The organism is Desulfobacter latus (assembly GCF_013389365.1).
Lineage (GTDB): Bacteria > Desulfobacterota > Desulfobacteria > Desulfobacterales > Desulfobacteraceae > Desulfobacter > Desulfobacter latus.
On the sequence record NZ_JACADJ010000026.1, the window covers coordinates 1 to 47,655 of the forward strand.

Annotated in this window: 42 protein-coding genes; 8 read left to right on the plus strand and 34 right to left on the minus strand. The window is 48.3% G+C overall.

All coding sequences use genetic code 11. The annotated features are described in order from the left end of the window. Window positions 1–153 precede the first annotated feature (153 nt). Entirely contained in the window at window positions 154–567 is a 414-nt protein-coding gene (locus tag HXW94_RS09170) for an ATP-binding protein (RefSeq protein WP_178366599.1), read from the minus strand. Window positions 568–577: 10 nt separating this feature from the next. After that, window positions 578–952: a response regulator gene (locus HXW94_RS09175; protein WP_178366600.1), complete on the minus strand. Its 375-nt coding sequence runs from the start codon at window positions 950–952 to the stop codon at window positions 578–580. Window positions 953–1,334: 382 nt separating this feature from the next. Here HXW94_RS09175 and HXW94_RS09180 point away from each other — a divergent pair, with 382 nt between their 5' ends. Further along, on the plus strand, window positions 1,335–2,972 hold the full coding sequence (locus HXW94_RS09180) for a PAS domain-containing hybrid sensor histidine kinase/response regulator (RefSeq protein ID WP_178366601.1): 1,638 nt from the start codon (window positions 1,335–1,337) through the stop codon (window positions 2,970–2,972). Here HXW94_RS09180 and HXW94_RS09185 read toward each other — a convergent pair. From HXW94_RS09185 to HXW94_RS09325, 29 genes are all read right to left on the minus strand, one after another. Then, window positions 2,969–4,900, minus strand: coding sequence for a response regulator (locus HXW94_RS09185; protein ID WP_178366602.1), 1,932 nt, complete (start codon window positions 4,898–4,900; stop codon window positions 2,969–2,971). The genes HXW94_RS09180 and HXW94_RS09185 overlap by 4 nt on opposite strands. Continuing rightward, window positions 4,884–5,270 (minus strand): response regulator, encoded by a 387-nt coding sequence (locus tag HXW94_RS09190; RefSeq protein WP_178366603.1) that lies wholly within the window; start codon window positions 5,268–5,270, stop codon window positions 4,884–4,886. Before HXW94_RS09190 ends, HXW94_RS09185 begins: the two co-directional genes overlap by 17 nt. After that, window positions 5,270–5,869, minus strand: a complete 600-nt coding sequence (locus tag HXW94_RS09195; protein ID WP_178366604.1) for a hypothetical protein — start codon at window positions 5,867–5,869, stop codon at window positions 5,270–5,272. Before HXW94_RS09195 ends, HXW94_RS09190 begins: the two co-directional genes overlap by 1 nt. 30 nt (window positions 5,870–5,899) lie before the next feature. Then, complete coding sequence (locus HXW94_RS09200; RefSeq protein WP_178366605.1) at window positions 5,900–7,816, minus strand: chemotaxis protein CheA; 1,917 nt, start codon at window positions 7,814–7,816, stop codon at window positions 5,900–5,902. Between the two features lie 4 nt (window positions 7,817–7,820). Then, complete coding sequence (locus HXW94_RS09205) at window positions 7,821–8,225, minus strand: response regulator (protein WP_178366606.1); 405 nt, start codon at window positions 8,223–8,225, stop codon at window positions 7,821–7,823. A gap of 34 nt (window positions 8,226–8,259) precedes the next feature. Further along, window positions 8,260–9,642 (minus strand): response regulator, encoded by a 1,383-nt coding sequence (locus HXW94_RS09210; RefSeq protein WP_178366607.1) that lies wholly within the window; start codon window positions 9,640–9,642, stop codon window positions 8,260–8,262. Beyond that, the gene (locus HXW94_RS09215; protein WP_178366608.1) at window positions 9,639–10,853 is read right to left on the minus strand and encodes a response regulator; all 1,215 of its coding nucleotides are present in this window, start codon (window positions 10,851–10,853) and stop codon (window positions 9,639–9,641) included. Before HXW94_RS09215 ends, HXW94_RS09210 begins: the two co-directional genes overlap by 4 nt. Window positions 10,854–10,874: 21 nt before the next feature. Further along, window positions 10,875–13,367, minus strand: a complete 2,493-nt coding sequence (locus HXW94_RS09220) for a chemotaxis protein CheA (RefSeq protein WP_178366609.1) — start codon at window positions 13,365–13,367, stop codon at window positions 10,875–10,877. Between the two features lie 43 nt (window positions 13,368–13,410). Next, window positions 13,411–13,818 (minus strand): response regulator, encoded by a 408-nt coding sequence (locus HXW94_RS09225; RefSeq protein ID WP_178366610.1) that lies wholly within the window; start codon window positions 13,816–13,818, stop codon window positions 13,411–13,413. Between the two features lie 13 nt (window positions 13,819–13,831). Then, on the minus strand, window positions 13,832–16,471 hold the full coding sequence (locus HXW94_RS09230; protein ID WP_178366611.1) for a PAS domain-containing hybrid sensor histidine kinase/response regulator: 2,640 nt from the start codon (window positions 16,469–16,471) through the stop codon (window positions 13,832–13,834). 14 nt (window positions 16,472–16,485) lie between these two features. After that, window positions 16,486–17,502, minus strand: coding sequence for a SpoIIE family protein phosphatase (locus HXW94_RS09235; protein WP_178366612.1), 1,017 nt, complete (start codon window positions 17,500–17,502; stop codon window positions 16,486–16,488). Beyond that, the gene (locus HXW94_RS09240) at window positions 17,490–17,906 is read right to left on the minus strand and encodes an anti-sigma regulatory factor (RefSeq protein WP_178366613.1); all 417 of its coding nucleotides are present in this window, start codon (window positions 17,904–17,906) and stop codon (window positions 17,490–17,492) included. The genes HXW94_RS09235 and HXW94_RS09240 overlap by 13 nt, the downstream gene beginning before the upstream one ends. After that, window positions 17,887–18,267 carry an STAS domain-containing protein gene (locus HXW94_RS09245; RefSeq protein WP_178366614.1) on the minus strand — a complete coding sequence of 127 codons (381 nt, stop codon included), beginning with the start codon at window positions 18,265–18,267 and terminating at the stop codon, window positions 17,887–17,889. Before HXW94_RS09245 ends, HXW94_RS09240 begins: the two co-directional genes overlap by 20 nt. A gap of 22 nt (window positions 18,268–18,289) precedes the next feature. After that, complete coding sequence (locus HXW94_RS09250) at window positions 18,290–19,129, minus strand: STAS domain-containing protein (protein ID WP_178366615.1); 840 nt, start codon at window positions 19,127–19,129, stop codon at window positions 18,290–18,292. 101 nt (window positions 19,130–19,230) lie between these two features. Then, window positions 19,231–22,167 carry a chemotaxis protein CheA gene (locus HXW94_RS09255; RefSeq protein ID WP_178366616.1) on the minus strand — a complete coding sequence of 979 codons (2,937 nt, stop codon included), beginning with the start codon at window positions 22,165–22,167 and terminating at the stop codon, window positions 19,231–19,233. 30 nt (window positions 22,168–22,197) lie between these two features. Continuing rightward, window positions 22,198–22,509 (minus strand): hypothetical protein, encoded by a 312-nt coding sequence (locus tag HXW94_RS09260; RefSeq protein ID WP_178366617.1) that lies wholly within the window; start codon window positions 22,507–22,509, stop codon window positions 22,198–22,200. Then, the gene (locus HXW94_RS09265; RefSeq protein WP_178366618.1) at window positions 22,496–22,873 is read right to left on the minus strand and encodes a response regulator; all 378 of its coding nucleotides are present in this window, start codon (window positions 22,871–22,873) and stop codon (window positions 22,496–22,498) included. Before HXW94_RS09265 ends, HXW94_RS09260 begins: the two co-directional genes overlap by 14 nt. 18 nt (window positions 22,874–22,891) lie before the next feature. Then, entirely contained in the window at window positions 22,892–23,773 is an 882-nt protein-coding gene (locus tag HXW94_RS09270; RefSeq protein ID WP_178366619.1) for a CheR family methyltransferase, read from the minus strand. Beyond that, window positions 23,773–24,840: a HEAT repeat domain-containing protein gene (locus HXW94_RS09275; RefSeq protein WP_178366620.1), complete on the minus strand. Its 1,068-nt coding sequence runs from the start codon at window positions 24,838–24,840 to the stop codon at window positions 23,773–23,775. The genes HXW94_RS09270 and HXW94_RS09275 overlap by 1 nt, the downstream gene beginning before the upstream one ends. Window positions 24,841–24,852: 12 nt before the next feature. Beyond that, the gene (locus tag HXW94_RS09280) at window positions 24,853–25,746 is read right to left on the minus strand and encodes a chemotaxis protein CheV (RefSeq protein ID WP_178366621.1); all 894 of its coding nucleotides are present in this window, start codon (window positions 25,744–25,746) and stop codon (window positions 24,853–24,855) included. After that, window positions 25,730–26,464, minus strand: a complete 735-nt coding sequence (locus HXW94_RS09285) for a sensor histidine kinase (RefSeq protein ID WP_178366622.1) — start codon at window positions 26,462–26,464, stop codon at window positions 25,730–25,732. Before HXW94_RS09285 ends, HXW94_RS09280 begins: the two co-directional genes overlap by 17 nt. 5 nt (window positions 26,465–26,469) lie before the next feature. Then, window positions 26,470–27,540 (minus strand): protein-glutamate methylesterase/protein-glutamine glutaminase, encoded by a 1,071-nt coding sequence (locus HXW94_RS09290; RefSeq protein WP_178366623.1) that lies wholly within the window; start codon window positions 27,538–27,540, stop codon window positions 26,470–26,472. Window positions 27,541–27,620: 80 nt separating this feature from the next. Further along, window positions 27,621–29,603, minus strand: a complete 1,983-nt coding sequence (locus HXW94_RS09295) for a chemotaxis protein CheW (protein WP_178366624.1) — start codon at window positions 29,601–29,603, stop codon at window positions 27,621–27,623. A gap of 3 nt (window positions 29,604–29,606) precedes the next feature. Beyond that, window positions 29,607–31,550: a methyl-accepting chemotaxis protein gene (locus HXW94_RS09300; protein WP_178366625.1), complete on the minus strand. Its 1,944-nt coding sequence runs from the start codon at window positions 31,548–31,550 to the stop codon at window positions 29,607–29,609. Next, the gene (locus tag HXW94_RS09305) at window positions 31,543–33,246 is read right to left on the minus strand and encodes an Hsp70 family protein (protein ID WP_178366626.1); all 1,704 of its coding nucleotides are present in this window, start codon (window positions 33,244–33,246) and stop codon (window positions 31,543–31,545) included. Before HXW94_RS09305 ends, HXW94_RS09300 begins: the two co-directional genes overlap by 8 nt. After that, the gene (locus tag HXW94_RS09310; RefSeq protein WP_218576644.1) at window positions 33,233–33,724 is read right to left on the minus strand and encodes a tetratricopeptide repeat protein; all 492 of its coding nucleotides are present in this window, start codon (window positions 33,722–33,724) and stop codon (window positions 33,233–33,235) included. The genes HXW94_RS09305 and HXW94_RS09310 overlap by 14 nt, the downstream gene beginning before the upstream one ends. Further along, window positions 33,717–34,532: a ParA family protein gene (locus tag HXW94_RS09315; protein WP_178366628.1), complete on the minus strand. Its 816-nt coding sequence runs from the start codon at window positions 34,530–34,532 to the stop codon at window positions 33,717–33,719. The genes HXW94_RS09310 and HXW94_RS09315 overlap by 8 nt, the downstream gene beginning before the upstream one ends. 17 nt (window positions 34,533–34,549) lie before the next feature. Beyond that, window positions 34,550–34,951: a hypothetical protein gene (locus HXW94_RS09320; protein WP_218576645.1), complete on the minus strand. Its 402-nt coding sequence runs from the start codon at window positions 34,949–34,951 to the stop codon at window positions 34,550–34,552. A gap of 846 nt (window positions 34,952–35,797) precedes the next feature. Further along, window positions 35,798–37,711: an ATP-binding response regulator gene (locus HXW94_RS09325; RefSeq protein WP_178366630.1), complete on the minus strand. Its 1,914-nt coding sequence runs from the start codon at window positions 37,709–37,711 to the stop codon at window positions 35,798–35,800. Window positions 37,712–37,915: 204 nt separating this feature from the next. On the opposite strand from HXW94_RS09325, the gene HXW94_RS09330 reads away from it, so the two are divergent. From HXW94_RS09330 to HXW94_RS09360, 7 genes are all read left to right on the plus strand, one after another. Further along, window positions 37,916–39,316: a sigma-54-dependent transcriptional regulator gene (locus tag HXW94_RS09330; RefSeq protein WP_178366631.1), complete on the plus strand. Its 1,401-nt coding sequence runs from the start codon at window positions 37,916–37,918 to the stop codon at window positions 39,314–39,316. A 312-nt stretch (window positions 39,317–39,628) separates the two neighbouring features. After that, on the plus strand, window positions 39,629–39,877 hold the full coding sequence (locus tag HXW94_RS09335) for a hypothetical protein (protein ID WP_178366632.1): 249 nt from the start codon (window positions 39,629–39,631) through the stop codon (window positions 39,875–39,877). A gap of 21 nt (window positions 39,878–39,898) precedes the next feature. Continuing rightward, window positions 39,899–41,386 (plus strand): anthranilate synthase component I family protein, encoded by a 1,488-nt coding sequence (locus tag HXW94_RS09340; protein ID WP_178366633.1) that lies wholly within the window; start codon window positions 39,899–39,901, stop codon window positions 41,384–41,386. Window positions 41,387–41,392: 6 nt separating this feature from the next. Further along, the gene (locus tag HXW94_RS09345) at window positions 41,393–41,962 is read left to right on the plus strand and encodes an anthranilate synthase component II (protein WP_178366634.1); all 570 of its coding nucleotides are present in this window, start codon (window positions 41,393–41,395) and stop codon (window positions 41,960–41,962) included. Between the two features lies 1 nt (window position 41,963). Continuing rightward, window positions 41,964–42,983 (plus strand): anthranilate phosphoribosyltransferase, encoded by a 1,020-nt coding sequence (gene trpD / locus HXW94_RS09350; protein ID WP_178366635.1) that lies wholly within the window; start codon window positions 41,964–41,966, stop codon window positions 42,981–42,983. A gap of 20 nt (window positions 42,984–43,003) precedes the next feature. After that, a complete protein-coding gene (trpC, locus tag HXW94_RS09355; protein WP_178366636.1) occupies window positions 43,004–43,810 on the plus strand; it encodes an indole-3-glycerol phosphate synthase TrpC in 807 nt (268 codons plus the stop codon). 476 nt (window positions 43,811–44,286) lie between these two features. Beyond that, a complete protein-coding gene (locus HXW94_RS09360) occupies window positions 44,287–44,964 on the plus strand; it encodes a phosphoribosylanthranilate isomerase (RefSeq protein WP_178366637.1) in 678 nt (225 codons plus the stop codon). Here HXW94_RS09360 and HXW94_RS09365 read toward each other — a convergent pair. From HXW94_RS09365 to HXW94_RS09375, 3 genes are all read right to left on the minus strand, one after another. Beyond that, entirely contained in the window at window positions 44,957–45,664 is a 708-nt protein-coding gene (locus tag HXW94_RS09365) for a LysM peptidoglycan-binding domain-containing protein (protein ID WP_178366638.1), read from the minus strand. The two genes, HXW94_RS09360 and HXW94_RS09365, sit on opposite strands and share 8 nt — an antisense overlap. 88 nt (window positions 45,665–45,752) lie before the next feature. Beyond that, window positions 45,753–46,229 (minus strand): hypothetical protein, encoded by a 477-nt coding sequence (locus HXW94_RS09370; RefSeq protein ID WP_246293813.1) that lies wholly within the window; start codon window positions 46,227–46,229, stop codon window positions 45,753–45,755. A gap of 13 nt (window positions 46,230–46,242) precedes the next feature. After that, a complete protein-coding gene (locus HXW94_RS09375) occupies window positions 46,243–47,433 on the minus strand; it encodes a YkgJ family cysteine cluster protein (protein WP_178366640.1) in 1,191 nt (396 codons plus the stop codon). Window positions 47,434–47,655 lie beyond the last annotated feature (222 nt).

Consider the following 47,655-nt stretch of genomic DNA (forward strand, 5'->3'; position numbering starts at 1 on the left):
AGTTCATGCCCTCTGGGCTTAACCCAAATCCTGGCCCTTCGGGTCAGGATTTTTACTATATAAAACACTACTTATGATTTTAATAAATTACTTATTAATATTTTTTAATACTTTTAAATCGACTATACACTTTAATAAAAAACCTTATGGAAGTTATTTCCACACCCATACTGTAATAGTTGTCCCTTCAGAGGAGGATTCAATATGCATGTCATCAGACAGGTCCCTTGCAGTGCTTAAACCAACACCAAGCGATCCTGTCGTGCTGAAACCGCCTTTTAGGGCTTTCCTGATATCAGGGATACCCGGCCCTTTATCTGAAAACGTAAGCCGGACGCCTTCTTGCCCATTAGCGTTGGATATTTGAGAAAATATAATATCACCGCCCTTTCCATGAACCAACACATTGACAGCCAGTTCCCTGCAAACAAACAATGTCTGTGCACACTTTAACGTTCCAACACCTATTTTTTTCAAAATATTAAGTAAACAGGATGAAATTATAGAGTAATCTTTGTCTGAACGGATTGAAAGTTTATTTTCGTTTATTAAAGTATCTTTTTCCACTTATGTTTGATTATTCAAGCATATTTTTAATTGTTGAAAGTAGCTCTTTTTTGTCAACCGGTTTTTGAAACGTCTCTTTTGCGCCAAATAATCTGGCGTTTTTCAAATACATTGATGGGCCGCCTGTGACGGCAATAATGTTTGCATCCGAATCAATAGATTTGAGTTCCCTGATCGTTTCAAGGCCTTCTTTATCAGGCATGACAACATCCGTTATCACCACGTCGGGATGGTGTTTATGAAACAATGCAATGCCATCCGCACCATTATCTGCTGTTATGACATCATATGAATTTAATCTAAAAAACTTCTCGAACATCTTCAGAATTGATGCTTCATCGTCAATTATCAGTATCAATGGCATAGCCGATTCGATTCCAATCAAAATATTTGGTATAAACAGAAACAGTCCCCAAATTATTCTTTACAGGATAATATATTTCTTCAGTCTTATCCAGTGTTCCAGGCAGCTTTTTTTTACAATAGAAATAAACCGTTGTGTTTGAGGGCCTTGATCGGCTTTTTTTGAATTTCTAATGCATTTTTGAAGAAAAAAAATTATAATCCTTATTTTTAATCACAACAATGAAAACTGCGACCCAACAGCAATTCTAAATATGAATCTTTTTAGCTGAAAAACTCGCACCAAGACACCAGTATTTTTTATTCGACTTTGTGAAGCCTTTGTGCCTTTGGGGCTTTGTGAGAGAATAAAATGAGAATTGCTGGCGATCCAAAGAATTACAATATCACTGGATGGGATTGGTATGGAACGAATCAAAATCTTAATTAAGGATAACATTTTTAAACTAAAGGGGATATTCCAAAAAATTACGGACATTACCCAGCGTCAACCGGCCATGAGAGGACTGGAGCAAAGTGAGCAGCAACTGCGGCGTGTAATGACGCATATGCCGGTTGCCATGGTGGCGTTTAACGATAATTTTGATTTCATTGTCTGGAACAGGGAGTGTGAAAGGATTACCGGCTATACCCATTCTGATATTGTGGCCAATCCCCATGCGTTTGCCATACTGTATCCGGACCCCGGTTATCGCCGGCAGGTACTTGACCGGTTAAAGTCCGACACTGATTTCCGGGATGTAGAATTCACGCTTGTCTGTAAAGACGGGCGGCATAAGATAATCCGCTGGTTCAGTATCGCGTCAAGTTATCCCATGCCGGGGTGGAAATCATGGGCCATCGGCATTGATGTCACCGAAAAAAAGAGACTTGGACAACAATTACGCGAAAAATCCATAGCCGCAGAAAAAGCCTATCAAGCCAAGAGCGATTTTCTTGCAAATATGAGCCATGAGATTCGAACACCGATCAGTGCCTTGATCGGTCTTTCACAAATGCTGCAGGAACAAAGCAATGGTATCTTGAACCCTCGACAAATGGAGTGCGTCAACAATATTCTGGAGAGTTCCAACAGACTGTTATATCTTGTAACCGGTATATTGGACTTTTCAAAAATAGAAGCAGGAAAGATGGAAATTCATACGAATCCCTTTGATCTGAAAAAGCTGATGGCGCAAATAACACAGTCAATGAAGGGGATGATAGAGGATAAAAACATTAATTTAAACGTCACTCCGGCACCGGATATTCCCCCAAAGCTCATTGCTGACGAGTACCGCATCGAACAGGTGTTAAGAAATCTGCTCAACAATGCGGTTAAATTCACAGAAAAGGGATTGATAACCGTCTCAGTCGAGATGCCTGAAAATGAGTTGCTCTTGTTTAAAGTCACCGACACAGGTGTCGGTATCCCCAAAGATAAGCAGGCAAGGCTGTTTGAAAAATTCTATCAAGTGGATGCGACCTATTCAAAAAAATATGCAGGTACCGGGCTGGGACTGGCCATATCAAAGGAATTGGTGGAACTGATGGGCGGCACCATTGGGTGTGAGAGCGAACCCGGCAAAGGAAGTACTTTCTATTTTTCGATTGTGTTTAAAGCGGTCCAGGAGATCAGGAAATCAACACCCGAACCGGTCTCCGGCAATCAAGACGTATCCGACCACAGCCTGAATATCCTCCTTGCAGAAGATGATGAAATGAATGCTAAAGTCATGACGTATTTTTTAAAACGGAAGGGACACGCCACGACCATTGCCCATGACGGCAGACAGGCTATGGATGCATTGGAACAGGCGCATTTCGATATCATTCTCATGGATATTCAAATGCCTGGAATGAGCGGAATCGAACTAACCCGCCGGATCAGAAATTCCGCCTCAAGACCCGATATTCCCATTATCGCATTGACAGCCTATACCAAAAAATGGGACAGGGATAAATTCATAGAGGCCGGAATGGACGATTATATAAGCAAACCGGTCGATACCGACACCCTGTTAAAAAAAATATATCAACAACTCAATACAAACAACCATTAAAGCCGATCAAGGAGCTTCTGGATATGGTCGGTGATTCGTTGCATCTGTACCGTGAGGTCTTTATATGGCTGGACGCATAGGGTGACGTTATCTTCAATGGCATAATGTTCGACCAGCCGGCTCAACTCCACTGTCGAATACAGACGGATGGATGCAAGCAGGCCGGAAACCTTGTGTGCGGCAAGAGCGATTTCATCCCTGTCCAAAGCATCGAACCCCTTTTTCAATCTCTCCATACGGATCCGGGACTGTTCAAGAAAGCTCTGAAAGATCTCCTGGATAAACGCCGGGTCGTCTGCCACATCCGCCATAAAGTTTCCAATATCCCTTTTGAAATCACCTGTCATGCCGGTGTTTTGTTCAGAAACAGGCCGTGTGGCTGACGCCTCTTTATGCTCAAAAAACTGCCTGATCAACTTGAAAAGCGCTTCTTGGTTCACCGGTTTTGACAGGCAGGCGTTAATCCCCGCTTTCATAAACCGCTCCTTATCCCTGTCTGTGGCATAGGCGGTCACGGCAATGATGGGGATATCGCAGTTCCAAGGTTCCATATCACCGGTCCGGATGATTTTTGCGGCGGTTACACCATCCATGACCGGCATCTGTATATCCAGAAGAATTAAATCAAAACGGTCTTTTTTTAATGCCTCAATGAGTTCTTGGCCATTGTTTACAATTGTGAGGCCAAATCCTTTCTTTTTTATTATATGGCCCATGTATTGCTGAATCATGATATTATCTTCAGCCAGTATCAGTTGAAGAGAATCAGCCTGTGAACACGTCTCATCTTTCTCAACGTCGATTTTCAGGGTATCTATGTAAGGGATCTCAAATGTGAATGTGGTGCCGTCTGTCGGGTTTGCTTTTCCCCGTATGTGCCCATTCATTTCAGAAATCAGATTCTTTACCAGGTATAATTCGATAGCAAAACTTTTGTATTTTTTCGGATATTGGATTTTTTGTGCCTGAAATTCTTCCAGCAGGAGCTGAAGATTCAAATCAGGTATCCATAATCCTTGAATATGGACCTTAAAACGCAGGTGTCTGACCCGGCATTTTTCCACGACAATGGAAATCCTGCCGACATCTGAAAATCTGACTGCGTTGCGCAGCAGATGATGAAGCACCCGGCCAATGCGTCCGGCATCCCCCATGACGGTTTCGGGCAGATCATTTGAGACCTCAATGCGCGTATCAAGTTGCCTTTCTCTCAATTCGCGTTTAAACAGATTGAGTTCTTTTTTAATCAGTTTGAAAACATGATACAATTCCAAAAATGAGCTGACCCTATTTGTATCAGCTACCGCAGGATCCAGTACATCATCAACCATATTCAGTAATTGATCGATATCATTTTTAAATCCCGGCATGACAATTTCGTCAGGTTGCGACAATGCTGCGTCATCACCGGGTTTCAATTTGGACAATATTCCTGCCAAGGGTTTGCGTATATCATTAAATACACTGAACAGAAACGTATCTTTGGCCTCAATGGTCCGTTTTGTTTCTTTTCTGGCATCATTGAGCTGCAGAATCTTCAGGTGCATATCCGAGGTATCCTGGACCTGAAGCATGGCATAAACACTGCCGTCAATTTCAAGCGGGGATAAAAAGCACCGCTGCCTCATATATCCGTCTTGAAATCGGTTGTCTTCAAGGGGAAGTATCCAGGTATGAAAGGCTTGTGAAATAATGTGGCTGTGTGCGCGATCAACCACAGCCTCAATCTGGGGCTGGATATGCAATAACTTCGACTGTGTCACCAGTTTGCCGTAATCGTGTTTACACGCGGAAGAGAGCCTGGCAATAATCCATTGGTTCAGGAATCTGATACGCAACTGCCGGTCAACCACAAGGACGCCCATGCTCATTTGATCATAGAACGTTCTCAGTTGGGCTGCGAATTGATTATTATTCGGTGAGTCCATGTTCTTTCTGAAATACCTTGAATGCCATCATCACCTCTTTGACCTTTTCAGGTGAAAGGGGTTTCTCAATAAAAAGGTTCGCCCCATTATTTATTATACGGATCTTCACAGGTGCCTGGAAATTTGAGGACAACACCGCGATGAAACAGGATTCATCCGTTTTCCGGACGGTTTTTAATACAGCCTCTCCATCCGGCTCAGGCATGATCAAATCCAGAATCATGAGATCAGGGGCATGTGCCTTCCATGCCTCTATCGTTTTAGCGCCGTTTTCCGCCTCAAACACATTCGGCGCATATCCCAACATTTTCAGGTAGCGTTTAAAGGTATTGCGTACCAACCGAGAGTCATCTGCCAATAAAATATCCATTAAAAGTCGTCTCCAAATTCCACATTTCTTAAAATAAGTTCCATATTCTCATAAGAGTAGACCAAAAGTACCACCCCCTCAATACAGGCACTTTTTGCTCTGAAAATTGTTTCACCCACCAGGCACATTTGACCGTGATCAATCATCGAAACCAGTTCATCTTTTACAGTGACAGTGGGCAGTCCCAGTTTTGACTCGACCATAACCATATCACTGATCGTGCCTTGTACGGAATTGATGATGGTATTTCCCACCTCGCCGATGGCATCCAGATCAATGGCTGAAAAGGAGTCATCAAAGGTATCGTCGTTGAGATCCATCAGTGTGTTGATGAGTGTTTTTCCATTTGTCAGGGGAAAATAAACCATGCCCTGGCCCGAGAACTCACCGCCGAAATCCTGATTGACCACAACAAACCCTTCTTTATAATTCAGGTTCTGCTCCCATTCCATGAATTGTTCATGATCAAGTATTCTGACCGTTGGCAGGTTGATCTCTATCTCCTCATTGAGCATCTGATTCAGTATGGATGCCGCCTTGCCGATGCCGGTATTGATAAGCTCAGCAATGATCTCTTTGTATATTTCAAATTTTTCCATAAGAAAACCTCATCTCAAAACAGGCTTATATCACGTCCCAAGGGGAGTGGCTTCATTCCCAGAGAAAACCTCCGCATCCACCAGTGAAATCACCAACAGTGGTTGTCCCGAGCCGATGACCACCGTGCCTTCAAACAGGGGATTGCTTTTCAGCAGTTCATGGTCAAATGGTTTAATGACCACCTGGAGGCGTCCCAGGGTTTTGTCAACCCGGGCTGCAATGACGTTTTTATTTTCATCTTCCAGAATCAGATACCGTCCCTGGTTTCGGTCCTTTCCTGCTGATGTTCCATTGCAGTGAAGGATTCTTCCCATGTCTGCGATTCTGATCAGCTCATTGCGATGGTTGAGCATGGCCGAAGACTGATGTTCCCGATAAACGATCTCTTCGGCACGGATGATCTCTTTCAAGCATTGATGGTTCACAGCATACTGTTGACCGTCGATCTCCACCAGCAGCACTTCTTTGGTCAACGACCCCTGCTTGATGGGAATCAGCAGCTTGAACACAGATCCTTTCCCCAGGGTCGATTCGATGGCAATATTTCCCCCTTGCTTTTTTAGAGCTGACATCACCACATCCATCCCCACACCACGGCCGGACACGTTGGTTACTTTTTCAGCGGTTGAAAACCCGGGTGCCAGAATAAAGCGATAAATTTCTTCGTTGGTATACGTTTTTGTTTTGTCCGCAATGCCTTTTGATATGGCCTTGGCCAGGATTTTTTCCGGATCAATGCCTTTGCCGTCGTCCTGGATTCTAAGTTCCAGCCACTCCTCAGTTTTAGCGGCAACCACCTGTATCAGGCCGATCGCCGGCTTACCCAGATGGGTTCGTTCGGCTTTGTTCTCCAGACCGTGATCCACGGCATTGCGTATCAGATGAACCAAGGGATCTGCCAGGATGCTGATGATAGAGCGGTCTACCTCAATATCCTGGCCGGCAATTTTGAGCTCCACGGGTTTGTCCAGATCCTTTTCAAGTTGACGGATCATCCGCGGAAGCCGCTCAAACAATTCGTTCAGCCGACTGGATCTTATTGAAAAAAGTGCCTTTTGCAAACCGGCGATATTATTTTCCAAATCCACCAGTCCGCCCCCCAGTTCACGGGATATCCGATCCGGCAGGTGGGGCTTGATCTCACGTTCCAGATTTTCAAGATAATTTCTATCCATGACAAGGGCTTCTGTCTTGCGGGTGAAATCATCCAGATACCCGGCACCGATTCTCAGGGTGTCTTCTTTTAAATCCACCGATTTTAAGGCAGACTCCGGTTCTGCAGGCGGTGGACATATCGGCTCCGGAGACAAGGAGACGGGTTCCTCGGGTAACGGATCAGGCTTGGATGCCTCTTGCGCCGATTCCTGTTTTTCCCCTTCCGGTACTTCGGCTTTCTTTGAAGCCGGCAAATTTGACACCGTAATTACTTTTTCCAGGATGGAAACCGCTTGGGGGATTCCCATGGGAATGCCCTGGTCGGAAAAAAACGACTTGTTTGACACCAATTGGTCTGTAATGGATATCAATTGGTCAATCGCATTCAGGGCATGTTCGGCCTGCTGTTTGTCAAGGGCGTTTAAAAATTCATCACAAATATCTGGAATATCAACGGACTTCGCCTTTAACCCCACAAGCAGGTCATAGATCAAGTCCACCCCTTCGGTTACTATATTGTTAACCGTATGTTCCAGCGCTATATCCCCGGATTTTATCTGCTGAAGAAAAGTTTCAAATCTGTGGGAAAACTGCTGAAGGCCGGTTAGATTGAAAAATCCGGAAGTCCCCTTGACCGTATGAACCCAGCGAAAAACCGCGTCAATCACCTCATCGCCTTTTTCTGAGATGTTAAACAGCTGCGGGGTGAGAACGTCCAGGCCGGATAGGGATTCCTCAATAAATTTTTCAATGATCTCTTCGTCGATGTTTAAATCTTTCCATTCCGTCATGGGTCTATTCTTTTATTTCCTTCATTAAGTCCATCCAGTACTGACGCCGCCTGGATAAAATAGAAATGGCGTCAAAAAATTTATCCCTGTCAAGGGGCGTAAAGAACAGGTAATCCGCCCCGTGCCGCTGGCAGCTTGAAACCGTTGCCAAGTCACGTTTTTTGCTGACAAAAATAAGATTTGCAGATGATACGATTTTTTTAGCCTGCTTTTTAACGTCAAATCCGTTAAATTCGGGATGATTGACTTCAATAATGAGCAAGTTGCAGGGTTTCTCTTCCACGGATCTGAGCAATTGAACCGGTTCAGAAAAGGTCTCAATGGTATATTTGAATCTTGTCTTATGCGACATTTGGCTTGCCACGTCCTCGCCGGCCAGGATACTGATGTAAAATCCTTGTTTTGTCATAATTTTTATGCCTTTAGTGCCTTATGGAGCCTTATCATGATGCATCAACCGGTTGCGCGTTATCCGCAAACCCGGTGTACACAAATTTTTCCAGATCAATCAGCCGACCGATATGCATGACATCATGCATATACTGTTGTATGGCATCCAGATCTTCAAGAACCGGATAAAGATCATTCATTTTAATCGCCAGGGGCTGGGAAAAAACCGTCTGCAGGACGTTGGGGTTTAAACCGATCTTTTTGTCCGGATCCAGAAAGTCTGTCCCAATCTGAGCGGCTCTTTCTTTATCCGCTTCGACATAGGCACCGGTCTCAATCAGAAGCGATACAAATTCCTGGGCCGCTTCCGGAAATTTTTCCATAAAATCATCTTGCATGGCCACGACACAGCAGGGATGATCCTTCCATTTTGTGGCTGAAAAAAATTCAAGATCCCCAATGTCGGATACCATGGATTTGGTGGCGATGGGCTCAGCTACCATAAATGCGCCGACATTGCTGTTCTCTTTCATGATCCCGGGCATTTGCACCGGAGGTACGACTTCAAACCGCACATTAATGATCTCTTTGCCCGGAACGCCCGGATTAAGTCCCAGGTCCAGGAGGAATTGATGGGCCAGCATGTGATGGACACTCATTTTATGGGGGATGTCTACAACCTTATCCTTGTAAAATGTGTGCAAGGATTCCTGTTGCCTGTCCCACCGCCGGCTGCGGACAAAGGTACTCCCGTTTTTATGGGCAAGAAGAACCAGTTTAATAGGGGCGTCATATGCAAACAAATCCATTGCAATGGGCGCCAGCACAAATGCGCAGTCAATGTCGCCGTTCTCCAGCCCGTCCTGAATCGGATTCCAGCCCTGCATTTGATCGGTAATCAGGTTAAAATGCCCGGGGGTAACCTCCCCTTGTTCAATCCGGTGCTTTAAGGCCCCAAGGACCAGGTGGTCCGTGATCTGAATATGGGCCACTTTCAGATCCACTTTGCCGGCCAGGACATTTCGCTTTTTTTTCTTTTGCTCCTGTTTGCCGGCGGGAGACATGGCCTTTTTAATCGCATCCCTGATCTGGTCTGCCGTAAACGGTTTGGGCACATGGCCGTTGCCGCCGGCTTCCATTATGGCAATTTGCTGTCCCTTGTCCGCCTGGGCCGTTGCCATGATAAAAGGAAGATCTTTGTAGGCTTTCTCGCTCCTCAACCATTTTAAAAAATCCAGTCCGTCCTTTTCCGGCATATTCCAGTCGCTGATCACCAGGTCGATTTTTTGCGCGTTTACTTTTTCAATGCCGTCATTCCCGTTTTTGGCCATGATCAGATTTTCAAAACCAACCTGTTTCAGAATCTGCTGGAACATGATCCGCATGGTGCCGGAATCATCAACCACAAGGATTTTAATGTTTGGATCGATTTTCATATCCCCTCTCTTTCCTTCCTGTTGAGTACCTTTTGTATTTTGTCCATCACGATCTTGAAATCAAGCGGCTTAATCACATGATCATCCATGCCCACCTTTTTAAACATTTGTGAGTCTTCTATTCTGGCATAGGCTGTCATTGCGATAATCGGTATATCCTTGTATGCGTTGCTTGATCTGCGGATATGCATGGTGGTTTCCACGCCGGTCATCACCGGCATTTTTATATCCATCAGGATCACATCAAAGGAACGGGCTTCCAAAAGCTCCAGTACTTCCCGGCCATTTTTCGCCAGGGCCACGATATGGTTCAGCTTTCTGAGGAAATAGTATACGGTTTTTTGATTCATCTCATCGTCTTCCGCCAAAAGGATGTTCAAAGCGCCGGAATCAGACACGGTATCCAGTGTGGCAAGCGCCGCATCTTTTTCTTCTTCTTGTGTAACCGCCTGGAAAGGTGTTGTAAAACAGACACATGTCCCTTTTTCCGATGTATGCTCCACCCATATTTCCCCCCCCAGCAGACGCACCAGGGTCATGGCAACGGCCGCACCAAGGCCGCAGCCGTCACTCTCTTTATTGTAGGAAGACACGGCGGTCACATCGTGCTGGAACAGATGATCCCGTTCATCCACGGAAAGTCCCTTGCCCGTATCAATCACCTTAAACAAAAGCAGCAGCGGATTCTGGGGGAGTTGAATTTCCAGGATCACCGATCCCTTCTGGGTAAACTTCAGGCTGTTGCCCAAGAGCTGGCCGAGGATTCTGGATACTTTTCCCCCGTCCAGTTTTAAATGCGACGGAATCTCAGGGTCTATGCGAATATCGAACAACAATCCTTTGGCACTGGCCCTGGGAAGATACTTGGCCATCCACTCCTTTTTCAGATCCTGCCGCAGGAGATGCTGAAAATAGGGAACCAGTTCTTCCGAGGTGGCGTCGTAGTATTCAAACAGGTCAGACACCCTGTCCATCAAACGGTTCCCGGCATCAATGATATGGTTCAGGTAGCCGGTATGTTTTTGTGTCAGAAGCGGCCCGAGCTGGTCCTTAATGATGTTTGAGTAGCCGAGCATGCCATTCAGGGGCGTCCTTATCTCATGGCCGATATTGCCGATCAGCTCTCTGATCGCAATACGTTCGGCCTTTCGTTTTTCGAGCAGAGCGGTATGCATCTGCGCCAGTTCTTCATATGAGGGTGTTTTCTTCATTGTCATTTTTTTTTTTGACCGTTATGCGGCTATGAATAATTCAGGATTCAACACCAGCAGCACCTTGCCGTCCCCCATGATACTCACGCCGCTGAACACATCCAGTCCCTGGAACATACCCGGCAGCGGTTTGATCGCCACTTCCATCTTTCTGTCCATCTGGTCTACGACAACACCGAACTTGCTCTGACCTGTTTTTACCACAACAATGGTTACCTCATCTTGGGATGATTTCACTTGTTTCAGCCATCCGTTTTTGCCGGAGGACAATATGGCTTCCAGATGCCTGACCGGTAGAATTTCATCTCTATAATTGAAAAACATGGTGCCCTGATTTTCTTTAATCGCATCCGGTAACACCTTGATGGTATTCAAAATGGAATCAAAGGGAATGGCATAGGGATTGCCTTGGGACATCACAATCAGGGCTGTGCTGATACCCATGGTCATGGGAATAGAAAGGATGACACGGGTACCGCTGCCCTGGTCGGATTCCAGGCCGGCGCTTCCGCCCATGGATTCAATATTGGTTTTCACCACATCCATGCCAACGCCCCGCCCGGATATATCCGTTACTTGACTATTGGTTGAAAACCCGGGTGAAAAAATCACGTCCAGCAGATCCGGATCATCTTTGGATGCGTATTCAAATCCTTTTGCTTTTGCCTTTTCAAATAACCGTTCCCGGTCGATTCCCCTACCGTCATCGGCAATGACAATGCGCAGGTTGTTACCTTCCTGGGAGGCTTTCAGGCTGACGGTGCCTTTCTCGGCCTTACCGGAACGAATCCGGTCACCCGGGGTCTCAATCCCGTGGTCACAGGCGTTTCTCAAGAGATGAACCAGGGGGTCTGAAAGGACATCGGCAATCTTTTTATCAATCTCTACGTCATCGCCATACGTTAAGAACTCAATCTGTTTGGACTGCTTTCGGCTGATATCCCGAACGACCCGACTGAATTTTTGAAAAACCCCGCCGATGGGAATCATTCTCAAAGAAAACACACCATGCTGAAGGTCTTCGGCAAGCCGTGAAAAAATCTGCACCTCGTTATGGAATGCGTTCATTGCCTTTTCTGCCGACAGGTGATTGCCATGGTACTGGTCCATGATAAACTCATAGGTATTCCGGAGAATCGTCATTTCACCGATCATATTGGTGATCTGTTCGACTTTGGCCTGGTCGATGCGCAGGGTTTCCGTTTTGATAGCAGCGACATCCGGAACCTCCTGGACCTGACTTGCCGCCGCAGCTAGTTTCTGTTTACTCACGGCCTGTTTGACATCCGTCATCTTCACCTTGCCCGCTTCCACCAGCATCTGGCCGATGGGTTTTTGCCGGGCCAACGAGTCATGGATATCGGTGGGGGATATTTTTCCCTCTGCCACAAGGATTTCACCGATACGCCGGGGCGGCTCCTGGAGGTCGTCCAGGGTAGAGATAATCGCGGAGAGTTTCTCGCTCAGAGTTGAATCGTCTTCCTGGGCCAGGGCAATGACGGCATCATTTATCCATGCGTGCATGTCCGCCAGTCCCAGCTCCCGGACCGGGCCTGACATATTATCCAGCAGCGCTGAAAGGGCGGCTTGCTGGATCTCGTCAAGGGGAATATCCTCAGCCAGTTCGGACAACAACCCCTTTTGCATCATCAGGTTTGCCACCGCTTCCTGGTAAACGTCATCTTCGGAAATGTCTTCATCCGCTAGCTGTTCACCGGCCATCATCCCCTGGATATCGGAATAGACTTTGGGCAGGTCCGCAGGGGTTTTGTTTTTGCGCATCAGAACAAAGGTCTGTTTCAACTGGGTCACAGCCGTTTCAAGCAGGGCAATTGCCTGGCCGTCATCCCGGCTTTGTCCGTCAGCGATCCACAGGCAAAAGGATTCCAGTGCTGATCCCCAATGAAAAACAAGGTCCAGGCCGATGAATTTGCCGCCTTTTTTCAGTTCCCCGGCAAACCTTGCCGCCACCTCAAGGCTTTGGCTGGAGCCAATGGTTTTAAAAGTGGTGATCTGATCGGATAGATTATCAACCACCTGGGCGCAATAGTCTGCCAGATCCACTGCCATCTCCAATGCGGCACCGGTGAACATCCTGAATTGTTTTTTCCCCGGTACAGGTACGGACAAGCCACCTGAAACCGCATCCTCAAATTGTTCCACTAAATTCTGGTCGATGATGCCCTTACCGGATTCAGCATATTCGTTCATTAAAAAAGTGATATGGTCCAACCCTGCCAGAATCAGATCCACCAGCTCCGGCGAAAGCATGCACGATCCGTCCCGGAGCATGTTCAAAAGCCCTTCCAGCTTATGGCAGAATGTGGAAATCGCGTTCATTTCCAGCATCCCGGCACCGCCTTTGATGGTATGGACATCCCTGAAGATGGCGTTTAAATACGCTGACGTTTCCAGGGCGGATTCTGCTTTCAAGATGTCATCGCCGGCCTTTTCCAGCAGTTCGCCAGCCTCCAGGTAAAATTCTTTGCGAATGGCTTCCAAACTTGTATCCATATTTTATCTCCGTCTCCTCAAATACGCGTCCATTTGCAATCCGCTATACTTCCTTCAAGCGTTTTTCCCAGTAACATACGCGCTGATAGGTCTCGTCAATGGCTTTGAGCAGCTCATCATAATCCACAGGTTTAAAGAACAGGTAGTTGGCCCCCAGCCATCTGGACTGTACCACGGAAGTCACCTTTTTCTCTCCGGTGATGACGATAAAATTGGTGCTCAAATTACGGTCGTGCATTTTTTCGATCACCTCAAACCCGTCTGTTTCAGGCATTCTCAAATCCGTGATCACCAGATGTACCGGATTTTCCATAAATTGTTTTACAGCGTCTACCGGGTCGCTGAATACCTGAATCGCGTATGCTTTATGCGCCTGGATACCCAGTGTAATGGCCTGGGCCGTTACCGGCTCATCGTCAATGACCATTATCCGAAAATCTTTTTCTATCATGATTTATGTCCTTTCATGGGGTGTCATCCCGTTCAAGTTCCGTTGCATATTCCGTTAAAACCCAGGCCAGTTGTTCCACGGTTCGGGAAAGCTGCGACAGTGACTCACGGGAACCGGACAGATCCTTTGACCCGCCGATCTGTTCCAGCACCAGTGCCTGATCATGGGCAAGTTGTGAAAAGTTGCCGACCATCCCTTTTAAAAAATGTGCCTTTGAATTCAGCGCCTTGGGGTCTTTCTGTTCCACTGCGGCCGCCACATCGGCCAAGGCGTTTGCATAATGTTTTAAAAACATCTCAATCAGCTTCATGGCAATACGGGGACTGTTGTGGGCGTGGAGAGATAAAAAAGATTGCTTGTCGAACAGCCCTCCGGGTATTTTTGCCTCAACCGTTTTGACCCCTTTGGTGCTTACCGGATGTTCAGGTTCTGGGATGGCAAAGGCATCCGATTTAATGATGCCGCGTTCGGACAATATCTTGAGTACGCTTGAAAACAGCTCTTCGGCCTGGATCGGTTTGGGAAGATAGCCGTCCATCCCAGCGGCGAGGCATTTTTCCTTGTCTCCTTTCATGGCATGGGCGGTCATGGCGATGATCGGGATCCGGGGATTTTTTACCGTGGAATCTTTGCCGCGAATCAGACGGGTTGTGGACAACCCATCCAGAACAGGCATCTGGATATCCATCAGCACCAGGTCACAGGGATTTGATTCCAGAAAGGTGATGGCGTCTCCGCCATTGTCCACCATGGTCACATGATGGCCGGCCACCGTGTGAAGCAGTTCATAGGCCAGTTCCTGGTTAATGGGATTGTCTTCGGCCACCAGAATATTCAATTTTTTCTCACTGAACTCGGACAGGGTATGCCGGGTCGTCAGCGGTACGTCTCCGTCAGGGCGTGCCGTTTGTGATGCGGGGTTGGAGATCTGTTCCAGGCACTCAAAAAGAGACACACGCTTGACGGGTTTTGTGAGATACGCCGAAAAACCGCTCTCTTGTGCCAGGGCCGCGTCACCGACTTGTGACTGGGAAGCCATCAGGACAAGCTGAACAGAACCGATCTCCTTGTCATTTCTAATTTCCCTGGCCAAAGCAATCCCGTCCATTTTCGGCATGACATAGTCGATCATGATGATATGAAAGGGATTATTTTCCCGACAGGCGGTTTTCAGCTTCAGGAGGGCCTCGTGGCCGTTTTCGGATACGTCGCAGGGGCATTCCAAAAATGCCAGATAGGAGCGAAACATATCTCTGAGCAACGGATTGTCATCCACTACCAGAATCCGTTTTCCCTGTATTTTCCTGGGAACCGATGGGGGAGACTTATCCGGCTTATTCGGGGCATTATTTTTTTCATACACTGCGGTAAAATGGAATGATGACCCTTGATTGACAACCGAATCGACTTGGATATCGCCTCCCATCATTTCTACCAGCCGCTTGGAAATGGCAAGCCCCAAACCGGTGCCCCCGTATTTACGGGTAGTTGAGGCATCCACCTGGGAAAATGCAAGGAACAGCTGCTCTCGTCGGTTGGATGGTATGCCGATGCCTGTGTCTTTCACTGTAATCCTGACTTTTAGATAAGAATCGGTCTGGCCTTCGAGAACAGCGATAATATCTATCTGCCCCTCATGGGTGAATTTGATGGCATTGCCGATGAGATTCACCAGCACCTGCCGGAGTCGTCCGGGATCACCGATCACCTGATCAGGCAGTCCGGGGTCCACCATGCAGGCCAGTTCCAGATTTTTGCTTTCCGCTTTCAGGGACTGGAGTTCGGCGGTATCTTCAATGGCGGTCTTCAGGTCAAAGGGCAGCTTTTCAAAGTCGAGTCTGCCGGCTTCGATTTTAGAAAAGTCAAGAATGTCATTGATCAGGGAGAGCAATGCGTCTCCGCTCTGTTTGACCACCTGGGCATAGCGTTTCTGGGTGTCATCCAGCGCGGTGGCCAGCAACAGATCGGTCATGCCGATAATCCCGTTCATGGGTGTCCGGATTTCATGGCTCATGTTGGCGACAAACTCGCTTTTGGCCAGGCTGGCTGCTTCAGCTTGATCCTTTGCGGTTCTCAAATCCTGTTCCATGAATTTCATCTGGGTGATATTTTCAAGCAAAATCACAAATCCCAGGCAACGTCTTGCGTCGTCCAGATGGGGAATGTAGTGGGCCGTAAACACCCGTTTTACACCGTTGGGGAATTGCAATGTGTCTTCGTGTCGCACCGGCCTTCCTGAAAGGGCCCTGTCAAGGTAGGGCCGCATTTTATTAAACCCATGGGTGCCGATTCCCTGGCTGAACTTTTTGTTGAGCACCGTAGAGAGGTCTGTACCATACCACTCTTCCCAGGCCTTGTTCATGAACCGGCAGATCATGTTTTTATCCAGATACCCGATGAGTACGGGCAGGGAATCGGTAATCAGACGCAGTTGATCCCGACTTTTGATGAGCCGTTTCTCTGCCTTTTTCCGGGCCTCGTTCTCCTTTTCAAGCAATGTGGCCTTCTGGGTCAGTTCATGGTGCAGGGCAATCATGCCCTGGTTGGTCAACTCCAACTCCTGCTGGAGTTTCTTATACTCATGCGTCAGCTGACGGATCTTCAGATCTTTTTCATCCGGTTCCGGTTTTATGTTATGCCGATGTGTTTCCATGTCAGCTTAGTTCCCTATTTGACCACCAGCACGGTTGCATCGTCGTGATTCCTGCCGAATTCCGACATGATAACGTGCGTCACCTTCTGGGGTACTGAAAGCAGGGTTTTTGAATCCACCTCATATTTGTCTGAAATACCGTCCGATGTCATGATAACACAGTCTCCCTTGGCAAACGGGTAGGTCATGACTTTGAACCGGGGGATGAGCGCCCCCACAGTGCCGTTATATGTCATGAGTTTCTCACATTTTCCCCTTTTATACAGCCGGGTTTCGATATTGCCCAGACTGATGTGGGATAATTGATTCTGTAAAAAATCAATACTGGCCAGCGACACGGCAGCCCCGCGTGTTTGCCGAAGATGACGGTGGAGCTGTTCTATTATCAGTCCCAGGGGTTTTAGGTAATGAATATCGATAATGCGCTCCGACAGCTCGGCAACTTTATGGGCCTCAGGGCCGTGGCCCAGGCCATCCACCACGCCGAACAGGATTTCATTCCGGCTCTGGCGGCTGTAATAGGTGTCTCCGGAAACCCGTTCCCCCAGAATAGGCCGGGAGATGACACTGACCTTCACAGGAGATTGCAGGTCGGCATCCACCAGCTTGGAAACGATAAATTCTAACTTATTTTCCTGGGTCAGCCGAAGATCAAATGAGTCTGTCATACGCCGGATACCGGACAAACCAATCCCCAACGTCGCTGTGGTGGACTGGTTCTTCTCAAGATTTTCTTTTACCTGTTCAAACCCCTTGCCCAGGGTTTTATCATTGTTTTGGGCAGCGATTTCCAACCGGCCGTTTTCAATGGGCCCCATGGTTATGGACCGGAATACAAGGATACCTCCGGCCCGGCTGTGCTTGACGATATTGGTGCCCAGCTCGCTGATCACAATATCAATTTCAGCCTGGCTGATTTCCCGGAACCCCATCTTTTCAGATATCTCTGCACCGTATTTTCTGGCCCGCAGCACATCAAACTCGTGAGAGATGATAAATGTCTGTGTGCTTGTTTTTTTTACTTCAGCCATTCTGTAATGGTTACCTTTGTGCCTTTGCCAAGGGCTGACTCGATGTCAAATTCATTACACAGATTTTTTGCACCGCCCAAGCCGATCCCCATGGAATTGGCCGTACTGAATCCCGGCTCCAGGGCCTTTTGAACATCATGGATTCCCGGTCCCTCATCTGTGAAAATGCAGGAGATCCCGATGCGATGTTGATCAATAACCTGATAGGCCTCCACCCGGCCCTGGCCGGCATGGACAATAATATTCCGGGCCAGTTCCGACACCGCCGTAACCACCCGGGTCTGATCCATGAGAGAAAACCCCAGCCCCCGCATCAATTGCCGGATCTCCTGGCGGACCACGATGACGTCCTCCTGATCCATGACCTCAACATTGATTTTCAGACTATCTGATACTTTTTTCATTGTTCCTCCCCTGCTGACGGCTCAGGAGGACTAATCCTTCCTCGATGTTCAGGGCGGTCTTGAGATCACCCATGGCCAGGCCCAGATGAAGCAGGGTCAATACAACCTCTTTTCTCATGCCTGCGATCACCGTGTCAGCCCCCATCAGTTTGGCCATTTTGCTGGTCTCCACCAGCACCCGACCCAGAAAGGAATCAATGATTTCGACCGCAGATACGTCAATGATTAATCCTTTAGATCCATATTTCTCAATCCGTTTTAAGATATCTTCCTGGAGCGATTTGGCGGCCGCATCATGGAGGTCAATCTGAATTGGAACAATAATGGTCTCTCCAATTTTTAAAATGGTGACATTGTTCATAGTTCTCGTCCTTATGGCTTGGTTATCCGATGCGCTGTTCGGTTGACGCCAAGGCCATTCTCAACCCGTCGGCCAAGGTGCTGCAGGTGCTGAACCCTGATAAATCCACCCCCAGCTGCACCAGGGTCTGGGAAATTTTGGCCCGGATGCCGGTAATGATGCATTCGGCACCCATGAGTTTGGCTGCCGAGGCCGCAGTCACCAGGTGCCTGGCCACCAGGGTATCCACCACCGGGATACCTGAAATATCCAGAATGGCCACATTGGCCTGGTTATCCTCCAGTGACGTGAGCATGGTTTCCATCATCAGTTGTGTCCGGGTGCTGTCCAGCATCCCCACCAGCGGAATCATGAGGATGCGGTCCCATATCTTCACCACCGGGACCGAGACCTCCATAAATGCCTGCTGCTGCTCACGAATCAGACTTTCTCTGGATTCAAGATAGACCTCAAAGGTATAAAGCCCCAACTGGTCAATGACCCTGTTGATAACGAGGATATAATCCATGAGAAGGCGGTCATCCTTGTGCTCTTTCTGGAATACCGGCACAATGGCATCTTTCAGGGAGAAGATAAAGGTGGCGGTTTCGGATGGGCTCATGTTTTTCAGGGTCAGATCCTTGCTTAAATCACCTAAAATTTTGCGCATTTGTCGATAGTCATCCATCTGGATGTCCGTACCAGAAGACAGCAACGCTGAAAACTGACCCAAGACCTCGAGGGTATTCTCCTTCATGCGATCCAGACCGATCATCTCCACCAGATTTTTTGCCTTGGCGATCAACAGCGTTTTCCATAGCTCATGAATCTGTTTTTCATTTTTTTTCAACAATTCAGCAGTTTTTTTCTCAATTTCAGACATCTGTTATCTCCTTATTTTAAGAGTATAAGAATTTCCATTTCCCACCACCCAGCACCCAGCACCCATTTCCTTTGGTTCAGGTTCGAGTCGCTGCTGCCGGCTTATGCCGTCAAATGCTCGGGGTTCAACACCAGCAGAACCCGTCCGTCTCCGAGAATACTCACCCCGCTGACAATATTGATCCCCGAAAGCATTTCAGGCAGGGGTTTTACAGCGATTTCCATATTCTTGTCAAACCGGTCAATGATCAGACCGAACTTGCCCCCGGCATTTTTAAGGATCACGCAGGCCCACTCTTGTTCGCCTGTTTTATTGATTTGAGAGCCGGCAGATCCGGGTATTTTTTTCGAAATAATCTCTTGCAAATGCACTGCCGGCAGCACTTCCCCCCGGTAATAAAATACCAGGGCGTCTCCGGCCTGTCTGAATTTTTCCGGTGCCAGTTTTACCGTGGAAAGGATACATTCAATGGGCAGGGCATAGGAATTGCCGGCCGCCTCAATGAACAACACCGTGTCTATACCTAGGGTGGTGGGAATGGACAGGGTCACCTGGGTCCCCTTGCCCTGGTCCGACATGAGGTTAATGGTGCCCCCAAGGGAACGTACCGTGGTTTTGACCACATCCATGCCAACCCCTCTGCCGGAAATATCCGTCACCTCGTCGGCAGTGGAGATGCCGGGCATGAATATCAGGTCCAGCAGCCCCGGATCATCTTTGGCGTCAATTTTGAACCCTTTTTCCCTGGCTTTTTTGAACAATTTTTCCCGATCAATGCCTTTGCCGTCGTCAATGATGTCGATGATAATGCTGCTGCCCTGTTTGACTGCCCGGAGCAAGAGGGTGCCTTTTTGCGGTTTGCCTTGCGTCTCACGCTCTTTACCGGTTTCAATGCCGTGGTCACAGGCATTCCTCACCAGATGAATCATGGGATCTGTCAGCACATCCGCCACCTTTTTGTCGATTTCAATCTCTTCGCCGTCGGTCATGAGCTGGATGGATTTTTTCTGCTTGTTGCTGATGTCCCGCACCACCCGGACAAACTTGGTAAAAATCCCCTTTATGGGAACCATTCTCAGGGCCACCACAGAGTGCTGGATTTCACTGGTAAGTCTGGAAAACAGGTGGAGATTTTCCTCCATGGCCCTGACCGTGGGGCGGATATCCCCGTCCGCCGATTCCAACTGGTCCAGGAGATAGGCGTATCTGTTCCGGGCAATGAGCATTTCTCCCACCATATTGGAAAAGCGCTCGATCTTTTTCTCATCCACCCGCATACTTTGTATGGATGCCGACTTGCCGGATTCGTCTTCATTTTTCTGTGTTTTCCGCCGGTCCGCCGATTCCAGCACCTGCTGCTTTTTCAATGCAAGGGCCACATCTTCTTCAGATACCTTTCCCAAGTCCACCAGCAATTCTCCCACCACTTTCTGACGGCTTAAGGCCTCTTCCAGATCCGCCTCCTGGATTTTTTTCTCCCGGATCAGGATTTCACCCAGCCTGGCGGATTCTTCCAGAAGCTGATCCAGAAGGGAGCGGACATCTTCCAGACCGGATAATAGATCGGGATTATCTGACCGCAGTTCCGGATCATGCCAGTTTTCCCACACATCCGCCGCCTTGACGGACAACTCCTTGTACCCCACGGTGTCTGCGCAAACGGTTAAATCCCTTAATGTCTGAACCGCAAGGGCTTTGCGATCCGCAAAGCTGTGGGATGTATCCATGCAGATACCTAAAATTTCCTCGAATTGAAACACCTGTTCATAAAACACATCATGGATGTCCTTGGGCAGTGTCGGCACACAGACTGTGACCGCTTCCTTGTGACCGGCGTCATCATATTTGAGCAGTTGCTGGTACAACAGAGGCAAATTCGGCATGGGATTTCCGTCTGCCAGGACGGAAATGGCATGTTTGATAAAATCCATGGATTTAAGAATGACATCCACTGTTTCTGGGGTGGCAGGTATCAGTTTCTGCCGCAGTTTCTCAATCAGGGATTCTGTGGCATGGGTGAACCGGGTCAGTTCCCTGACCCCAATAAAATCCGCATCCCCCTTGATATTGTGAACCACCCTGAAAATCGCATTGAGTGAATCGTCGGAGCCGCTTGTTTCGTACTCAATGATGCTCTGTTCCGCCGCCTCCAGCATTTCAAAAGCACCTTCCAGGAATTCGCCCATGGCCTCTTCCATGTCCATCTGGAACTCAGGCAGGGTGTCTTCATCCATCTCATCCGGCACAGGATCATTGTCGGCCGCCTCTTCTGACGCGACGCTCTGTGCTGCAATTGATTCAATAACCAGCTCTTTTACCCGATTATCCCCTAAACCGTTGTTAAGGTCTTCAATCGTATCGGATGACAATGATGTAGAGACATAAAGTACCGGCTGCAGATAAAGCTTCAGAGGATCAAACGTGTCCAGCCCCGGAATATCTGTTCCCCCCATCACCGGAAAATAGTTCTGACACTTGTCCTGGAGTTCAGCCATAAACCGGGCCTGGTCCGGCATATCCCCCGAGGAAAAATCAGCGTATGCCCAGTATATTTTATAGGCCTGCTGTTTTTCCATGATCGCCGATTCAAGAACAGCACGGATGTTTGACGGAAGGGGGGCTGTTTCCAGGGTAAGGGCGGAAGCGGCAGATTTTTTATAACAGGTTTGAAGACGCTCTACGAGTTCCGGGTCTATATCAGGCACCCGGCCTTTTTCATAGGTTTCTATCATGGCAGTGAGGCTGTCCGCAGCCACCAGAATCGTGTCCACCACCTCCGGGGTCAACTCGACCTCTTTGTTACGAAGCACGTTGAACAGATTTTCCAGGTGGTGTGAAAAATCAGTGATCCGCGCCAGGTCATAAGAACCGGCACTCCCTTTGATGGTATGAATTCCCCGGAACAAGGCATCCAGCAATTCGGTCCGGGACGGGGCTGCCTCCAGTTTCAGGATATCTTCGGAAACCGTTTCCAGAATCTCCCTGGCTTCCTGGAGAAATTCTTTCTTAAATTTTTCGGTTATCTCTTCATATGCCATACGATTACCTTTATCCTCGTATACGCCGGTTTATGGTTTTTCAGATCCTGCACCCATATCCAGTGTGGGGCTGATCCCGTAGAGCCGGCACATATTTTTCAGAAGCGGATCATTGCCTTCCAGGTTCAGGTCGATCTCTCGTTCCCGGCAGAATACGGCCAGGGAAAGAAGGAACTGCAAATAGCCTGTATCCAGTTTTTTTAGTTTGTCTATTTTCAAATTGATGCGCTGGATTCCATCGGGGATGTCAGCGGCTTTCTGCGCATCCACTGTCACCTTATCAACAGTCGAAACCGGGTGCAGGGTCAGTGTGACGGTTGTTTTGCGTTTAGTCATTCTCATGGGGCACCCCCAGCAGCAGTTTAATATGCTGTACCAGTTGTTCCGGTTTCACGGGCTTGACCAGATAAAGATTGGCGCCTTTGATATACGCTTTTGTGCGATGGATCTCCTCCTCCTGGGTGGTAAGCACGATGATGGGCAGATCCTGCCGGTGTTCCTGCCGCAGTTCCTGGATCATGGTGAGGCCGTCCATGCGCGGCATGTTGATGTCGGAAAGGATAAGGTCATAGGCCTTGTTCAAGGACTTTTCAATGGCCTCAATCCCATCCCCTGCCACATCTGCCGCAAACCCCTCCACCTTCAGGATATTGGAGTGAAAGCTCCTGACCACCGGTGAATCGTCCACCACAAGAATCTTCTTCATGTCTGTTTCTTCCCCATATTATTTATAGTAGACCAGGTGCTTACCCATCCGTTTCATTTTGAAGGCCGCAGACAAGCGACTGACGCTTTCACTGGACCCCAGAAAAATATACCCTCCTTTGTTCAGGGAGATATAAAACTGGTTCATGAGCCGTTTTCTTGAATCATCGTCAAAATATATCAGCAGGTTACGGCAGAAAATAAAATCAAATCCCCTTTTCTTGCGTACTGTGTCCTTATCGTTTAGATTCAGATGTTCAAAATGAACCAGCTCTTTGAGCTGATCGCTGACCGTGTAGGCGCCGCTCCTGCTTCGTGTAAAATACTTCATCAGGTATTCCTTGGGAACGTCTCTGATGCTTCGCTGGTAATAGACACCGTTTTGGGCCTTTTTGAGTACATTTTCATCAATGTCGCTGGCCACAATCTCAATTTTAAAGTCCTCAGGATCATCCAGCATGGCCAACAGGATAATGGCAAGGGTATAGGGTTCTTCCCCGGTGGAACAGGCTGCGGACCAGATCTTCAAGGTACGGTCTCCCGCGGCGATCTTTCTATTTTCGACATCCTCAAGACAATTTTCCCCAAAGGCCTGGAGCTGGGGAAAATCCCGGAACAGATACGTTTCATTGACGGTCAGAAGGTTTACCAATCTCTGGAATTCCTGACCTTTGAGATCCTGGAACCGAAGCAGGCGGATATAGTCGGCCACGGTAGCAATGGCAAGCTCCCGCATCCGCTTGTTTATCCGTTTTGAAATAAAATACAATTTCTGAGGTTCAAAGCGGATCCCGCACTTACGATAGATGAATTCGCTAAGAATCCGGAATTCATCCTGGGAAATTCTGACGTCGCCGGGACTCGTGCCGGATTGAAAAAAGGCTTTTCGTGGGCTTCCCATTAATACTCCTGTTCGGTCAGATCTTCATATAATTGTTTCAGTTCTTGATTGCCGGTGCGTTTCAATATGTCCTGAATTTTCTGCCTGGCGTCTTGGGTGTCTGATTTAAAGAGCCATCGCAGCCCTATTGCCTGCATGCCCGGTTGTTCCATCAGCTCAAATCCAATGGGGTCTATCTGTTCCGGATCGATAAGCTGGTTTTCAAGAACCAGGTCACAGGCCGTGTACCGAATGGCCGGATCTGCTTCCGTATTCTCAATCAGGCCCAGGAGAAAGTCTCTGACGGCTTTATTTCCGGTGATTCGAGGGAACCGGCGGCTGCTTTCGATAACGGCTTCCATATAATCTTCGGCATAAATGCCGGAACCGTCCATGCTTGAGAGGAATTGTTCAATAATCTCAACATCACCCGATCTTGCCACCAACCGGATAAATTCCGGCAGAAACAGGCCGTTGATTTCCCGGATATCCCCGTTGGGGCACAGCACCTTAAATACGCTTTGGATATGCTGGGCCCCGCCCATCACAGAAAGGGCTTCAAGGATCGCTGAGACCAGCATGGGCTCGGTTTTGGTTTCCAACACTCGGATCATCTCCGGCAGGCTGTCGGTATCGGACAGCTGCCCCAGATACTCGACGGCCGTAATTTTTACATTGACGGACGGATCGAAAAGCCCGGCGCGCAAAGCCATAACCGCTGTTTTTGACCGTGTGGCATAGAGGGAATCCATGACCAGCTTTCTCACCTCACGGTCAGCATGATCCAAATAGGCGGTCAAAAACGCAATGGCCGCATCCCCCCCTTCACCGAAAATATCAACTGCGGCGTTGCGCAAAAATGCCTCCGGACTGGAAAACATGCCAAACAAACGCGGGAACACGGATTCAATATCAATACCTTTCAGGGCATCCACCAGACTTTCCCTGACCGCCACGCTCGACTCTTCGCCTAAACGTTCCACCAGCCATTCCGGGGCCTTGTCCGGCTGCTCATCAAGGATATCTTGCACCGCATAAAGCCGTTCTGCTTCATCCGGGCTGTGCAGCTTTTGTTTCAACCGTTCCATTGATAAAATCCTTTAAAGCTTGAGCAGGTGGGCCACCTGCCTCAACAGCTCATCCAGAGACAATTTTGTGATATGGGCATTGGCTTTCATGGCTTTGGCCCGCTCTTTCATGCCGATATCCCCGATGGAGGAATAGACCAGAACCGGGGTCCGGTTCCGATCCGGATCGTTGCGGATATGCCCCAACACGGACAACCCGTCCTTTTTGGGCATTTCAACATCTGCAATCACCAGGGCGATGTCCGGATTTTCATCAAACAGATCAATCGCCATCTCTCCGTCCCGGGCGGTGATGACCTTTAAATTTCTTTCAGATAATTCGGTCTCCAGCATCTGCCGGACCGGGGCGGAATCCTCGGCCACCAGAATGAGTTGACCGTCCCCTTTAAGTTCTGTTGTTATGCCTTGATCGTCAGGTTTTGCTGCCAGAGAGGGTGACAATTCCAGGACAATCTTTTCGTAATCCGCCAGCAGTATATTGGTCTCTTGATCCGGGCGGGCAATGGCCAGTATGTAGGGATTATCCAGTGACCCCATGATCTGCTTGGTGTCTTTTACCTGCTCCCATGAAATGGTGTGTACCTGCTCCACGGCATTCACCCAGAAACCGGTGATGGTGTTAAAGAACTCGGTAATGATCACCCGGCCTTCGCCGTCATCGCTTTCCAGTCCCAATACCACGCTCAGGTCTACCAGGGGAACAATCGCACCATGGTCATAAAACATCCCCATGACCGCGGCATGCATATTGGCCTCTTTGCCTGCATACTGTTCCGGACGGTTGATGACCCGGCTGACTTTAAGAATATTGATTCCCAGGTGCAGTTTGCCGATCTTGTACTCTAAGATTTTCAGCTCGTTTGAACCGCTTTTTAAATAAGAATCCGGCTCATTCATACTGGCCATTTATATACCTCCTTGTTATTTCGATATTCAAACTCAACGAAAATTGAACCCCTTCAGGCTGGTACACATTTTCAACCCCCACCCGGGCATCTAAAACCCCTGCGGCAAGCTTGCAGAATGCCAGGCCAAGCCCCTGGCCCCGCCATTGTTTTTTCCTGCGCAATTCAAGTTGTATCTCCGGCTCGAAAATACGTTCCAATGAAGCTTCGGGAATATGGTTGCCGCCGTTGAAGACCAGAAATCGAATGGTACCGTTATCAACCCTGGTCTCCAGGACGATCCTTCCGCCGGGATCGGTATGGACCAGAGCGTTGTATAAATAGTTTTCAAGAATCCGGAATACCAGGTCTTCATCCGACTCAATGGTTGCCATAACATTGTCCAGGCACTGGAAGTCGATTTCTTCGGCTTCTGCAAATTGCCTGAATACACCGGACAGGTCCTTGAGCAGCTCAGAGGCTCCAAACCGGGACCAATGGACAGGCAGCTGTTTGGTGGACATGATCTCTTTCAGGTCTGAAACCATCCGGCCCGCCCGTGCCATGGCATGCATGCTTGACCGGACCATCTGACTGTCCCGGTCCAGGCGGGGGTCAATTTTTCCCCTTTCGATACGGTCCAACATCCAATGGGACACCATGATCGGCTTTTCCAGATCATGGATCATCATACGGACCAGGCGGGTCAATTCATCTTGTTTTGAATTGGAATCATCCATGTCTATCATCCCACAGCCTTTATGATTTCTTCTGCAATCTCATAGCAGGGCTTGACAATATCGGCGCCCCCGCGTTTGATGGCTTCCTGGGGCATACCAAAAACAATGGCCGTCTCCTCACTCTCGGCAATGGTCGTCCCACCGGCCGCCCTGATTTGGACCATCCCGTCGGCCCCGTCGTCCCCCATACCGGTCAGGAGAACCCCCACCGTGTCTTTACCGAAAATCTTAACCACCGACGCCATCATGACATCCACCGACGGCATGAAACTATGCTCGGGTCTGGATGGGGCCCTGAGGATGATACTTTTTTTACTCTTTTCCCAGAGGGTCAGATGGCGTCCGCCCGCCCCCATGTAAATATGGCCGGGTTCCACTGTCATGCTCGGGCTGCTCTCGACACATGTCATCTCGCACGCATTGTTCACCCGCTCTGCAAAAGAGGTGATAAATTTAGGCGGCATGTGCTGCACCAGAAAGACGGCGGCGTTCAGATTCTTTGGCAGATGGGGCAGCACGTCAAACAGGGTCTTGGGCCCGCCGGTTGACACCCCCATGGCGACGGCTTTAAACCCGAACTGGTTGCCGGTTCTTCGGCTTTTCACCCGCGTGAGCAGGCTGGGTTTGTTTTTTCTCTCAGGCGTCTTCCTGGACAGTCGCTTGACAAGCCCCCGGCGGCCTCTATGTGCGGCCTTTATTTTGGCGGTCAGCTCATTGCGGACCTCGGCAATATTGATGGAAACCGTGCCCCCCGGTTTTGCCACATAGTCAAAGGCGCCCAGGGCCATGGCCTGGAAACTGGCCTCTGCCCCTTCCTGGGTCAGGGAGGAGACCATGAGTACCGGTGCGATCCCCTCATCCACAATGATCTGCAGGGCTGTGATGCCGTCAAGCTTTGGCATGTTGATATCCATGGTGACCACATCCGGCATCAGTTCCCGGGCCTTGATCACGGCATCTTCCCCGTCTCGCGCGGCCCCAATCACCTTCATGCCCCGAACCGATTCAATCATTTTGGTCAGGGATCTGCGCATCAGGGCAGAGTCATCACAAATCAAAACTTGGATATCAGGCATGGTCTGTTTGATTCTCCTCTTTCTATGGTTATACCGGCTGCCGCCGGCAGTCTGCCGGGGCAACCAGTAGATGTTCTCGTTTATTCGGCAATGGAAAGGCTTTCACCTGACTTGGGCGAGGGCTTTGTTGCCGTGGTTTTCCTGGGTGCTGCCTTTTCAGCTATTTTCTTTTTGTCACCCATTTTCTTAAGATTGGACAACTCCGTCTTGTTAAGCATTTTGGACACATCCAGCATCACCACCATGCGTTTGCCGTCTTCAATCTTGCAAACCCCTTTCATGAGCTGGCCGGTATCCTGTTCCGTCACAATGGACGGGGTGTCATCGATATCCGCCTTGTTCAGTCGCAAGACCTCATTGACCTGGTCCACCCGTATGCCGGTCCTGTTGCCGTTGATATCAACGATGATGACCCGGGTCCGGTCGTCCACCGCCAGGTCTTCCAGGCCGAACAGCTTCCGGATATTGATCACCGGAATCACATTACCCCGTAAATTGGTCATGCCGTCGATAAATTCAGGTGCCCGGGGCACATGGGTGATGTCTGACAGCCGGTTGATCTCCTGAACCTGCATGATGGGCAGACCGTACTCCTCTTCGTTGATGGAAAAGGTGACTAGCTGTTCCTCGTCCATACTCTGTTCGGTGATGGACCGATCATCCTCCCCCACCCGCCCCTTGCCGGACATTTTGTCCTGCATGTCGGATAACGCTTTGGAGGTTTCACCCGAAACCAGGGTGGATTCATCCATGATCATGATCAGGCGCTTGCCCTCATCCAGCTTGGCCACGGCCCGGAGTTCCTGCCTGTCTGATCTGGCCATGGCAGGGGTGTCGTCTATCACCGACTTGGGGATTCTCAAAACCTCATCCACCCAATCCACCAGATAGCCGATGGTCATGCGCCCGGATTCCACCACCATGGTCCGCTGATCTTCCTGAATATGCGCCTCCATGCAGGTCATGACAGTGCTGATGGTGTCTTCTAAGGTTTTGAACAGGGGTGCCACATTTTCGTTGGTAAAGACGGCAGCCGCCTCTTTGTCCGTTTCAAAAAGCGCCAGGGCCTTTTCGACGGCTGTGTAAAGGTCGCTGCGCTCGCGTTTCAGGCGTTTGATCAGAAGCTCCAGCTCCACGCTGGAGGTGTTATAGCTTTCAATCCATTTGCCAAAGGCCGTTTCCCAGGGATTGGTCTCCCCGGTAAACCGCTGGCCTGTGCCCATGCGATTCTGCAGTTCTGTTACCGTCATCTGCTCTTCTTCCCGGAACCGGGTCAGCAGGGCCAGTCGTTCAGAGATGAGGCTGGGCAGTCCTAAAATCCGGCGCATGTCCAAAATAGGCATAAGGTGATTCCGGATGGTGAACAGCCCCAACACCGTGTCCGGAACATTGGGGACGGCTGTGATGCTGTTCACCTTGAGAATCTCGCTGACCTTGTCAATGTCAAAGGCATACTCATCTGCGCCCACACGAAAAGAGACCAGCTGTTCTTCCTCTGACAAGGCCGTATCCTCTGATGCCGAATCCATTGTCTGGGCCGATGCCTGGGCCTTTTTTTCCTGGGTCGCAATATCCACCACCACGACTTCATCCAGATTGAGCATGAGCACCAGACGCTTGCCTTCATCCACCTTGACAACCCCGTTGAGGAATTCCTTGTCCACCCCTTTGCACACCGCCGGGGGGGGTTCGATGAGTGAATGGTCCATGCGCATGACCTCCCGGACCCGGTCCACAATCAGGCTGATCTGCTGGCCTTTGTTTTCCACCACTAAAAGCCGGGTCTGATCCGTGGCATCCTTATGGGTCATGGCAAATCGGGTGCGGGTGTCAATCACCGGCAGCACATTGCCACGAAGGTTACAGATGCCGGAGACATATTCCGGACTCCTGGGAATTGGGGTGATATCAGGCAGACGGACAATCTCTTTTACACTGTTGATTTCCAGGCCGAATTCCTCATCTGCCAGGTCAAAAACAACGCACTGCCCCTCGTCCAGATTTTCTGCCAAATCCCCGGCGGCTTCACTGCCGGGGTTTGGGGCGGTTTTTGTCTCTGCCATAGCTTACCCTCCCATATTTTGCATTTCATCGGCCTGGCTGGCAATATCCTCAATGGCTTCAGCAATCTGTTCCATACCCTTGTTGCCCTGTTCTGCAGCCGTGGAGGCTTCAGTGGCCGATTTGGATGCTTCTTCAGCGCCGTTGGCAATCTCTTCAACCGCTTTGTTGGCCTGTTCCAGCGCAGCAAGGGTCTCAGTGGCACCACTGGCGATATCAGTAATCCCGATCTGAATTTCGTCCATGTCGGTATCTATGACATCCAGGTTGGCCGTGGTCTTTTTGGCGTTTTCCACTTCCTGGGCAGCGGTGTTGGCGGATTCTTCCAGGTCGCCGGATACTGTAACAATCTGGTTCTGCATGGCCCGGACCATATCCTGGATCTTTTCAGCGTTCTCTGATGAATCACTGGCAAGGGTCCTGATGTCGCCGGCCACCACGGAAAATCCCCGACCGAACTCGCCGGCCCGGGCCGCTTCGATGGAGCCGTTCACCGCCAGCATATTGGTCTGCAATGCCACATTTACGATTTTGTCCACAATCTTGTTGATGGCATTGGTCTTTTCATCCAGCTTCTTGACATTGATCACAGACCCCTTGGCAGATTCGGCTGCCTTGTCGATGTTGGCGATCAGATTGTCGGTGTTCACCTTGTTATTGGTCACAAGCTCTTTGATATCTTCAATGCGTTTGCCGGAATCATCCGCCCGTTCCGCCATACCATTGGCTGCGTTTTCAAGACGTTCACCTAACTCTTTGGTGGTATCAGCGACTTCGGCCTGGTTGGAAGAGCCTTTGGCAATCTGCTCCAGGGCAGTCATGATCTGGGAGGCCGTGGCCCTTGCTTCCTCGATGTTGGCGGAAAGCTGTTCAGCCGCGGCAGCCACTTCTTCGGCCGATTTCTGGCTGTCTGTGGCATTTTTAAGGGTTTCGGTCAGTTCGGCCAGATTTTCACTGGCGGCCTGCATCTCGTCAAAGGCCTTGTTCTGCTCGCCGATGGCTTTGGTGGCTTCTTCTGCTGCGCTGCTCTGTTCTTCTGCATTGGAGGCGATGTCCTCGGCGCCTTTGAGGAAATCCTCCGCGTCAGATAGAACGTTTTTGGCATTCTGGTCAATCGCTTTGGAGCTATCTACCACGTCTTTCATATCACTGGCGATTTTACCCAGATCATCGGTGATCTGTTTGGCCTTTTCAACTTCTGCCACGGATTCATTGGTGGCAGACTCGATATCATTGACCACCTGCTGCACCTGGGCCTGGATTTCGTCCACCACATTCCTGATGTCCCGGGCGCTCTGTTCGGAAATCTCGGCCAGGTTTCGGACCTCGTCGGCCACCACGGCAAACCCCCGGCCGTGCTCACCGGCCCGGGCCGCCTCAATGGCGGCATTTAATGCCAGCAGGTTGGTCTGGTCGGCAATACGGACCACGGCACCCACGATCTCGCCGATCTGCTCGGAATTTTTTTCCAACTCCTTGATCAGTTCCGTGGACTGCCGGTTGGCGTCTGCCGATTCCTGAACGCCTTTGACCAGGGCTTCAATATCCAGGGTCGTGGTATTGATCAGTTCCTGGAGAAAAGTCCCTTTTTCCAGAGAGACCTTGGCCCGGTCGTTGGCGATTTCAGCAGCTGTCTTGATCTGGTTGATGGCGGCCCGGGACTCCTCGGACGCGGCAGATGCCTCTTCCGCCACAGACGAGATCTGCTCCATGTTGTTCTGGAGTTCTTCGGATGCGGCAGCGGCTTCGGCCAGGGATGAAGACATCTGCTCCACGGCCGCGGCCAGACGCTCGGCAATGGCCTGCTGACGGGCAAGGGTTCTGGCCTTTGCCTTTTCCTGTGCCTGCTTTTTGGCCAGGGCCCTTTTTTCAGCCATGTCGTCGCCGTGGTCGATTTTTGCGGTAATACCGGTTTTCATTGCGGCGGGTTTTGCCATTGTTTTAGCCATTTTTATTCCTCCTGTTGTCTGGATTTACATCTATATTTGTTGATTGACGGGGATTATCAAAGGGTTTGTCTGCCGAGGGATCTTTGTCGGACGGGCTCTGGACAAACAAACCGTTTTCACTTTGAATGGTGATGCTTTTGATCTCGCCGAGATCGATGTCCAGGGCGCTGACCTTTAAGATACCGTTGCTGTCAATGGCAAAGGTCACGTCAATATTGGATTCACCCTTTTTTTTGGTGGGATCGGTTTTCAGTTCAAACCATCCCAGGGAAACGAATGTCTCTTTATCCATGCCTAAACGCTGCTGGACATGAATAAACACACGCGTCTGGTTGTCTTGGGTGTTGGTGAACAAATGGGACACTTCGGTGGGATAGACCGTTCCCTTGGGGATAAGGGGAACAAATTCACCCTGGTCATCTTCTACGCCCAGGTCATGGGGGCTGATGTCAAAGAATTGGATACCCTTGACCGTGCCGGCCAGGATACCGGCCAGGATACCGGCGCCCCGGGCCACAGCCTCGTCCGGATTAATGTTCTTTTTGAGCTGATTCCGGGCAATGATCTGGGGAGCAGCCTGTGTTTTTTCGTTTGATTCCGGCTCAGGCTGGATGATAATCCGCTTGACCAGTTCTTCAAGTGCCGGCACCCGGGTACTGCCGCCCACCAGCAATACGGTATCCACCCAAGGCGGTTTCAACCCGGCTTCCTTGAAGGTTTGCCGGATATGTCTGCCGATCTGTTCCAGCAGCGGCTGAATCAGTTCCTCCAGTTTCCCCCGGGTCAGGGTCAGGTTCAGATGAATGGGTCCTTCCGGGGTGACGGTGATATAAGGCACCAGAATCTGGGTTTCGTCGGTGGAGGACAGGTCTATTTTTGCCTTTTCCGCATGGATCACCAATTGCTGAAACGCAATTTTATCCGCCTCTAACTCAATGTTGTGGGCTGTTTTAAACTCCTCAAGGATATGGTCCACAACAGCACGATCAAAATTAACCCCGCCGATGGTGGTGGCGCCCCCAACCCCCTTTACCCGGAACACCTTGTCCTTGTATTCCATAAGGGTAATATCAAAGGTGCCGCCCCCCAGGTCCAGAACCAGCAGCTTTGAGTCCTCTTTTTCACTCAGGCCGTATACCAGGGCCGCGGCGGTGGGTTCATTGAGCAGCTTGATGGGGTTGAGCCCGGCTTTTCGGGCAGCCTTTAAGGTATCTTCCCGCTGGGTGTCGTTGAAATAAGCCGGGATTGTGATGACGGCATCCTGAATCTCGCTCCCAAGATAAGTCTGGGCGGTTTGTTTCAGGTTCTCCAGGATGAACCCAGATATATCCACAGGCGTGTAAGCTTTGCCGTGGAGGGTGTATGTCGTATCAGTCCCCATCTGCAGCTTGGCATGGGAAATGGTTTCATCCGCGTTGAGCACAGCCCGGCTTTTGGCCATCTGTCCGATGATGATCTCCTGGTTCTTTTTAAAATGGACCACAGACGGTGTGATACGTTCTCCGCGCTCATTGGGGATGATCCGGGGGGAGCCGTCTTTGATATAGGCCACCAGGGAATTGGTCGTCCCCAGGTCAATGCCGATGACCGGAGATGTTGACGTTTTTTCTGCGGGTGCAGGGGTGTCGGAATCCGTATACGTCTTTTTTTCATCCATGTTCGTATCTGTTTGCTTTGTATCTTTAGATTTTGTCATCGTTCCTGCTTATTATCGCCAGATTCCCCCGGGCAATTTCATTTTCAGGATCCTGTTCCAGAATTATTTCCAGGGTCTTTACGGCCCGGTCAATAAATCCCAGACCGTGGTAGACGACTGCCAGGTTTAACTGCGCCTTGATATGGGACGGATTAAAAAACAGCACGGCCTGGAGCAATCCCATGGCATCGATAAAATTATCCTGCTTCATTTCCCTTACGGCCTTTTTGAAAATTTCATCAATGGTGTCGGGTGCCGATCGTCCATCCGTCGACGTTTTCTCAGCTGCGTCATGCGCCTTCAGACCTTGAATTTCCTTCTCCAAAGAACTGATTTTAGTGAGAAGCGCCTGTTTTTCCCGTTCCATCTCCTGCAATCGTTCCAACCGGCCCAGGGTATCTAAATCCGGCACCTTTTTTCCCAGAAGGTCGCTCAAGCTTGTACCTGTGTAAAAATCAGAATCGCTCTTTTTAGCCATGGTTTTCAAACGACTCATGGGAATTGAGTATAAATCGGGCCAGTTTCCGGTAATCATCCGCACCAATGCTTTTGGGGTCAAATTCGAATATGGTCTGCTTATAGCCGGGCGCTTCGGCCAGTTTGATATTGGTCCGGACAGCCGGTGCCATTTTCTCTTTGCCAAAGTTATGGATAATTTCCCGGCAGATACCTTTGGACAGCCGGGTATTTTTGTTAAAAAAGGTGGGGACAATCCCCTGGAGCCGCAGATCCGGATTCCAGGTGGCGTTGACCAGATAGATCAGGCGCATCATTTCAGCCAGGCCCTCCATGGCCAGAAAATTCATCTGGAGCGGAATATAGACCTCGGTTGCCGCCACCAGGGACGAGATCATCAACAGGCTGACGGTGGGTGGGGGGTCAATAATAACAACATCATACCTTTCTCTTGCAGTGGTGATGGTGTCTGTCAGATTTGTTTCCTGGCCTTCCTTGACCGAATGGTGGATTTCGTATTGGGTTAAATCCCTGGATGCCGGTATCAGATCAATATTTCCTAAATGGGTATTCAGCACTGCTTTATCCATGGTGATCTCTTTGGCAAGTACATGGGCGACATTCATCCGGTCCGTCTCCGGTGAGAAGCCAAGGGAAAGGGAGGCATGGGCCTGGGGATCCATATCTACAATCAGAACCCGATGGCCCGCCAGGGCCATGGCATGGGCGATGTTGATCACTGTCGTAGTCTTGCCGCATCCGCCCTTACGGTTGGCAAAGGTGATAAAGCGGGTTGGGGATTCTTGTGTAAAGGGTTTCGTATTTCCCATAAATTACATACCTTGGTTCAGCGCTTTTGGCTTTCATAGGGCAAAGGGGTATTGATGCTCACCTTGTGTACCATCATGTGCAGCACCTGTTCCAGATCCATGAGATTGTCTTCCACTGACATGAGCAATCGGGGCCGCAGCCTCCTTGCCTGGGAGTGGGTGGTCATGGCATTGTCCGGCAGAATAAGAATCAATGGCACATCAAGCAGCAACTCTTTATCTTTGATCAGCGTGGAAAGCTCGTCATGATCAGATGCCAAGGCAATCACTCCGATGATATCCTGCTTCAGCTCCCTCAAACGCGTCGACAGGCTGCGAAACCTGCGGTAAACTTCGCATGCAGCGCCTGTATTTTCAGCTATATTCTGAATTTTTTTTGCCGCACCCGTATTTGATGTAGCAAAATAGATTAATATCATTATGGCACTCATTGTGAAAGGGTTATGTTCAAGGGGGTATTGCCTATTATTGAAAATGCATAGGAATGCAAGTAATTCAAAAAGTGTGCCACACTTGTTTTGGAGTAAATATTCTCTTAGATTACAGGAAAGAAGTACAAATCAGATCAGCGAATTTGATTGAGCCGGTGGTAAAAATCCTGTCAAACAGGACAGATTGCTATCCTCTTTTCACGGTCAAGACACCATAGGATCGACGAATTTGGGGTAATTATTTAATATTCATAAAATGCGGCAAGGAAACCCCTGAGTCTTTAGCTCAGGGGAGGAATTGCCGCCTCCTTTTGGTTAAAAAAATTTTTTGTAAAAGGCATATAATATTTAAACAGCCATATGCCAGGGCTCAACACCCGTTTCCGGGGTAATGTTTGCCTCGTCAATGTTATGATCGGGTTTGGCGCAAGCAGCACCGGCTTAACCCCTTAAACCTGTTTAACCACTTGCCGTAGAGCCTGGAGCTGGCAAGCACCCCAGGGTACCTGTTTCCGACCTAACGTAGTGCGCGAAGCACTTAGACTGGTCAACTTTGGGGCCTTTTCAAGCCCCTCGGTCTTCAGCCGAGGGGTAGTTGACATAAATTTTTGCAAGGATAGTTGCCGTCCTGCCTGACAGGATTTTTGTCCTGTCATACAGGACAAGCCATCAATCAGTTAATCGGCCTTGATCATCGTTGTTTCGGCCAATGGTAGCCCATGGTAGGTTGGGTTGAGGAACGAAACCCAACAATTATAAAGTGTTGGGTTTCGTTCCTCAACCCAACCTACACGGTGGCCCAAATACGGTGGCCCAAATGATGATCATGGCCAGTTAATCCTTGCCTGAACGGGTCTCTTTCTTTTGTGCGTCCAGAATATTTCGAACGGTTTTGGCAATCACCGGTCTCAATATGGGTTTCATCAATAATGCTTTGGCCCCGATAATTTTTGCCCGTGCTTCATTGATGATTTCACTAAAGCCCGTACAAATGATTATGGGTATATCATCACGTATTGCCAAAAGCATACTTGTCACCTGATCACCGGTCAGTTGGGGCATCGTCATATCGGTGATGACCAGATCATAGGCATGAGGGCTGCCTTCAAATTTTTCCAGCGCCTCAATGCCATTGGTAAAACTTTCAACCGAATACCCAAGGCGTACCAGGGTTTCTGAAATCTGCCCGGCAATCGGCGCTTCATCGTCAATAACCATGACACGTTCATCACCTTCCGGTAATCGTTCATTTTCATTTGACACATTGCGGTGTTCCAGCTGTTCTAAAGCAGGTAAGCAAATTGTAAATGTCGTACCCTTATCAGCCTCGCTTTGAACTGAGAGCTCTCCGCCACACTCTGCCACGATTCCAAAAACGACGGACAGGCCCAATCCAGTTCCCTGTCCTTTTTCCTTGGTTGTAAAATAGGGTTCAAATATTTTATTCAAATCCTCTTTTGAAATACCATGGCCATTATCGCTGACTGACAGGGAAACATATTTTCCGGGCGCTAAATGAAAATCAGGATTATCCGCATCTAAGTCAATCGCACTGAGTGTGATGTCAATTCTACCGTTGAATTCACTGACCGCATGCTTTGCATTGGTAATAAGGTTCATTAACACTTGATGCATTTGATTGGGGTCTGCCATCACCCGGTTGCATGTTCGCTCGATTTCCGTATGTATCTCAATGGTTGTGGGGATTGTCGATTTGATTAATTGTACAACCTCTTTTACGATGGGCTGGAGTCTGATGGGTATCAACCGGTGTTCTTCCTGGCGGCTGAAAGCAAGAATCTGGTTGACAAGTTCAGCGCCGCGAATGCCTGCATTATAAATATTTCTAACCTTGGTATTCTGGGGGCTTTCTTCCGGGAGATCATATAACAGCAGCTCTGAATACCCGATTATCGGGGCAAGGATATTGTTAAAATCATGGGCAATGCCACCGGCAAGATTTCCGATGGACTCCATTTTCTGGGCCTGCTGCAAGCGTTTTTTTACCGTTTTCTGATCGGTGATATCTTTGACGAAAACCACAAGGCGCCCTCCATCCAATGGTTTGTATTGTATGCTCGCCTCGACATCAATTATTTTTTCATCCTTGCATCTGTTCCGGAATTCAAAACGGGTTTCTGCTTTTTCAAGAATTGCATTTAGATTCACGAAACGCTTGCTATCTTTTTGAACTGACTCAAGGTCTTGTATGCCCATGGACAAAAGCTCATCGCGACTGTAACCGGTCATGTTGCAATATGTGTCATTCACTTCAAGAAGCTTACCTGTCACATCGGCAAGAAAAAAGCCATCCATGGCTGTCTGGATGATTGATTTATGCTTTTCTTCACTTTCCAACAGCTTTTTTTCCATGTTATGTCTGTATAAAGCGATTTCAATGGCTGTTTGAAGCTCAGCATCCTTAAATGGTTTCAGGATATAGCCGTATGGTCCTGTTCGTTTAATCCGCTCTACGAAGTCTTTGCTTGCGTAGGCCGTCAGATACACAATAGGAATTTTATGCGCCTTTGAAATTCTTGCAGCCGTTTCAATACCATCAATTTTGTCTTTCAACTGGATGTCCATGAGAATGATGTCCGGCGAGACACCTTTAATCATTTCAAGTGCCTCCTCACCACTTGATGTTGAACCACAAGTTTCATAATTCAGTTTTTTCAATATTTTTTCCGTGGTTCGGATAAACAGCAAATCATCTTCCACGATGAATATTCTTTTTTTCTTTTTCATGAGTTCTGCAAACCACCTAAGCTTTTCTTTATTCAGAAATAGATTTTCTTTATGGCCTGAAGTATAAAGAACGCAACCCGTTAGAACAACCTGTTTTATCAATTTTAACATTTATAATCCCATTGACTGAAAATTTAAGGAAATGCTAAAAGACCTTTCTCGGAATAGATAATTACCTGTGACAACTTCGATAAATCGGGGCTTATGAGTGATTTAAACAAAATTCTGATCATTGATGATGATGAAAGTATCTGCAGAATGGTGGCAAAGCAGATAAAATCTGACGGCCACCATATCGATTGCGCGTATACCGGCAAAAGCGGAATTAGAAAACTGAAGGAAGGCGCATATAAAGTGGTTTTGCTGGATCTGTGCCTGCCTGACGGTAACGGCCTGGATCTGTTACCCCAAATTAAGAAAAGGGGGGATTCACCGGAAGTAATCATATTGACAGGCAACGCCGATCATTCCAGTGCCGCGTTGAGCATTACCATGGGGGCATGGGATTACATTCAAAAGCCGTTTTCCACCGAAGAATTGAAAGTTATCATTAACAGGGCAATCACGTATCAAAACAAAAAACGATATAATGACGTTAACTGGTTAGACCGGAAGCATATTATCGGCGAGTCCCGGAAGATCAAGCAGACACTCAATCTTGTGGCGCAAAGTGCCCAAAGTGATCTAAATGTCCTCGTTTCCGGGGAGACCGGGACCGGGAAGGAGTTGATTGCGCTCACCATCCATGAAAACAGTGCGCGAAAAGATAACGACTTTATTGTTCTTGACTGCTCTATTCTGACGGAATCTTTAATTGAAAGTACGTTGTTCGGACATAAAAAAGGCGCCTTCACCGGTGCCATTCAGAACCGAATCGGTGTTGTTGAGCAGGCACACCAGGGGACCTTGTTTATGGATGAAGTCGGCGAACTGCCGTTATCGAGCCAAAAAGCATTCTTGCGTATTCTCCAGGAAAGGAGCTACCGGCCCTTGGGGGCAAAGCAAACGAAAACAAGCAATTTTCGATTGATCACTGCGACCAACCGCGACCTGAAAAAAATGGTCAAGGAAAAAAATTTCAGAGAAGATCTGTACTATCGCTTGAAATCGCTGGAAATATATATACCCCCGTTGCGGGAAAGAAAGGATGATATACCGAAATTAGCTGTTTTTTATGTCACAAAAATTTGTGCACGGTTAAAAATTCAATCCAAAAAATTGTCCCCGGAATTCCTTGAGGCCTTGGTAAAAAATGATTGGCCCGGAAATATCAGAGAACTTATCAATACCATTGAGCATGCTATTGTCATTGGACGATCAGAACCTGTTTTGTATCAACATCACCTGCCGGAAAATATCAGAATATCTTCGTTACAAAAAGATTTAAAAAAAGAGTATCCGGTTGAACCGCTTTTCAATGGTTATACAACCGACATGCCATCGCTTCAAACGGTCCGTGATACAGCCATTTACGAGGCAGAAAAAAAATATCTGGAAACCTTGAAAAACGCCTGTAATGGGAATATAGCGTTAATGCAAAAAAAAGCAGGAATTTCCAGATCCCGGATTTACTATTTACTGAAGAAATATAATATTTCCAGATAAGGCCCATGGTCGGAATTAAATCTGCCACAGATGCGCCGGGAAATTTGTTTCTACAAATAGAAGCATTTCTATTGACACCGCTATAAAAACCTTTTAATTTGATCATTAAAAAAAATCTATACAGATAGGGCGCATTATGAAAACTGGGCTTGCTTATAACATCGGCCACAGCGTAGGTTGGGTTGAACGAAGTGAAACCCAACAACTTATCGGCGTTGGGTTTCGTTCCTCAACCCAACCTACCGGAAATTTATGTGGCCGAAAATATGACCAAGGCCTGAAAACTTTTCCAGCCAGTCGGAAACAAAATTTATGGCGGTGGCATTCTTGGCCAATATGGCAATGGCTGTTGCACCGGTTATCAAAGATGCGTTAAACGCTTGTGACATATCGCTGCAGCAGCTTTCACTTAAATTCATGGCTGTTGCGGACCCCAGGGCTGACAACATCCATGTCAGCCTTTTTTGTTTTAAATTAGCGCCCTTTGGGCGGGCTGTTCGGTGCTGGGTACTGGGTACTGGGTGCTGGGTGCTGGGAAATGGAAATTCCTATACTATTTAAATTTTTTGTGAGGATTTTTTAATGATATTAGACAGACTGCCGGATAAAGACCAATTTATCAAACTTGCCCAATCCGCCAATGTCATACCTGTGGCCACAAGGGTGCTTGCAGACAGTGATACGCCCGTATCCATTCTGCAAAAATGCTATGAAAAGGACAAGGCGTGTTTCCTTTTAGAGAGTGTGGAAGGTGGCGAGCGCTGGGGCCGATACAGTTTTCTTGGGGTTTGTGCCTTTGGGCATATCAAAATTTTTAAAACCCATGTCCTTGTGGAAACCCGCCACGACACACAAAAAATTGATCATGACAACGATCCGTTAAGCGTAATGCGGGAGGTTATCAAAGGATTTACCCCTGCTGATATCCCGGATCTGCCGCGGTTCTGGAGCGGGATCACCGGCTACTTTGCCTATGAGATGGTCTCTTTTTTTGAAAATATTGACGTTGCCCTGCCCGAGGGCACGCCATACGGCCACTTTATCATTCCCGAGCAGATGATCATCTTTGACAATATCAAACAAACCCTGACCTGCCTGAATATCTGTTACCTGTCCAGGACAGATGACCCGGCCACGGTCTATGACAATGCCAGGGATAATGTTGAGACGCTTGTGAAAGATTTAAGAAAACCGCTTGTCCCCGGGACCCCTCCCCCTGTTGCCGATACCCAGCTTGTACCTGAAACACCGGCTGAAGCTTACATGGCAGGGGTTAAAACCATCAAGGACCATATTGTAGAGGGAGATATTTTCCAGGCCGTATATTCCCAGCCCTTTTCATGCCAAACAACGGTTGATCCCGTATTGATATACAGGGCCCAGCGCTACATCAACCCGTCACCTTACATGTTCTTCATGAATTTCACGGACCGGGTGATTGCCGGCTCGTCCCCTGAAACCATGGTGCGCCTTGAAAACCGGGTGGCAACCCTGCGGCCCATTGCCGGAACAAGGCCCCGGGGTAAAACCGAACAAACGGACCGGGCCCTGGCCGATGATCTGCTCAATGATGAAAAGGAAAAAGCCGAACATGTCATGCTCATTGATCTTGGCCGGAATGACCTTGGCCGGGTAGCCCAGGCCGGCACGGTCCAGGTGACGGACACCATGGTCATTGAACGCTATTCCCATGTCATGCACCTGGTCTCTAATATCACTTGTGATCTGAAAGAGGAATGCGACGCCTTTGATCTTTTCAAGGCCACCTTTCCGGCAGGCACCTTGTCCGGTGCGCCGAAAATCCGGGCCATGGAGATCATTGGAAAGCTTGAGAACCGGCAACGGGGTGTTTATGGCGGGGCTGCCGGGTATATCTCCTTTACCGGCAATATGGACTTTGCCATCACCATCCGCACCGCTGTCATGGAAAACGACACATTGACCGTCCAGGCAGGGGCCGGCATTGTCTACGATTCAGATCCTGAAACTGAATTAAACGAATGTATCAACAAGGCCAAAAGCGTTGAGATGGCATTAAAACTTGCGCTGTCACAAAGCCCAAAAGGATAGTAAAATATGAAAACAGCAATAATAGACAACTACGATTCCTTTACCTTTAACCTGGTGCATTATGTGCTGCATACAGGGGCACAGGCAGAGGTTTTCAGAAATGATAAGATCAGCGTGGCGGAACTTGAGGGTATGGGGTTTGATGCCGTTATCCTGTCACCGGGACCGGGCAGGCCTGAGGATGCGGGCATCTGCCTTGAACTGGTACAAAAGCTGTCAGGAAAAATGCCTATTCTTGGTGTGTGTTTAGGGCACCAGACCATTGCCCAGAGTTTTGGCGGCACCATTATCCATGCCAGGACCATTATGCACGGCAAAACATCCATGGTGGAAGCAAACGGCAAACACATTTTTTCAGGCATCAACAAACCCTTTAATGTGATGCGTTACCACTCCCTGGCGGTTCAGGAATCAGACCTGCCCGACTGTCTGGAAGTGACGGCCAGAACCCTGGACGGGGAAATCATGGGTATAAAACACAAAGACCACCCCACCCAGGGGGTTCAGTTCCACCCGGAATCGTTCATGACCACCGTGGGAAAACGGCTGATCAGAAATTTCATCAAAGGAGCATAATATGGATTTTACAGGGTACCTGAATACCATCGTAAACAGACAGAATCTTAGCCAGGACCAGATGGCAGACATGCTGGACACTATTTTCTCAGGCCGGGCCACCGAAGCCCAGGTCGGTGCATTCATGGCGGCCCTGGCCACAAAGGGCGAGACATTTGAGGAACTGGCCGGTGCGGCCCGGGCCATGCGGACCAAGGCGGTTCGGGTTCAGACCCTTGCCAAAAAGGTCATTGACACCTGCGGCACAGGCGGTGATGCCTCGGGGTCATTTAATATTTCCACCACAACGGCCTTTGTTATTGCAGGGGCCGGCGTTACCGTGGCAAAACACGGCAACCGGTCGGTCACCAGCAAATGCGGGTCTGCGGATGTGCTGGAAGAACTTGGAATTAATTTAAGTGTGGACCCTGAAATTGTGGAAGAGGCCATCAACGAAATCGGCATTGGGTTCATGTTTGCGCCCCTGTACCACGGCTCCATGAAGTACGCCATGAAAGCCCGCACGGAATGCAAAATCAGAAGCATTTTCAACATGCTCGGCCCCTTGACCAACCCGGCAGCCGCCTCATGTCAAATCCTTGGGGTATATGCACCGGAATTGACGGAAATGTTTGGCAAGGCATTGGATCTGCTGGGTGTGGAAAAGGCCTTTGTGGTCCACGGCCATGACGGTATGGATGAGATGACCACCACAGACCTGACCCGGGTGACGGAACTCAATGACGGCATGATTAAAACCTATGATGTGGACCCCTTAAGCTATTTTGACGAATACGCCGACCCCAAGGATCTTTTGGGCGGCGATGTAAAGCGCAATGCCGCCATCACCCGGGCCATTCTGTCCGGGGAAAAGGGTCCGAAACAGGATATTGTCCTGCTTAATGCAGGTGCCGGCCTTGTGGCCGCAGATGCTGCGCCCACCATTGAAAAGGGTATTGAGCTGGCTTTAAGATCCATTGAAACAGGGGCGGCCATGGAAAAACTTGAATTGTTGGCGGATTATACCAAAGAAAACGCGTGAATAGAAAGGCAGATAAATAAATGAAAGGATTTCTCAACGCTGTTGTTGATGTTAAAAAAGAAGAAATAAACCAGGCTAAAAGCACAATTCCCTTGACCGCCATTCGCCATGATGCGGAACATACCCCTGCCCCGGCCTCTTTTGCAGATGCCATGGCAGACTCAACCCGTGAAGCGGTAGGGATCATTGCCGAGGTCAAAAAAGCATCGCCCTCCAAGGGGGACATCAGAACCGATCTTGACGTGGCCGCCTATGCCAGGGCCTACACCCAGGGTGGTGCCAGGGCCGTATCAGTGCTTACGGAATCAAAGTATTTTAAAGGCACGCTGTCCGATCTGGAACTTGTGTGTCAAAATACAAATCTGCCCGTACTTCGAAAGGATTTTATCTTTTCCGAATACCAGATTTATGAAGCCAAAAAGGCCGGGGCGTCTGCCGTGCTTTTGATTACCACCCTGCTCGATCCGGCCCAACAGGCAGAGCTGACCCTTCTGGCCCGGGAACTTGGCATGGAGCCGCTGGTGGAGATCAATTCAGAATTTGAATTTGAGCAGGCATATCAAGCCCAGGCCCGGGTGGTAGGCATTAACAACCGAAACCTGGCCACCCTTGAGGTGGACACCAGTGTGGCAAAACGTGTGGCAAAAATTTTTCCTGATGACATCATTCCCGTAGAGGCCTCGGGCATTTCCGGTCGTCCGGGTATTGAAGCCGGCATTGAAAACCGTATTTTCAATTTCCTTGTGGGAGAGAGCATTGTGCGTTCAAAAGATCCTGCCCAATTTATCAAAACCCTTCTTGGCATCAATAAAGAGGTCGGTATATAGTATCTAAAATTTTATACTATTCTTTATTAAAATAAAAAATCTAATATTCAAAATAGCTGGATTGATCTCTGGATATTTGCCATAAGAAATTCGGGTACCACATATCGTATTTCTTGCACCGTTTAGCCACAATATATAGACACCATAGCCATAAAAAGTGCTTATAGCAAATATCCAGATTGATCTATTTTTGGTTGACAAAAATCAACTATTTCGTTATTTTGAAAGATAGTTCTTTGAAAAGGTAAATGGTTGTGCCTAAAAACCATGGCATGTAAAACCTTACGGGTAACAATTTTTCAAACATAAACAATTTCATTAGCGAGAACCAAGCCAATAAGATTGTTAGTAATGGAAAATTAAAGCGCATAATATTTCACTTGAAACGTTATGCTTTGGGAGAGACCCCCGCTATTTATAAAATGGCGTAAGCTATATATTTGTATAGCAAAAAATGCATCGGAAGACGAACAGCCATGACGCACTTTCCTGCACCGATATGGCAGATACCGGCCCAAAAGCACAATGTGCTGGTAAAGATATGCGGCCTGACCCTTGTGGACAATGCCCTGGACTGTGTGAACGCCGGCGCGGATATCATCGGGCTCGTTTTTTTTGAAAAAAGTCCCCGGCATGTAACCACAGCCCAAGCCCGAGACATTGCCCAAGCCCTGCCCCAGGGCGTGCCGGCCTGCGGCGTATTTGTCAACGAAACCTTTGATACGATCATGCAGACCGTTTCTGCCTGCGGGCTTGACATCGTACAGCTGCACGGCGCAGAATCCCCTGAACTTGCCGACCGGTTATCCGCCCAAAACCTTGTGGTGACCAAAGCGTTTTTTGCAGCAAGGCCCCCTAAACTTTGTGACACGGAAAAATATAAATCCGCCGATTTTTGTCTGGCCGAATACGGCAAAGGCATACTTCCCGGGGGAAATGCAGAAACCTGGGATTACGACCAGGCCCTTGCAATGGCAAAAAAGGTGCGTGTGATGCTGGCAGGCGGACTTAACCCGGAAAATGTCGCAGATGCGGTTGCAAGGATACGTCCCCATGCCGTAGATGTCTCCTCGGGGGTGGAAAAAGCAAAGGGGATTAAGGATATTTCAAAGGTCAACGCCTTTATCAGGGCGGCAAAATCCGTCTCTATTTGACCAATAAATTACTCCCGGGATATATCTTATCCTCAGGCGTCAGATTGTTCAATTTGCGTATGGCTGCCACAGTGGTGTTATATTTCTGGGAAATGGACCACAGGGTTTCACCCTTTTGAACTGTATGAAACTGACCGGTCTTCTTTGGTGTCACGGCTTTTTTCTTTGTTACCTGAACTTTTTTCTTGGGCGCAACTGCCGGTTTCTTCACTTTAGGCTCGGGTTTGCCAACATTTTTTGGGGGAGGTGTCGAGGCAATAACAGCCAATTTGCTTAATCTGCCTTCAAGTTTGTCCATACGCTCAGTTAAGGTGTCAAGCTTGTTCACACGCTCAAACAGGGTGTCAAGCTTTAGATGTACAGCTGTTTCGATTCGTGTAATCCGTTCATCAAGGTTGGACACGACCTGTGATCCCGAAGAAGATGCGATTTTTGCCAAAGAGATTTCAAGCGCAGAGATGCGATCCTCAAACCCCGGGGCGATCTGACTGACCTGATCTTCCCCTTTAGTTAAAACAGCGTCCTGTTCACTGTTCTCCGGTGTAGATGCCCCCTTGAAAAAAAAGAAAAAAACCAAAGCTGTAACCAGCAGGGCAGCCATAATAATCATGGTAAATTCATTTTTTTTCAGTAATGAGGTGCCCGGCTCAAGGGCTGACACTCCGGGTTCATTTTTTTGGGGGGTTGTCTCTTTTTTCATTTGTCTGGCTCCTCAAAGAAGATATCTTAATGCCTTTTAATAGCATTTCAGTCTCTTATTTCAAGCCCAAACAATAATTTTAATAATTTTAGTGTGCTTGTATGATGTCATCTATATCAGTGCACAGCATATTTTGCTGGTAACAGCCTGTCAAGCACACCTTATCAGCCGGTCTGGCATACCGGATATAAAAATTGAAGTCCTGAAGCCTGGCGTAAAACTGTAAAAATACCGCCTTATCGGTTTCCAGATTGACCCGGCATCTATCAAGCAGTTGAAAGGCATTTGCAGCATGGTGAACCATAAGATAAAAGCAGGCTGCTGACAAATATTTGCAGTTTATCTGCTTGTATAGTTCCGGATAAAATTTGGAAACATAGAGACTGCCTGAAAAAATTTCGTGGGAAACGATTAACGTTTTTGAAATCTGTTTTCCTGTATGCCTGTTGCAAAGAAAATATTCCATACAGGTGTCATCCCTGGAAAAAGTCAATAAAAAACGATTATTCAATTTGGGAATCTGCTGATTTAAAAAATTGTTTTCCCCGGGGGGTAGTGCAATCATTTTCAACGTTCTGTTACCCCTGCCTGGGAATCCGGCATAACCCTGTATCCCCTTTAAAACCAAATTGTTCATACCAGTTACTTAACACTTTGAAATCCTTGCGCGAAAATGTTTCATTGGGGGTAAAAGCGGGATTGGCACTGAGCCGGATATTAAAACAGTCGGCTTTCCGGCACAACTCCAAAAGCATCTGTGTACCGCTTCCGTTTTGGAGAACAAAGGCCCTTAGATGATGAATGTGTACAGTCCTGTTTTGGGAAACACCCGCATCTAAAGCGATGGCACCAATGGATTTTCCATAAACATTTTGAAAAATAAACGAATGGACCTGTGAGTCATTCCCGGTCGTTTCATAACCGGTAAGGCGCCTTTTGTATTTATCATAAAAGTAATCGATGTATTCCTGTTCCCGGGATACCGGGCGCGTCTGCACTGATTTATCTGAATCCGCCTCAATAAATCCATGATCACCAGAGGAATCCACCCGTGAGAACGCAGGTTCCAACGGATTATTTACATTTAAGATATCTTGGCCTGAAAGCCACAACGAGAATGGATCAATTGTTTTCAGACAATTGAACATCGCCTGGGTCATCTCAAAGGGAAGCGTTTCCAGTTTCAATTGCCTGCCAAAATCAGCAAAAAGTGATCTGGCAGATTCAAATATAAAATTTCTGGCAGACGAGGATTCAATTTCATCATCAAACGTTCCTGAATCAAAAATTTTTTTGCAAAGAGATGAATCCATGCTGTTCCATGCACGACAGATAAAAGGGCGGACCTGATAGATGCGGCACATCCCGTTTTCCAGAAAAATACAAGGCAACGTATCTTTGATTGAAAAAAGGGTACTATCGGATTTCCCTTGGATCAGTTCAAGTCGCTGCTCAATTTTCTCCATAAGCAGAAAAATCTGTTTTTGGGTAAAATTTTTATGAATAAAGGAGACGATAAGCAAGGCTTCAATGGGCAACACATCTATCTGGGAATGACAACAGTAACTGCAGCCTGGCCCACATGCCACAGCAGGGCTTTGATTCGAACGTTCAAGGGCGTTAACAATATCATGGGCATATGCCATGACATCCTTTAACACGGGAATAATTGCGTCATTGATAAAACCGTTGTAAATTTTTTCCCGGAACTGATTTATCAGGATATCTTTGAATGCGTTATGGCACGAGTCGCCTGGGACTGCTGTCATAGAACCTCTCCAATGTAAGACAGAGAGGATTCTGTAGCAAACCAAAAGGCTGTCTGAACTTACTCAATAATAATAATAAAAATTGGCGGCAGACTAGGTTATAAAATCTAATTAAATAGTAATCAAAAGTATTTAATTTACGATTCAATTAGAGTTTTTTATTAAAATGTAAACACCTTAAGTGGCTGAAACCCGCAGCCTCTATTCCTTATCTTTGTAAGT

Coding starts and splice junctions, on each gene's coding strand:
- HXW94_RS09180 (WP_178366601.1), top strand. CDS start 1,335: ATGGAACGAATCAAAATCTTAATTAAGGATAACATTTTTAAACTAAAG.
- HXW94_RS09185 (WP_178366602.1), bottom strand. CDS start 4,900: ATGGACTCACCGAATAATAATCAATTCGCAGCCCAACTGAGAACGTTC.
- HXW94_RS09190 (WP_178366603.1), bottom strand. CDS start 5,270: ATGGATATTTTATTGGCAGATGACTCTCGGTTGGTACGCAATACCTTT.
- HXW94_RS09195 (WP_178366604.1), bottom strand. CDS start 5,869: ATGGAAAAATTTGAAATATACAAAGAGATCATTGCTGAGCTTATCAAT.
- HXW94_RS09200 (WP_178366605.1), bottom strand. CDS start 7,816: ATGACGGAATGGAAAGATTTAAACATCGACGAAGAGATCATTGAAAAA.
- HXW94_RS09205 (WP_178366606.1), bottom strand. CDS start 8,225: ATGACAAAACAAGGATTTTACATCAGTATCCTGGCCGGCGAGGACGTG.
- HXW94_RS09210 (WP_178366607.1), bottom strand. CDS start 9,642: ATGAAAATCGATCCAAACATTAAAATCCTTGTGGTTGATGATTCCGGC.
- HXW94_RS09215 (WP_178366608.1), bottom strand. CDS start 10,853: ATGAAGAAAACACCCTCATATGAAGAACTGGCGCAGATGCATACCGCT.
- HXW94_RS09220 (WP_178366609.1), bottom strand. CDS start 13,367: ATGGATACAAGTTTGGAAGCCATTCGCAAAGAATTTTACCTGGAGGCT.
- HXW94_RS09225 (WP_178366610.1), bottom strand. CDS start 13,818: ATGATAGAAAAAGATTTTCGGATAATGGTCATTGACGATGAGCCGGTA.
- HXW94_RS09230 (WP_178366611.1), bottom strand. CDS start 16,471: ATGGAAACACATCGGCATAACATAAAACCGGAACCGGATGAAAAAGAT.
- HXW94_RS09235 (WP_178366612.1), bottom strand. CDS start 17,502: ATGGCTGAAGTAAAAAAAACAAGCACACAGACATTTATCATCTCTCAC.
- HXW94_RS09240 (WP_178366613.1), bottom strand. CDS start 17,906: ATGAAAAAAGTATCAGATAGTCTGAAAATCAATGTTGAGGTCATGGAT.
- HXW94_RS09245 (WP_178366614.1), bottom strand. CDS start 18,267: ATGAACAATGTCACCATTTTAAAAATTGGAGAGACCATTATTGTTCCA.
- HXW94_RS09250 (WP_178366615.1), bottom strand. CDS start 19,129: ATGTCTGAAATTGAGAAAAAAACTGCTGAATTGTTGAAAAAAAATGAA.
- HXW94_RS09255 (WP_178366616.1), bottom strand. CDS start 22,167: ATGGCATATGAAGAGATAACCGAAAAATTTAAGAAAGAATTTCTCCAG.
- HXW94_RS09260 (WP_178366617.1), bottom strand. CDS start 22,509: ATGAGAATGACTAAACGCAAAACAACCGTCACACTGACCCTGCACCCG.
- HXW94_RS09265 (WP_178366618.1), bottom strand. CDS start 22,873: ATGAAGAAGATTCTTGTGGTGGACGATTCACCGGTGGTCAGGAGCTTT.
- HXW94_RS09270 (WP_178366619.1), bottom strand. CDS start 23,773: ATGGGAAGCCCACGAAAAGCCTTTTTTCAATCCGGCACGAGTCCCGGC.
- HXW94_RS09275 (WP_178366620.1), bottom strand. CDS start 24,840: ATGGAACGGTTGAAACAAAAGCTGCACAGCCCGGATGAAGCAGAACGG.
- HXW94_RS09280 (WP_178366621.1), bottom strand. CDS start 25,746: ATGGCCAGTATGAATGAGCCGGATTCTTATTTAAAAAGCGGTTCAAAC.
- HXW94_RS09285 (WP_178366622.1), bottom strand. CDS start 26,464: ATGGATGATTCCAATTCAAAACAAGATGAATTGACCCGCCTGGTCCGT.
- HXW94_RS09290 (WP_178366623.1), bottom strand. CDS start 27,540: ATGCCTGATATCCAAGTTTTGATTTGTGATGACTCTGCCCTGATGCGC.
- HXW94_RS09295 (WP_178366624.1), bottom strand. CDS start 29,603: ATGGCAGAGACAAAAACCGCCCCAAACCCCGGCAGTGAAGCCGCCGGG.
- HXW94_RS09300 (WP_178366625.1), bottom strand. CDS start 31,550: ATGGCTAAAACAATGGCAAAACCCGCCGCAATGAAAACCGGTATTACC.
- HXW94_RS09305 (WP_178366626.1), bottom strand. CDS start 33,246: ATGACAAAATCTAAAGATACAAAGCAAACAGATACGAACATGGATGAA.
- HXW94_RS09310 (WP_218576644.1), bottom strand. CDS start 33,724: ATGGCTAAAAAGAGCGATTCTGATTTTTACACAGGTACAAGCTTGAGC.
- HXW94_RS09315 (WP_178366628.1), bottom strand. CDS start 34,532: ATGGGAAATACGAAACCCTTTACACAAGAATCCCCAACCCGCTTTATC.
- HXW94_RS09320 (WP_218576645.1), bottom strand. CDS start 34,951: ATGATATTAATCTATTTTGCTACATCAAATACGGGTGCGGCAAAAAAA.
- HXW94_RS09325 (WP_178366630.1), bottom strand. CDS start 37,711: ATGAAAAAGAAAAAAAGAATATTCATCGTGGAAGATGATTTGCTGTTT.
- HXW94_RS09330 (WP_178366631.1), top strand. CDS start 37,916: ATGAGTGATTTAAACAAAATTCTGATCATTGATGATGATGAAAGTATC.
- HXW94_RS09335 (WP_178366632.1), top strand. CDS start 39,629: ATGGCGGTGGCATTCTTGGCCAATATGGCAATGGCTGTTGCACCGGTT.
- HXW94_RS09340 (WP_178366633.1), top strand. CDS start 39,899: ATGATATTAGACAGACTGCCGGATAAAGACCAATTTATCAAACTTGCC.
- HXW94_RS09345 (WP_178366634.1), top strand. CDS start 41,393: ATGAAAACAGCAATAATAGACAACTACGATTCCTTTACCTTTAACCTG.
- trpD (WP_178366635.1), top strand. CDS start 41,964: ATGGATTTTACAGGGTACCTGAATACCATCGTAAACAGACAGAATCTT.
- trpC (WP_178366636.1), top strand. CDS start 43,004: ATGAAAGGATTTCTCAACGCTGTTGTTGATGTTAAAAAAGAAGAAATA.
- HXW94_RS09360 (WP_178366637.1), top strand. CDS start 44,287: ATGACGCACTTTCCTGCACCGATATGGCAGATACCGGCCCAAAAGCAC.
- HXW94_RS09365 (WP_178366638.1), bottom strand. CDS start 45,664: ATGAAAAAAGAGACAACCCCCCAAAAAAATGAACCCGGAGTGTCAGCC.
- HXW94_RS09370 (WP_246293813.1), bottom strand. CDS start 46,229: ATGATTGCACTACCCCCCGGGGAAAACAATTTTTTAAATCAGCAGATT.
- HXW94_RS09375 (WP_178366640.1), bottom strand. CDS start 47,433: ATGACAGCAGTCCCAGGCGACTCGTGCCATAACGCATTCAAAGATATC.